The sequence below is a fragment of the Pseudomonas sp. ZL2 genome, assembly GCF_054788455.1.
Genome location: NZ_JBGOGX010000010.1, coordinates 1 through 50,936, shown reverse-complemented (window position 1 = coordinate 50,936; position 50,936 = coordinate 1). Strand labels below are relative to the sequence as shown.

Sequence of the window (50,936 nt, the reverse complement as noted above, 5' to 3'; positions counted from 1 at the left end):
CACGTTGCAGAGGTAGGTGCGGATCCGCCGGCGGGTGCGCTCCATCTCCAGGCGGATGAGGTACGGCATGTGCTTTTCCTTGTCACTCTGGTAACGGCCATCATGGTCAGGGCGATCAGGCGCGTTCACGTTCTGGAACATCTGGAAGGTGATCGTTGCGCCGGACAGCTCCAAGTCGGCTTTCAGATCGCCTTTGCTGCACACGCGCTTGTTGCGCCGGGAGTTTTCCGCGATGCCGTACTGGTCGCGCTTGTCGCGCTCACGCAGTTCTGGCATTGCGCACGTCCAGCCCAGGCGATTGAGCGTTTGCACGATGCGCTTCAGCACCTGGTTGCGATACTCGCGCTCCCAGGCCTTCTCTTGGTCCCACGGCTGGCGGCCTGGGTGCGGCTCGCGTATGACGATGTCGGCGTCACCGAAGATGATGCTGGCGCTGCGGTCGATCTGCGGCATTGGTCTTTCTCCATGCATGCGCCGCCCTCCGTGCTGGTGGCGGCATGGTGGCAATTTGTAGGTGGATGGGGTATTAACTTATTGCTCAGCCGAGCACTTCAGTTGAATGGGAGATGACGAATGGATTTCCAGCAAGACCCTGACAGTTTTGGTAGTTACCTTGGCCAGGCTGCCCGCGATAGCACTCATGCTCGAACCAACTTCCTCGATCGTTTGGATCATTGGAAGTCTCTCGCAGATCGTAAGTACGGCCAGCTAGTTACCATCGAGCATCTTCCTGAGCAGCGAGGCTTCAAAGGAACGGTAGTAGGCAAGCCTTTCTCGTTGCTTATCGGTCCACTGGTTGTGGGCGGTCGCGGTCGAGTGGAGGTCGTGGTTACCACCCCCGATCTGTCTGGAAAAGAAACTGAAATTTCTCGTTTCAATGTTGATCGTAATGGTGACCTGGCTGACAACTACGAAATTGAAGGTGGCGATTTCGACAGCCTCATGAGCGTTAAAATATTCATGGGCATCCTGAAAAAAGTGCTGGAGCAGCCTATTCCATCTGGCAACTAGGTCCGATTCGCAGCGCCTCGCGCGTCCGGAAATTCTCAAGCTTCCGCACCACAGACGGTGACACCGTGATTTCGTGGCGCGGAGGTTCAAGTAGCGGCAATGCGCCGCCCGGGCCCAGCCCATGTAGGTGATGAATCATCAGCGTCATCGCCTCGCCCTGTTCCTCGATCCCGGCCCACTCCATCAGATCCAGCAGGGCCTGTTTAGTCCCTGGTCGAACCTTCAAGCGCAGGTCTTCTTCCTGCACCTTCGCGGACTTCTCGCGCCTGCGCCGGTCGCGCTCGGCCTGGTCCATCGCCATAAGACGCCTCCTTTAATCCGCTGGGCGGCAAGTGAACATGCAGCTGCCGGCGGCGCTGCTGCGTGATCTTCTGGATGCGTCTCATGGGTGGCACACCTCGATTGGCTTCTTGTTCGTAGAGCCAGAGGGCATGACCACTAGTAGACGCTTGTTTCCCCGATACACGCCCCAGGGCTGACCAGTGGAAGTGGCCATGGCCGCGGCGTACTTCACGGCGGGGATGGGCTGGGCGATTGTGGCGATCATGGCTACGCCCCAGCCAGGTGATGCAGCGGGGCGAAGGGGATATCGTCGTCGAAGCTGTCGTAGTCCGGGCCCGGGGCGCCTTGCTGGTTCTGCTGCTGCGCCTGCGGTCGGCTCTGCTGGCGCTGCTGTTGAGGCCGGGACTGTTGCTGCTGGGGTCCCTGCTGCGCCTGTTGCGGTGGGCTGCCGGCAAACTTGATGATGATCACGCGGCCGGTGAGCTTCACGCCCTGGGAATGGTCGGCCTTTGTGTAGGTCTCTACGTGGGCGTCGTCGATGGTGAAGTGCAGTTGCTGGCCCTTGAGCAGGTAGGGCGCCATGGCTTCGGCCTGCTTGCCCCAGAGCGTGGCGTCGACCCACTGAGTAGGGCGATTGCCACCTTGGCCTTTGCGGCCATATTCGCAGGCCAGGGCCAGGTTGCAGACGGCATTCCCTTCAGGCGTGTAGCGCAGTTCAGCGTCGCGGCCCAGGCGGCCGATATCGGTAAGAGTAGGCATCGTGATTCCTTGGTTATGCGGCCAGGCCGAGCACCTTGTTCATGCGCTCGTCGAGGATTTCGTAGAAGGTCTTCACCCGTTCGGTGAGCTTGCGGATCATGGCTTCGTCGCGGTACACGCGCTTGACGAAGAGCGGCATGCCGGGCCAGTAGCTGATGAAGTCGATCCACTCGCGCTCCGACACCCATAGGCCGCCCTGGCACTGGGCTACGTGCTCTTTTGGAACATCGCCGGCCAAGATCACGCCCACCTGAAACTTGGGCAGCTTGGTCTTGATCTCGGTGAGGCCGTCGTCGCCGACCAGGGCGTCAGGCGAGTAGCCGATGCCGTGGTTCAGGATGATCCCGACTGAACGAGTCTTGATGCCTTCGCGGTCCTCGTAGAGCCCGCGTGCTACACCCTCAAGCTCATGGCCACGTATCGTTGCTTTGGTCTGGAAAGGAATCTCGGCGGCCTCTCCAGTGATGCGCTCGCCGATCAGCTGGTCCATGTAGGTGAAGGCGGCCACGCCGAAGCCTGCTTCGCCCTTACCGCTTACCAGCAGGCAATCCAGCTCCGAGCAGGTGATGATGCCCAGGCGCAGGGCCAGCCACTCCGGCGTGCCTTGCTCGATGTCAGTGACTATCCGCATTTGCAGCCTCCGAGGCCTTGATGGCCTTGTTCAACTGAGCTACCAGGCGATCATGTGCCCCCTTCGGCACAACCTCGGCCGAGCCGTATTCGCCGATGAACCAGTCGCGAGTTTTTTCCGTGCAGCGCTCCAGCAGCGCATTGATTCCTGCCGCCTGGATGGTGGTCACATTGGCCGTTGGCACGGCCGCATGGCCGTCATCGTCCTCACCGCGAGTGGTGAGGTTGAGTAGAGCGCTCATGACATAGCGTTTGCCGTAGCTGACCGACGAACCGACCGCCTGGACTGCGTTCTTGCTGCCACTGGTGTCGAGGGGTAGCAGCATGGAGGTGCTCTCGCGATGCCCGGCCCGATGCATCAGAATCCCGGTGACGCTCATGCCGCCCGGCGTGTTCTCGACTTTGAAGGTGATGGCGAAGCCGTGGGTTTGCATGATCGGCTTGATCACGTCGTTGATGTCTTCGAAGGTGGCGTAGTCGCTGCGCTTCTGCCCGTTCACAACGATGGCGCCGCGCTCCGCAATGCTGGGGATGTCGCTTTGCATTGCGGCCATGGCCGCGTTGAACTGCGTTTCGGCGTCCCGGGCCTGCATGCGTTCATGCATCACCATCAGGCGCTCAAACTTGTCCATATCGCAGGACGGGTCGGAGGCTACGCGGCTGATGACAGCCAGGATGCTGCTGTCTGCAGGTGCTGCAGCGGCAACCTGGCGGCGCTGCTCCGGCACGATGATTGGACTGGTCATAGTGGGGCCTCAGAAGTTGATGGTGATGTTCGGGACTTCGCCGCGGGCGATCTTGAGCACAATGGCCTTGGCCAGTTCCTCGGTGATGTTCATCGACATCAATGCCTCTTTCGCGGCGCCCATGACCTTGGATTTGTGGGCCTTGTCGGCTTCCCGGGCCTGCTGCTGACGGAGGATCTCGGCGGCGGCTGCATCGGCGCGGCGGCGCTCGTCCAGGCGGGCTTGCTCGGCAGCCTCTTCGGCGCGGCGGGCTGCGGCCTGGCGTTCTTGCTCGGCGCGCTGCTCAACCGCGAGCCGATCAGCTTCGGCCTGGGCCCTGGCGCGCTCGGCTTGTTCGGCCTGCAGCTTCAGCTCCAGCTCGCGGCGGTCGGCGGCGGCCTTGGCTTCAAGTTCGCGGCGCTGGGTGGCTTCGCGCTCGGCCTGGGCCTTCTGCTCGGCTTCCACCCGGGCGCGCTCGGAGGCTTCCCGGGCGATGCGCTCTTCACGCTCTTTCTGTTCGCGTGCTTCAGCCTCGGCGCGCAGGCGGGCCAGCTCGGCCTGTTCGGCCTCGTACTGCTGGCGGGCGGCCAGAGCAGTGCGCAGTACCTTCAGCGAATCGTCCTTGGCCCGGGCAGTTTCGGCTTCGAACTCTTCCCACTGTTCGCCCAGGGCGACGACCTCAACCTTGGCGATGCGATCAGCCAGGTCTTCGGCAGTGATGCCATCCAGCGCCTCAGCATTGAGCTTGATGTGGGCAATAGCGGTGTTGTGTCGATCAATCCGCGCATCCTCTGCCGCCTGCCAGTCATCCAGAGGTTTGCGCACTTCCTTCTGCCAGGCTTCAAGGATGTCCCAAACACGCTTGCGCTCAGCGTCGATGCGAGCCGGAACCTTCTTCTGCTCTGCCGAAAGTTCCTTGCCCTTGTTTTCGATTGCCGTTTTGGTGCGCGCAACCTCATAGGCCATGGAAGCGATTTCCTTGCGGCCTTTGACGGTTTTCAGGTCGGGGACCACTGCCAAGAACTCGTCGATCTTCACGCGAATCTGGTTCAGCCATGGCTCAAGGCCCTTTTCAGCGCTGTACACCGCCAATGCTGTTTCCTGAGGCGGGGCAACGATCAGTTCTTTTTCTGCGGACATACGAATCTCCCGCGCCATCCCTGCGGTGGGCGCTGATAAAAAGATTATTGGGTGAGCGGGACCGCCAGCATTACTGCTGCGCAGGCGGTCAGGACCAGAAAGGAGGATCGCCAGATGGCGAGGCGGCGGGCGTACTGCAGGCTTGTCATGCTGCGTCAGCCTTGGCCTGCTCGTACCGATCGATAGCCAGGTCAGCAGCGATCTCTTCGGCTCGGGCCCGACCATACTCATTGGCCCACGGCCGAATCAGGGCCTCGGCCACGTCATGCAGGGCAGTAGGGTGTCCCGCTTTGGATGGGCCGACCGCCTCGCAGGCAAGGTCGTGCACCTTGCGGTGGATGCCACGCCCGTCGGCGATAACCTCGCAGATCATCCGCTCGATCGGGTACTCGCGGTTGTCGGTGAGCAGCGGCGCGATGTGCTCCTGTGCGCCCAAGTGCTCCGCGAGGGCCTCGTACAGCGACTGGGGGGTTACCAGCGAGACCTCTTTGCCAAACGGGCGCGGCGCCGTGACGTTCTCGCCGCAGATCAGCTTGTTGATCGAGTCGTGCAGCCAGTTCGGGCCTTCCGGCGTTTCGAGAAAGTTGCTCATGACCTTGTCTCCGTCTCCAGCCGGCGCGCCAGTGCACAGGCCTCATTGTGATCGCGGCGGAAGCCAACAACCTTGCCGCTGGCACTGTCCACCACATGGAAGAAGTCCCGGCCCGCTGGCTTTACCTGGAGCCGGAACAGGATCACCGGCATTACCCGGCCAACCTTCTCGTAGAACTCGGCAGTGGCAATCACAGAGCGCTCCTTGAGCACGGACAGAATGTCGCGCCGGGTTTGAATGCTTGGGTGCATGGTCGCCTCCAGGTGGTGGGTTACGCAGTGGGTGGAGAAGGAAGGGGCTGCCAGTGGGTCGGTTCGAAATCATCCAGCTCGTAGCCGTCGACGAACCAGCCGACCTCATCGTGAATTGGCGGGTTCAACGCCCAGGCCCAGCCCCAATTGCCGTCGTGAATGTCTGCGCGGCAGCCAATCCCAGAAGCCTCACCCGCCCACAGAAAAACGGGCTGATCCAATTCAGGCAGCCTGTCGCTGCACTTGATCCAGCCGCTCATGCTGCCTCCGGCCAATGGCGATTGATGCTCTCTTTCGCGTAAGGGGAAAGTCGCTGGAAGCTGTTCACCGTGCCGCATCCGGGCATGGTCCCCTCCAGCTCAACGCAGGCCTTGATGTCGCAGCTCCGGGAGCAGACCCAGCCGCCGTAGTGGCAGCGGTGCACTTCGCCGTCTGGGTCAGGGTGGTAGGCCAGGCCGCCCTTCCAAGAAGGCGACCCGCGCAACTTGAGGCCGCAGCCCCGGCACACGGCCTGGGTATCGGTGCAGTCATGCATGTGCTGATCCTCTGGACCGCATTGGCCAGATGCCAGGCGCAGTGACCAAGCTGGGCGTGAAAAGCCAGCCTGGCACCTGCCAATGCGGTCGATATGAAGGGAAGGGGATGCAGGCGCCCGGCGCTGCCCGGGAAGCATCTGGTCTGGCCGGGAAGGCCCCGGATTCGCCTGCGGTGATGCGATCTGCATCGGGGTGTGAGCTGGCAGGAGCCAATCTCTGCATCGACCGGTGTTCGTTCCTCCCGATCTCGCTGGATAGAAGCTGTGCTGCTTGGCGGCAGGATTCAGATCACACTCCGATACAGCCTGCGATGGGGAGCAGGGCATCGGGCAGTTAACGTCAGGCTGACGTGGCGCTGGTTGTTTATTCTGCTTGCGAGTTAACCCACTCGAAAATCGACTCTTCGCCGATGGCATTCAGCAGATCGATAGGGTCGCAGTCGCTGCTTTTGATCCAGTCAGTTAGCTCTTCCTCGCTCAATAGGTTGAGCGTCTTGTTGATGCCCATGGCCGTGATGACTTCGTGCTCGTCCAGTCCTTTCACGCGTTCTTCGACGTCGAGATCTTCCATCAGCTTCTGCGGGTCAATATCCACGACGACTCTGACCTGCCCCTTGTCCCAGGAGTCGATCGTTAGGCTTTCAGTAAGGAAAACGATTTCCATGGTGGCTCTCCGGTTGATTTCCCGTCTGGCCCTGTCGCCAAGGCCAGCCAGTGAAATCGTATCGACACTTACTCGGCTTCCAGCTTCGCGAGCTCTTCACGGAGCTTCCTGATGCGCTCTTGCTTCGCCTCGGCCTCTCCAGAACTTTCTCGAAGGCTTGTGAGGAATCTCTTGTCCGCCAAGGTCGAAACGATCATCCGGCTCACATACTGACTAAGAGCCGACTCCAGAATTGAGCTGCCTTCAGCTCTACGAATGGCATCGCACAGCGCCGCCAGCTCCGGAGTGTCAGGTTTGATGGTGACTGTTCTCGTAACCATGGTTCTCCCCAGTGGATTCCCAAAGCGCCCGGTCGCCCAGGCGCTTCAGTGAATTGCAGGCACAAAAAAGCCCGAGTTGATCGGGCTGTGTTTTTTCTGCTGAGCTTTAACGCCTGCTGCTGGGGAGGTCCATATAACTGACGAACAGGTACTTCCCGCGACCCATTGCGAAGTAAAGCCAACCGGCTTTCAGGTCTGGATCCTCATCGGAAGCACGGGCCTCGTTCCAGCAGAATCCCGGGACAACCTCAATGCCTCGATGCTCTTCGACAATCCTCTGGATGCTCCACTGGCCAAACTCGCCCGCCTTGGCGATCAGGCGCTCCATGAATTCGCATGCTTCCACTTTGACCTCCAATTTGATTTCGATGTGAGCAGTATCGCACGCCGGATTCCCAATGCCGCCTCATAGAAGCGGCATCAGTGAATCGTTCTGTGTTTCTCCGCGCCCGCTTACCAGGTCATTCACTCAGTTCGGTCAACACCTCGTCCGCCGTCGCAGTGGTCTGCGCGTGGGCAGGCTTTCGGGCCTGTCGGATCGCCGGTCGCCGGTAGAGGCAAGTGCGGTTTTGTTCATCGGTTTACTGACCTCCCACCGATGGAGCCGGGAGTGACCTAACCGGCTGGGCCGGGTAGTCGGGCATGGCGCTGGTTGTTAAAGAGCGGCGGGCCGCTTCAGGCCCTTTGCAGGACTGGATGAGTCGCTGCGATGAACATACAATACCGGCGGTATTGTTTGGTGGTCAATACCTCCGGTCATATTTTTCTTGCGCCCACAAAATAACCCGCTCAATGGCGGGCACGCTCAATTCGGCTGAACCACCTATGTGATCGCTACTTCTACCGAGAAACAGCTACCGGAGACGGTCATGAACTGGGATGAGAGGGATAAAGCGCTTGCGGCCTGGCGTGAGCTATTCACTTCACGAGAGATTCGGATGGATGCAGCTGAGCAGTACGATGAGCTGGTGAGCCTGGCGGACAAGATCCAGCATCAAGGCCTCATCGATGCCGAGGAGAAGAATGCGCTGATCCTGTAAGCAACTGAACGTTTTGCCAGTGCAGTAGAGGGCTTGGGGCAGGGCACATAGGTTTTGCTCAGGCAAAAAAGAAGCCCGCGAAGGTTGTTTGTATAAGTTTATGTCGCTTTTTTGTAAGGGAAACTTATTCTTACAATAAGACTTCAGTATTAGTGTTTTCTATCGAGAAAACCGGATGAACGGTATGGTGTTCGAATATCTCACGTTGAGGACATTATGTAATCTCGCCGCCCTTTAGCACTGTGGGGCTCGGGGGCTTTGGGATGGAGGGAAAACATCAGAATCTGGTTATTCTTGACTGGACGGCGAAGTACCTTGGGGCGGGTTACTTGCGCGAGCCAGAATATGATCAAGCTCTAGCGGTCGCCGAGCGGCTTCAGCATTCTGGTTTGGTAAGCACAACAGAGTGGACTGCGATGGTTCGTCAGGCCAACGCAGCATTGCTTATGTTCGCCGAAGGCGAGGCGACTAAATCTAGCTCGCACAAGCGGGCAAAGAAAAGCCCGCAGGGGAGGGCGGGCTAAGTGTTCACGGATGAGAATTCACCATGCCTGCGCCGGGGTGAAAATTTCGTGAAGGCATGAAAAAGCCCGCGCTAGGCGGGCTGCTTTTCCACACGGGGCGCTGATCCGTCAGCTGATTTAAGTGTAGCCAAGCGATATCAGTTCGCTAGCTTTCTCAATCCTCTGGATCCCCAGGCTCTTCCGGTTTCCACCTGGCAATCAAGTCGACTAGCAACTCGGCAATGGCATCGCTGTTTGCTGATAGCACTTCAAGGTGCTCACTGACACGATGGTATGTCTCAGTGGAGCCTCGCTGGTCGATCCAAATCCCGATTTCTTCAATGGCTGCGCCCAAAGCATTGATGTTTTGATTCAGCCGGCTGAGCAGGGCAGGTGTCGGATCATCGGGAAGTGCGGTCATGTCGATTCCTCTAAGGCGCTGAGGAAAGCGTAGCAGGCAGTAAAAAGCCCGCCGTCGCGAGCTCTCATGACATGGAGTAGTCGGTTATGGGGTTAGCCGTCCAGGTTAAGAGAGAGCGGCAGTTGGAAGCCCAGACTGAGCCTGGCTTGTATGTAAATACGAAGGGACAGATTCAGAAACTGGCGACGATCGCTAGGGCTAATTGATCATCAGTCATATGTGGCGGACTGTAGGCTGCATGATAGTACCGAACTGCCTGCTCGAGCTGAGCACCGCGGATCTCGCCATCTGAGCCAATGAAAGCAAGTGCATCAGCTTTGGCAGGCTTGAAGTTTTTTACAGCTAGCTCGGAAAGTCCTGTGGTTCCTGAAAGGAGAGTGGTTGGAGCCAGCGTGATCATCATCATCGAGTTTTCGTACGAGCCCTTGTTCTCCGCTAAGGCTTGAGTGCTGATCGTCGCCAGTACTGCGATCGTCAGGTTCTTCCATGAATCCATGCTCACCTGTTTCCCTACAATTCAGTTGTGGTGGCGCTACGATAGCAGAATAGGGTTTTTGCCAGAAAAGAAAGCCCGGCGCTGGGCCAGGCATCTTGCTTGGCATTAAAAAGCCCGCCGAGGCGGGCATTTCGTATGCCTTGAAGTCAGCACTCCGCGAAAATGCAGGTCGATGTGAGCATTACCCCCCTTTGCGTGCAGGGAATTCGCTGCGAAGATATTGCAGCATCAGTACTGAACGGCGCCAAGTGGAATTTCCTGCGTCTCTTTCGGAAGCAGGGAGCGGAAACCGTCTAGAAACTCCTGCAGCTCAGTAGGGAAAGACCGCGCCCAGACACTGAGAAACGCCTCTCGGACACGCGCCTCCGGGATCAGCCCAAGTCGCTTACCTACTTGAGAAAAGATCGTATGCTCATCTCGATTGGTATTGGCGACGCTGCGAACGGTTGTTTCAACTTCGGATGCCTTCTCATAAGGTTTGAGAAGAGCTACTGCCAGCTCGCCGGAAATTTCGTCAAGCACTGAAAGCACTTTGTTGAATATGTACCTTTCAGGACTTTCTCCAGGAAGCTTGAAAATCAGGGATGTATGACTGGCGTCGTATTTTGAGTCACCATCCACAATGCAGATCGATTTCTGGGTGGTGGCAGGGTTGATGTTATGATCTAGATGAACTCGTTGAGCGGTTCCGTCACCTTCCATGGCATAGATGCCAACTGCGTCTAGTGCTATTCCCGGTGAACTTCGTAATATTTCTTCTACCCAAGACTTCGCAAATTTGTCCTCCACAAATATCGCCAGGCGAGAATCAACCGCTCCGCTAATTGCGCGCAATGAAGCGATATCGAGCTTTCCTTGGTAGACTTTTCCTCTAATGGCTGCCCAAATAGCTTTGTCCGGAAGTGGCTTCAAGGCATCGTTGGAGTGACTTGTAAAGATAACTTGAATTTTGCGCCTGCTGGCTAGCTCGATCAAGTATTCTACGAGCCTAATAGTCGCAAGAGGATGTAGGCCGTTTTCGATTTCTTCAATCAAAACTAGTGAGTTTTCAGCCATGGTTTCTAAGGCTACAACCATGCGGATAATGCTTGACTCGCCGGCGCCAAAGTGAAATTCAGAGTACTTATCTCCCTGCGGGGTTTGCCCCGCCAATAGAGTGATTTTCCCTTTTGTATCCACTTTCAAAAAGTTAAATTCGCTGACATCTTTATCCAATATGGTAGCCACGGCTCGCGCCGCTTCGCTAGGCATAACAGATATTGCAGAGGGCTTTACATCGAATTTTCGGGACATGCACTTGGCGAGGTCCGGTCTCTCACTGGCTGGAACTGTTCGTGAAACTCCAAAAACTCTGGTCTCCCTGTGGAGTGCCTCCCTGCTCCAGCGGAAATTGGTGAATTTAGCTGTCCGCTTTATAGTGTCTTGCTGTTTTGTTTCTCGATCTATTATTTCGTATTCTACTTTCCAGTTCTGCATGCTTTCATCAAATCTTCCACTTTTGGAGAAAAAGTGTGACGGCTTGATATCTCTGTAAGGTAGGGCTGCAGCTCCCAGTAACGTGGTTTTTCCCCCGCCATTTGGCCCGATGATGGCGGTTACAGGAAAATCGAAAGTCACTACAGCATTTTCATAGCTTCTGGCTTTGTCGATACTGATTTTATATAGGTATTTCCTATAGTTCTTCTTTTGTACCTTCTCGAAAAGCCCCATTATTTCGCTGTCGCGTATCTCGCTCTGGAACATTCCCTCTTCCTATGGCTAGTCAATTAATTAGCGCTGTCAACTAAATAAGTTCAGATAAACTGTCAAGCACGATCCTTCCTCGCCTGCATATCCAGGCCACAGTGGTCGCAGCTCGGCCGGTTATGTCGCTCATAAAAGATCATCAACGCCGAGCGTGGCGGCTATTGCGCGCCTGTCCTCTTCACGGATGGCAGAAACGTCCATGCCGGCATCCTCGGCGAGTATTAATTGGTACGCCCAAGCATCCATGCGATGCTTCCTTGCCTCTTTCTCCAAGGCTTGTACCAATCGTAGATACCGATACTGCTCCAAGCTCATCCCGCAGAGAGAATCTTCAGTCATGTCATCACATTCCCCAAGGAGCTGAGGGTTGGCCTCAAGGGTGACGGCAAGAGCGTTTTCGTGGATTTGGTCTCTGAGACTCATTTTTTACCCTGTATGTTCTGAGGCATTGGCCAGGCCTTGAAGGTCTCGGCGCAGCTCCTGGTTGGGCCTGGTTAGGGGCATGGCTAGAGATCTCCTCCTCGCCATATCACCTTGCCGATGATCCGGTGCTCGTTTGTATCGCTACGCAGGAAGGAGCGATCCGGATGGTCTTCTTTGTTTTCGTTGTCACTGCGTAAGTACCAACTGCCGAGAGGGGTCTGTACGAGGCGCTTAACGATGGTTTTCTCACCATGTGCGAGCACGAAGATTTGCCCGTCTAACGGCTCGACCTTGGATCTATCAATCAAAAGCACGTCGCGATCATTGATCGTCGGCCACATGCTTTCGCCTTCGGCGTAAATGACGATCAGGTGATCTGCTTTGGCACCCTTTACCCTCAGCCATTCGCGCTTGAACGCAAGCGTCGAGCGCATCTCGACGTGCGGGTTTTCGCTGCCCAGGCCAGCGGCCGCCTTCGCGTTGTACTGTGGAATGAACGCGTAACGGTGATCGAGGATCGCGTTGGCCTCATCGCCAGCAGGGAGTGGCGTATTTGCAGCAACCCCGTCGCCGACAAACTTGTTCCGTGCATCTTCACTCCCCGGTGAAAGCGAGGAGCTTAATTGCTCGAGCTCTGCGGCCAGGGTAGGGCTGAAATCGGAAACCGGAACTTCAAGCATTCTGGCGAAGACTGCCGCAGCCTTCAGGCTTAGAGCTGTCCTGCGATTCATGAAATGACTGACCGCGCCCTGGGTTACGCCATCCCCTAGCTCGGAAGCGATCTTTTCCTGGGTCAGCTTTAGGGGTGTGCGTTTCCGCTGAAAAATCTCTTTCAGGCGGTCGCTGTCTTCCAGTTGCCAATCGGCCAGTGGGAGTCTTCGGGAGTTTTTGGTCATTGGTGGATGGTATTACCTGCGGTATTCGCGCTTCCAATATCGCCGGTATTGACTGTAAACAATACCGGCGGTCATACTTGAGTTGAAGAACCTATGTAGAGGACGTCGCTATGCGCCGTATCCCGCTTTCCGAATTTGCAAAAGAGCACGGCCACACCAAGGCCGCTCAGATGCTTGGCTGCACGCAGGGCGCCCTTAGCAAGGCAATCCGCGTTGGCCGAGATGTGTTCGTGACCCTCGAAGAAGACGGCAGCTTGTCGGCTCAAGAGCAGCGTCCGTTCCCATCACAGAAATCCGCCGCCTAACCCCTTTCATCAGCAAGGAGCATTACCCGCATGGCATACCACGACCAAAGTCACCTGAAAGACCGGGAGATTAAGTCGCGCTACGACCAGGAAACCTATGAGGCGCTCAAGGCCGTGGCACGACTCCACAAGCTCCAACTGGCTGTCTTCGTACGCATGTGCGTTGAGGAAAAGCTGGAAAGCATCATCGAGAGCGATGTTACCGACAAAAGCCAAATGGCCTGAAGGCCGGGAGGAGGCCCTGTGCCTGAAACCACGATCTGCCACGGGATCGATGGACGCCTCTACGAAAAGCTTGAGCGATTGGCGAAGAAGGCAGGCGTTTCGCCTGCAGAGTACGCCGCGCAGCTGGGAACAGAGCGTTTGTTCGAGAAGACCAGGCCAAAAGGTGCCGGAAAAATCCGGAATCTGCCGGTACCAAAGCGAGGGCCGGACTTAATAGGCCCTGAAAAAGGAGGGGCTGATGAAGACCTCAGCTGACTCACCAAATCGCAGGCATAAAAAAACCGACGGGCAAGGTCGGCTTTTTCAACTGCAGTCGTTACAACACTGTGAGACCGATTATGCACCCACATCACCATGATGTACAGGCCCTCCTGGCCAGGGCCGCGCCACGAATTGCGAACCGCGAAAATGTGGCGCGCACTTTGTCGCTGTGCGCGATGTCCCTACAGGGCGGGACCTGACATGCAGTTCACTGTAACGATCAACCAGGCAAAGGCGCTCGAATGGGGACTCAACTCCCAGCAAGCGCTGCTGTTCGCGTTCGTCTACGGCTGCCCGAGCTGGGCGAAAGCGCTCAAGACTGATGACGGGATCTTCTTTGCACTCAGCAAGGCCAAGATCATCGAGGAACTGCCGCTTCTCACCGAAAAGCCTGACACGGCTTATCGAATGCTGAAGGCCTTGGAGGAGGTCGGCTTGATCGAGCTTTCCAGTACCTCGAACATCACTCTTTTCCGCCTTACTGAGAAGGCTGCCGAGTGGGATCCGAACCGTATGGGGCACATCAGTGCTTATCAGCCGCCAGTGCAAACACCTCGCCGCCGAACCAAGAAGAAGCCGATCCCTCCAGGTTTGCGAGCTCGAGTATTTACCCGCGATGGGCACGCTTGCCTGCGCTGTGGCTGCTCTGTGCTGCTCCGCTTGAGAGCTGATCACATCATTCCCGAGATCCAGGGTGGCAAAGCATCCATGGAAAATCTTCAAACCCTATGCATGTCCTGCAATAGCTGGAAGGGCGTCAAAACCATAGATTTTCGTGGTTTCGCCGGAGGTGCAGCATGAGCATGGGACTTATGGTCGCCGCGATGAAGCTGCGCGTCGGCAATCCACTGCGCAAGCTTGTTCTCATCAAGCTGGCAGACAATGCTAGCGATATGGGGGAATGCTGGCCGTCCTACCAACACATCGCCGACCAGTGCGAGATCAGCAAGCGGTCGGTCATGAACCACATTGCCGCATTGTGCAACTCGGGACTACTCCGCAAGGAAATTCGGAAGGGTGGGCCGAAGGGCAACTCTTCAAATGTGTACTTTTTGACTCTAGATGGTGGTGCACCTCCTGCACCAGGGGTAGTGCAGCAAATTCACCAGGGTGGTGCAGCAGGTTCACCCCCTAGTGAATCTCCTGCACTAGGGGGTAGTGCAGGAGCTGCACCCAGAACCAGTCACTCTTCTGAACCAGTCAATGAACCGGTCATTGAACCAATTGCACCCCCGGCTCTCGCCGAGGTCGTGCCGAACCAGTCCTGCGGCTTGGTGCTGGTCGTTGATCGCTCCGACGCCCCCCGGGTTGAAATCCCTGCCGACATGCCGGGCCCGAAAGACCAGACCTGCAAGACCTTCAAAGTCTGGGCGAATTACGCCATGGCTTACCGCAAGCGTTACAGCACCTGGCCTGTTTGGAACGCCAAGGTTGGTGGCCAGCTTGGACAACTGGTTGACCGCCTCGGCGCTGACGTCGCCCATCACGTCGCCGCTCATTACCTGAAAACCAGCGATGCGGCTGTTCTGCGCAAGTGCCACAGCCTCAACGAACTGCTGATGAACGCCGAGAGCTACCACACCCAATGGGTGACCGGTCAGCGCGTCAACGGGACAACTGCGCGCCAGATGGAGCGCACCGAGGCAAACCTGTCCGCAGCGGAACAGGCGGCTCAACTGGTTCTGGCCAAGCGCCAGGCAGGGGAACGCAATGAGTACCTGTGAGATGAACGATGCCCAGGTAGCAGGATTGGCCGCTGCCATTTGCGCGACGGCAGAGGCCATGGGGCAGGAAATGAACCCAGGCACTGCCGCGATGATGGCCGAGGACCTCTGCGCTTACCCAGTGGCTACCGTCCGCGGCGCCCTGAAGGCCTGCCGGCTTGAGGTGAAGGGAAAACTCGCCATGGCGGACATCCTGCAACGAGTGCAGGACGCTGACGGTCGCCCTGGCAAGGATGAGGCCTGGTCCATTGCCCTAACCGCCAGTGACGAAAGCGAGACCGTGGTGATGACTGCCGAGATTCAGCAGGCCATGGCCGCGGCGCAACCGGTGCTTGCGCTGGGCGACAAGGTCGGCGCCAGGATGGCATTCATGAGCGCCTACGAACGGTTGGTTGCCGGAGCGCGGGCTGAGGCGAAGCCAGCTGCCTGGAGTGTTTCCCTCGGTTTCGATCCGGTTCGCCGAGTGACTGCCATCGAATCGGCTGTGCGTATGCAGCTGATCACCCTGGAGTCGGGCACCAAGTACCTGGCCGATCTTCGCATCGCGCCTATCACCGAAGACGGCCAGGCCATCGCCGGACTGCTCACCGGTACCGCTGTCCAAGCATCCCCGAAGCTGCGCGAGAAGCTTGCTGAAGTCCGCTCAATCGTTGAGGCCGCTAAGGCCCGACAGGGCCGTGATAAGCGCAAGAAGGCCCAGGCCGATCGAGTCAATACGTATCTGCGCAAGCGCAAGGCCCGCGAGGCAATCGCTGCGGCGCAATCGAAGGAAAGATTCTGATGAACATCGACAAATCGAAGCTGCAGCCCCTGCTGTGGGCAGTGGTAGGCACTTGGAAGGCCGGCGACCAGGATCTGCACCTGCGCCTTGATGCTCTGGACGAATTTCTCGGCGAGCTGACTGTGGAAGAGGTGGCCCTCGGCCTGATCGAAGAGATCGGCCAGCTTACTGACAGGGTGCGCGCCGCAGAAAAACTTCACCTGGAGGTGGCCCATGGCTGACCGCATCAGCGTCAACTGCCAAGCCAAGCTCTCCGAGGCCATCACCTGCCTGACCACCATGTACCGCGACAAGAAGTTCGTGGTGGTGAGCCTGCGCCCAGGCAAAGACCGCACGCTCGATCAGAACGCTCTGTGGTTCGCGTTCTACAAGCGCATTGCCGAGATGACCCAGATCGGTGACGCATCGGAGGCTCGCAAGTACTGCAAGCTGCACCACGGCGTGCAGATCCTAATCAACGAGGATGAGGACTACCGAGCCGCCTGGCACCGAACCACGAAGCACCTCAACTACGAGGAGAAACTTTGTTTGATGGGTGACTGCAAGTTGCTGGGGCCGGACGGTTTCCCGGTTACCAGTCTCTTCAATCGCGCCCAGGGCATCGCCTATACCAACCGTATCGTTGCTGACTTCACCTCCCATGGCGTGGTCTTCGACGACCTGCTGAGCCAGGAGGCCGCATGACGATCGAAAGGAAGCTGCCTAAGCCGAAAAAATGCTGTGTCGCATCATGTGGGGCCTCATTCGTCCCTTCACGCATGGGGCAGGCTGTATGCAGTCCGGCCTGTGCGGCACTCGATGCCCCGCGTCATCGGGAAAAGGCCCGCAAGGCCATCGACCAGCGCGAGCGCCGCGAGATCAAGGTCCGCAAGGAGAAACTCAAAAGCCGCGGCGACTACATGCGCGAGGCCCAGGCCGAATTCAACACCTACATCCGCCTGCGCGACCAGCACCTGCCGTGCATCAGCTGCGACTCGCTGCCCAGTGATCACGACCTGATCACCGGCAGCCGCTGGGACGCCGGCCACTACCGATCCGTAGGCGCCTGCCCCGAGCTGCGCTTCGAGCCGCTCAACGTCCACCGCCAGTGCGTGAAGTGCAATCGCAACCTGTCCGGCAACGCGGTCGAGTACCGCATCCGGTTGGTGCAACGCATCGGCGCCGAGCGGGTGGCCTGGTTGGAGGGGCCTCATCAGGCCTGCAAGCACACCATCGAAGACCTGAAGGCCATCAAGGCCGAGTACCAGGCAAAGATCAAACAACTGAAGGAGGTTGCAGCATGACTTGGACCATCACCGATACGGCCGGCATGTTGCTGCTGGTCATGGCGATCGCCTCCACCTGGTGCGGGGTGCGCGGGCAGATGATTGCGAATCGACGGAAGAAGGAGCATGGCCTGTGAATTATCAGAACGTGGTTTCAGCAGTTGTCCGGGCTCTGGCCGCCGAGACGATCAACAGTGCTGGTGGGTGCTCAGTCGAGCCTCGCGTACAAGCCAGCAAGCTCAAGGGCGAGATATCCGGCAAGGATGCGGCTCTGCTCGCTGACTGCATCGTGCACAAGCTGCTGCACGCCCAGCTCAGCCCGCGGCACTGGAATGCCCTGGTGGCGAAGTACAGCACGCATAGCGGCAGGAAGATCGACTCTATCGGCCGACTCGTCTCGGTAGTGTCAAGCCCGGCGCCGCTGCTTTTTACCCAGCGAGCGGTGCTGGTGTGGGCGGTACCTCAGCAGGCCAAGGGCATTCAGCGAAAGGTGGTTGAAGTAAAGGCGCCCGAACCGCGTGAGAACGAAGAGGCCGGCCAGTGGGGTTGGCGGAACAAGGCCGCCGCCGCCGCAGTCGAGCGCGCCAACAAGCATGCCCGGGCCGTGGCTGAAACGAAACCTGGTGTAATCGTATTGTCAGAGTCGATCTACGACATGACGAATTGGGATTCCCAGGGGCTTACGGAGCGCACCTATCAGCGCTGGAACAAGGCGATCAAGGGTAATCTGGAGTCGATGGTGAATGAAGCTTTGGTCGAGGCACAGCACATGCTTGAGGCGGTTGGAGTGCTTTCGGGCGAGGCGGCGTGAAAGAGGGCCTCAAAAGGGCTTGCAATATCATGTCGCCATGTCGCATTATTAGCCCATCCTGTCATTCCTGCGCGTGTTGAGGAGTGAGCTGAAAAGCCTGGCTGTGATGCCAGTCCTGTTCACCTCGGTGATCAGTAGGTATCGCATGGAAATGTGGGAGCTGATAAAGCGTCTTCTTGGGGCGGCAACACCAAATCAAAGTTTCTCGCCAGGAGTTGTGGCCGAGGAGTATTTGCGCTCGCTCAGGTCGGCAGGCGAGTCAGACCTTCCAGGCTCGGACGAAATCGTTGAGATTGCAGAAGAGCTGTCTGGTGATCTTGAAGATATCGGCCTGATCATTGACGCGCCGCAGCCGAGGCCCGGCGCAGTGATGCTTAACAGAAAGACCCGAACTCTCTTCGGTGATGAGCTTTACCAGCGCCTGCAGGGCAAAAATGTGGTCGCCCTGTTTGAAAACATGCTTGTTGATTTAGACCCAGGTCAGATCAGGCAAGTGCTGCATCAGCTCGATAGCTAAATCAGAGAATTCAAGAAGAACCCGGCCTTTGAGCCGGGTTTTTGTTTTCTGTCTCCGTTGATATTCTGACTCCAGATTTCTCAGGATGAATCGAGGCAGTGATGAGTATTGATGTTGATGATTTGCTGAAGGTCATAGGCCTTGCCAAAGTTGACTGTTCGAGGCTGGGCGCTCCGCTCGACACAGAGATTATTTGCGTCCGCTACAACGAGTACCGCGAAAAGCATGGCCAGAAGTACAGCTACGATATTCGTGAAATGCAGGTCACACTGGCCGACCTCGTTCGGTCGGACGGACCAGAGAGCTCGCCGAAGCTAAACGGCAGCATTTCTTACGTCGATGGAAAAGTCCTTAAAGTCGTAATCTTCGGGCTTCAGTCATAGTGAGCTCCGTGAAATTTGAAGCCCAGTCATTGCGCCGGGCTTTTGTTGCCTGAACCAAGACCCCAAGGGAGGGGCTAGCATCTAAATTAGGGCGATACTATCAACCTCTCGCCTTGTAATTGGATCGATCATACGAGAGCGGCGAAACACGCCGCTCGCTACGATCGCGTCCACAACCGGAATAGTGGCTTGCCGAGTGTTGCGGCTGCCTGAGTGAGCGAATTCCCGCAGAATGAAATCCACACTGTGCTCTTTCACTTCGCCTTGATTCGCATTTGATTTGCCGACCACTAGCTCCCGGTTCTCGCCAAAAGCTTCAACCAGGCGGCGTAAGGGAAAACCGGCTGAAACTCTTGACTCAGGGAGGTTGATCCAGATGTCTAAAGGGTCTTGCATTTGCTCTGGACTCAGGCTCAACCTGATGTTGAGGGCCTTCAGCGCATCCTCTACTGCCTCCATTTTCGAGGTGTGCAGGAAGTCGACCAGGCGATCGCCCTGGGTCTGGGCCAGGCCCAGCAGACGGCACAGATCGGATTTGCGCATATCGCGGGCCATCATCTCGTTCCACAGCACGATCTTCGCCACAGTCACCGCTGGCAGTCGCACGACGTGCTGACCAGGTGCTGGCTCGGACGCGGCAGGAATGGCGCGACGTTGATCCACGTAGAGCGACAACGCGGTTTCAATCCCGTCCACGGCCTCCCGCAGCGCATCAGCAATATCGTCGCCGGCACTGTTGAGCTCTGGCAGGTCGTCACAAGTAACAGCGACACCTGGGTTTTCGTCTTCGTGAATAGTCACGGGGTAATCAAACATTTCTAGCCCTCCACTCGGCGGCTCTCTGTTGAATGTTTGCGGGTGATGAATGCGAGTGAGCTGGGGCTCATTCAAGCCCCAGCTGTTTGATGATTCCTTTGCGGGTTGGCTCTTTCATTTCCTTTGAGCCGTGGTCCGCAAAGACCGTTTGCTTGCCGTTTGGGGCGGTGACTTTGAAGTGGCTTCCTTTGCCTGCTTCGAAGGTCACCCCTTGGGCTTTCAACCATCGCCTGAACTCGCTGTACTTCATCACCTCGCCTCGTTGTTTGGATGAATTCAGTATACTACGAATTTGTGGTATTACAACGTTTTTGTGGTGCGTATTCCGAACCCAGTTCTTGAGCTGGGCTTTTCTTTCCAGGAGCATAACGATGAGTGACCGGTCGCGGTTTCTGACTGCAGGCAAGCTTTCGAGTACCTCCGGCCAGGTCGATATTGACCTCAAGACAGGTGCATTCACTATCAAGGGCCCGTCCGGAAACACGGTCATCGGCGACCTGGAGAGGGGCGACGTTGTTGCCCGAATCGATGCCGAGCCTACCGTCGAGCCGCTGCGCCTTGGCGGGGTCACGCTCTACGGTGAGCTGGCCCGCAAGATTCGCGAGGTACAGGAAATCGTGGAAGCCCACGGCGCTGGTGAGCTGAAGGTGGTCAAGCCCGGCGGCGAGCCCGGCAAGCCCTTCTTCATCATCGACGGCCAAATGTTCATCAACCAGGCCGAAGTCGACGCCGGCAAGCTTGCAGCCGTATACACCATCAAGACTCAAACTTTGCCCGGCGGCTACAAGGTGATGACCGGCCTTGTCGATCCCTGGAGGTTCGAGGTCACCGATCCAGCTGACGCCATCCGCCAAGTCATCCGCGAAGAGCTGCGACCAGGCGGCATGCTGAACTCCCGCTAATCCTGCTGCACCTTGCCCGCCTTGAGCGGGTCTCTTTTTCACATGGAGCACCACCTATGGCCGAGCCAACAAGCGCCGCCGCGAGCGTAGTGCTGGGCAAGTACGGGGTGGTGATGGCTGCATTCATCGGCTCGATTCTCTCGCTTGGCTTTCTGAAGGACCTGACCCGCTTCCAGGCCGCGACTGCTGTTGCGACCGGCTTCGGCTTCTCGGTCTACCTGACCCAGCCCGTCACCGCCTGGCTTGCCCCCAAGCTTGAACTTGCGGTGACCGATGACCTGCTGTGCGGTGTGGCCTTCGTGCTGGGCCTTACAGCCATGAACATCATCCCGGCAATCAAGGCTGCCATGGGGTCGTTCGTCGCGGCGCGAGGTGCCTGATATGAACAGCATCCTGGTTTCAGCGCTGACTGCCCTGGACGTGTTTCTGTGCGTTCTGGTGGTGGTTGCCGCCTGTGACTACCTGCGCAAGGTTCGCCCGGCTGACCAGCCGCTGCTGAGCATCGCCTTCTACCTGGTGGCCATCGGTGGGTTCGGTGCATTCGTCACTGCCCTGCAGGGTCACTGGGTAAACCCATTCGGCGCGATGCTCCACGCTGGGGTGGTCGCCTATGCCTGGGCCCGGCGCGGCCACGTGTTCAGCTAAGCCGCGCCACAAATTCCAAGTGCGCCGTTTCGTGGTGGATCATTCGGTCCTTAACAGGGGAAAGAGTTCATCGGGATTGCGCGACTCCAAGTTCATCTTTGCGCATGCGGCCTCTGCCAGCCCCTTTACTGGGTAGCTTAGTTTGAGCCGGACCTTCTCCTGGTTGTCGTAGATGTCGAAGCCATTTGACACGGTAGTGGCGTAGAAGCGGTTACCTGTTTGAATCGATTTGGTTTCTACAGGCACAGCTGGAACGATAACGAATCTTGGTTGCATTTTTTGTGCCTCCCCAGGCAGAGATTTAACTATTAGTCACTCATTTGGATAGCTGCCACAAACCTTAGAGGGAGGCGACGGGTGGAGTCGAACATGAGTCATCGTACAAAGGAGCTACCCATGGATAACCAGCACAAGAAAATCACCGGCTACCGCGACCTTAGCCAAAGCGAGATCGACGGCATGAATTCGATCAAGGCCCTGGAAGCGGACGCCGGCGAGCTGTTCAAGCAGATCAGCCAGATCGAGGGCGTTGACCCACGCCTGCTGGCTCTGGCCAAGACCAACCTGCAGCAGGGCTTCATGTGGTTCGTGCGCTCGATCGCTAAACCTGCTGATCCGTTCAGTTGATGAGAAGCGGAACTCGCCTTGAATGCGCGCGCCCGGTCACCGCAGACATTCACGATATCGCTGAGAGGCGTCCGCATCTGACTGTTGCGGCTGATGACGGTGTCCACGTGCTGCCTTGTGACCTGGTGCGCTCAGTGATCGCCGGCGGCAAGCCATCAGCAGTCCTGACCGAGCCAGTAGTTCGCCGGATAATTGAAGAGTGGCTTGAGGGGGTTACGGAATGACGACCATTGCTTACAAGGACGGCGTGATGGCCTACGACTCTCGCCAAACCCGGGGCGGAGCAATCGTTTCTGATGATTCCCCGAAGTGCCAGGTTGTCGGCGGTGTCAGCTTCTTCCTGTCGGGTGCTGTCAGCGATGAGAAGGCATTGATCGCCGCCTACTTCGGTACTCCATCGGCAGTTCCTGTGGAGTGCTCAGGCTATGTCGTCGATGGCGGAAAGCTCTTGCTGGTCGGTCATGACGATAAGACGGGTATCTGGAGGCAGGATCTCGACCCGGCCAACCCTGACGCGATCGGCAGCGGCTCCCCCTATGCCTTGGCTGCAATGGATATGGGCGCAAGCGCAGAAGACGCGGTGCGCGCTGCCATGAAGCGGGACATCTACACCGGCGGGAAGGTCCGGACGGTAGCTATTCGCGAAGAGGGTGTGCCGCAGGGGTAGTGCGGCACGGGTTGGTCACTTGCCCTTCAAGGCTTCCTGGATTGCGTCTGCATATCCGGAGAGTTTAGAAATTTCATCAGACAAAACTGCTTTATTGATGGGGTTTGAGACGGCGGCGGCAACAAGCTCAAGCGCAGCAATGACAGCTGCCTTTCGCTTTGAGTCGGCCCGATCCGCTGATTGGACTGCCGCAATGGAGCTGAATCTTTCGGACATTTCTACTTCCTTGCATTGATTGATCCCCACCAATACCGGCAACCGGCCACTATTTCAATGCCACATTCGTTTCCTGAGATTGCCTATGACAACCAAGCAACCCGACTGGGAGGCCATCGAACGAGCCTACCGGGCTGGTGCGCTTTCCATCAGAACCATCGCAGAGCGCCAGGGCGTGAGCGACACCGCAATCAGGAAGAAGGCCAAGGCCCTGAACTGGGCGCGGGACCTTTCCGACCAGGTGCGTAAAGAGGTTCGCAGCAAGCTGGTTCGCGGCGAGGTTCGCAACGATCAAGGCGCGAACCGCGAACTCGACACCGAAATCATCGAAGAGGCCGCAGAGGAGGGCGCGCAGGTAGTTCGCAGCCACCGCCGCGACATCCGCAAGGCCACCAACCTTGCGAACCTGCTGATGGATGATCTGCTGACCACCATTCAGCGCCGGGAGGAAATTGAGGAGGCGATCGACGAAGAGACCGCCGAGGACAGCAACGGCATGCGCCGCGCCTCGATGCTTGCCGCGGTGGCCCTCCCAAGTAACTCCAAGACCCTGTTCCAGCTGTCAGCTGCAATGAAGAACCTCCAGGTGCTCGAGCGCCAGGCATTCGGCCTGGACGAGAAGGAGAAGACGGACGAAGCGGACGAACTGTCCAAGCTGATGGATGAACTATCGAAGGAAGCCTGACCCATGAAGCCCGAGCACCTGAAATTGCTCCGGGACCGGTTCTGGCGGCTGAACAACCTGTACTTCATCACCGACAAGCAGGGGAAGAAGGTCCGCTTCCGCATGACGCAGGAGCAGGTCGATTACTTCCAGGGGATGCACACCCGCAACATCATCCTGAAGGCGCGGCAGCTGGGGTTCACCACCCTGGTGTGCATCGTCCAACTGGATGCAGCGCTGTTCGAGGCGGCAAAGTGCGCTCTGATCGCCCACACCTTGAACGACGCCAAGCGCCTGTTCAGGGAGAAGGTGAAGTACGCCTATGACAACCTGCCCAAGGAGATCAAGGCGGCCAACCCGGCGCGCAATGACGCCGCGGGCGAGCTGGTGTTCAGCAAGGGCGGATCGCTCTACGTCTCCACCTCGTTCCGGGGCGGCACGCTGCGTTACCTGCACGTTTCTGAGTTCGGGAAGATCTGCGCCAAGTTCCCGCACAAGGCACGGGAGATCGTCACCGGTGCGTTTGAGGCTGTGGCCGCTGAGTGCTTCGTCACCATTGAGTCGACTGCCGAGGGCCGCGCCGGGTACTTCTTCGATTACAGCCAGTCAGCCGAAAAGCAGCAGCTCGCCGGCGTGCCCCTGGGCCTGTTGGACTGGAAGTTTTTCTTCTTCAGCTGGTGGCGGAACCCGCTGTACTGGCTTGATCCGACTGATGTCACCATCCCAGACCGCCTGACAAAGTATTTCGACGACCTGACCGCAAAGCACGGCATCGTTACCAACCCAGGCCAGCGAGCCTGGTACACCGCCAAGGAAAAGACCCTCGGCGACGACATGAAGCGGGAGTACCCGTCGATCCCTGCCGAAGCGTTCCAGCAGACGATCGAGGGCGCCTACTACGCCAAGCAGTTCACCAAGCTCTACGCCGCCCAGCGCATCGGCAAGCTGCCAGACAACAGCCACCTGCCAGTGCACACCTTCTGGGACATCGGCGTGGGCGACTCCACGGCCATCTGGTTCGTCCGGATCGTCGGCGAGGAATACCACGTTGTCGACTTCTACCAGAACAGTGGTGAAGGCCTGCGGCACTACATGAAGGTGCTGAAGGATCGCGGCTACACCTACGGTGAGCATTGGGGCCCGCACGACATCGACAACCGTGAGTTCGGCAGCGACGGCAAGACACGCCGAGAGCTGGCCCGCGAGGGCTATGAGATCGATGGCGAGAAGTACCGGATGACATTCCTGGTCGTGCCCAAGCTCGGCATCGATGAAGGCATCGAGCAGGCCCGGGAGGTGTTGCCGAACTGCGCCTTCGACGAAGCCAAATGCGGCGAGGGCATTACCGCCCTTGAGAGCTACCGCAAAGAGTGGGACGACAAGCGTGGGTGCTGGAAGGATAAGCCGCTTCATGACTGGTCATCCCACCCGGCCGACGGTTTCCGCTATTTCGCCGTTGCCATGGCGCGACGTAAACGCACAGGCGGTGTCCGCCGCATCGGAGGTTTGGCGTAATGCCTGTTCAATCAACCAACCCAGACTACGACGCTCACATTGCTGAGTGGCGGATGATGGACGACGCCCTTGAGGGCGAGGGCGCTATCAAGCGCAGCCCGCGCAATCTGCCGAAGCCGAGCGGCATGGTCGAGGCCGAGAAGCTGGACGGCGCGGGTAACGCATACCTCTACCGTAACTACACCGACCGCGCCCAGTATGAGCATTGGGTGCGTGACTCGCTGCGCTCGATGATGGGTTTGGTCTCGCGACTGATCCCTGAGGTGAAACTGCCTGCCGGCCTGAAGGACCTCGAAGAGAATGCCACCGCCGACGGGTTTGGCTTGATTCAGTTGTTCCTGCGTATCGTGCGCCAGGCCATCTCGCATGGCCGGGTACCGCTGGTAGTCAACGTGGACGACGCGGGGCAGCCGTATTTCTCCACCTACGCAGTGCGCAACGCCATCAACTGGGACACGGCCGATCAGGGTGGTCGCCAGGACCTGGTCCTGTCTGTGTTCCGTGAGTTCCGGAAGAAGGATACCGAGGACCGCTACAGCCATGAGTGCGTGATGGTTTTCCGAGAGTTCTACATGGAAGGCGAAGTTTGCTACACCGCCGTGCGCAACGAGGCCGGCGAGTTGGTCGAGAACGCGCGCCCTCTGGGTACTGTCGGTACCGACAACCAGCTGGTGCGCGGCCTGGAGTACATCCCGGTTATCTATTGCGGATCGACCGACAACTCACCGGACGTAGACGAGATCCCGCTGCTGACCATGGCGCGGGCCGCGCTGAAGTCCTACCAGCTCAGCGCCGACTATTTCACCGCACTGCACCAGACCAGCCACCCGCAGCCGTGGGTGGCCGGCTTGGAGGATAGCGTCGAGCTCAGCGTCACCGGTCCGTCTGCTGCGTGGGACCTCGGCCCTAGAGGATCATGTGGTTATCTCGAGTTTCAGGGCGCCGGCATCCAGGCCGTCCGCACGGCAATGGAAGACCAGAAGAACGCGGCCCTTGAAGCTGGCGCCAAGGTCATGGACGTATCCGGCACCGAATCGGGCGAGGCCCGCAAGACCCGCCAGAACGACCAGCACGCCACGCTGCACAGTATCGTCATTACCGCTGCTGCCGGTATCGAGCAGGCGCTGCGCTATGCCGCAGAGTGGACTGGCTACAATCCGGATGAGGTCGTCTTCACGGTCAAGCCTGAGTTCGTGATCCCAGAGGTCAACGCCCAGGTCCTGGCCGAGCTGCAGAAGAGTGTTATGGCCGGCACCATCAGCGCCGAGACTTACTGGCAGTACCTCACCACCGGGAAGCTTCCCGAGCACCCCTACGACGAAGAGGCCGAATTGATCGGCGACGACCACGGCGCGGGCGGCGTCAACCTGGACAAAGAAGATGGCGACGAAACCGGAGCAGACGGCGGACGAGAAGCTGCTGGAGCAGGTAAGCCGCCACTCGGTACTGCTTGAGCGACTCAAGGCTGGCGAGGTCAAGAAGTTCGAGACCTACCTGCGCAGGGCTGATACCCACGTCCGCGACCAGCTCACCCGCAAGGAGCTGACGACTTACAGCCGCAGCAGGCTCGAGGAGTTTCTGGGGCGGGTGGGCGGCAAGCTGCTGGAGATCTACAAGGCATTCGGCGACCGCATGCAGTCCGACCTGGTGGACATCGCGCTGTATGAGGCGGCCTTCGAAGGCCGGAGCCTGGCCAAAGCGCTGCTGATCGACGCGATCATGCCGACCGATGCCCTGATCCGAACGGCGATCAACACGCAGCCGCTGCAGGTGTCGGGGATTGACGGCGGCACGCTGCTGAAATCCTTCCTCAACGGCTGGACACGCACGGAGTCGACCAGGGTAACCAACGCCATCCGGCTCGGCGTCGTGCAGGGGCAGACCAACGCCGAGATCACCCAGGCCATTCGCGGTACCGCGGCACAGAACTTCACCGACGGCGTCCTGGCCGTCAGCAACCGCAACGCCCGTTCAATCGTTCATACCGCAGTTCAGCATGTGGCCACCACGGCGCGCATGGAGACGCTCAAGGCGAACTCCGATGTCATCCCAGGCTATCGCTGGGTTTCGACGCTCGACCGCAAGACCAGCGCCCTGTGCAAGAGCCTGGACGGTCGAGTGTTCGAGGTGGGGAAGGGACCGTTGCCGCCGGCGCACGTCAATTGCCGCTCGACAACGGTGCCGGTAACCAGGCTGTCGGCGTTGTTTGGCGAAGGCGCAACGCGGGCATCCGTGGGGGCTGGCGGCGGCGCGCAGGTATCGGCGGGCCTAAGCTATTACCAATGGTTGAAAACGCAACCAGCGGCCTTCCAAGACGCTGCGCTGGGTCTAGTCCGCGCAAAGCTGTTTCGCGATGGTGGTCTGACAGCTGACCGATTCGCCGCACTGCAGTTGGACAAAAGCTTCAAACCGTTAACTTTGGAGCAACTGAAAGTAATGGAGCCCATAGCATTCGAGCGGGCAGGGATTACCTGACCGCTCGCTTGTGCAACTTACAGGTGCTGCACTGCACTACTTTTCATGTTTCTCCATGAACTTGATTGCTTCTTTCCAGTTTACTTCGATAGCGTTAACCGGCCGGTAGAAGTACTCGTAGCTTTGCTTGATACGGGTAAATACCCCTGTCTCTACCAAGGCATCCACCACATCAGTAGTAGCCTGCATGGTGTTCTTGTACGGTGAGTTCTGAGGCAAGAAAAAACTACGGATCACCGGGTCGAGAGTGCCGCTTTGGTTTGCAGGGAATTTGTCCAGGGTCTGAGCGCGCTGATTAATTGCCATGTTGACGATGGAGCGTTTTTCAAGCCATTTCACAAAGGCCAGAACGTCGAGTTTTGCGCCTGGGCCGCCGTGTGGCAAGCGGATGTAACGGCCATCCGGGCTCAACAAGGATGGAGACAATGGCGCTTCAGCACCGGTCCTTTGGTTTTCGACCAGGCGCGTGTATTCTGCGTAAGGCAGCACCGCAAAAATTGGTGCTTCGTTCTGATCAAGGATGAATTGAACAGTTGCTTTCATGTTGGATATCTCTGTTTCATTTGTTTGTACAAGATAAATGAAATTATTGAAAATCGCAAGACGCCCTGGGTGATTTTGCGAAGATTTTTAATTGGACCGCCTTCAGGCGGTTTTTTTGTGCCTGCTGAAAACCCACACCCCGCTTAGACGGGGCTTTTTTCTGCCCGCCAGGCGGGTCCGCCAATCCCCAAGGGAAAGCATCATGCCTTTCGATTTCGACCCGGCCGCCCACGGCCTCACTCTCGATGAAACCCAAGCCGAAGCGCTCAAGGCAGCACTCGGTGGCGAGGTACAGAAATACCTGGACGGCGAGGTCTCGGGCCTCAAGTCCAAGAACCAGGAGCTGATCGGCTCCAACAAGACCATCAAGACCGAGCTGGACAAACTGAAGGGCCAGTTCGACGGTCTGGATATCGAAGCGGTCAAGGGCCTGCTGGCCAAAGTCGGCCAGGACGAAGAGACCAAGCTGATCGCCGAGGGCAAGCTGGACGAGGTTATTAACCGTCGTACCGAGCGCCTACGCGGTGACTTGGAAAAGCAGGTTAAGGCCGCCAACGAGCGCGCCGACAAGGCCGAAGCCTTCGCTGCCAAGTACAGCGACAAGGTGTTGGCCGACTCCATCCGCGCTGCCGCCATCAAGGCCGGAGCGCTGCCCGAGGCTGCCGAGGACATCATTCTTCGCGCCCGTGGCACCTTCAAGCTGAGCGAAGACGGCGAACCTGTCGCCACTGATCGTGCCGGCGAAGTCGTGTACGGGAAGGACGGCAAGACCCCGCTGTCTCCCCTCGAATGGGCGGAATCGCTGCGCGAGACCGCTACCCACCTGTGGCCAAGGGCTCAGGGTGCCGGGCCGACCGGCGACAACGGTGGCAAGGCCACGAAGAAATGGGGCGAGTACACCGAGACCGAGCGCGCTGCGATGGCTCGCGACAACCCCGACGCTTTCAAAAAACTCCAAGCCACCCGAGGAACTTAAACCATGGCATCTACCCAACTGTCGGATATCTTCGTTTCCGACTACTACGGCACCCTGGAGCCGGTGAACTCCCCCGAGAAGACTGCCGTCTTCGAGTCGGGCATCGTGACCCGCTCGGCGACTCTCGACGACATCGCCAAGAACGGTCAGGGCACTTCCGAAATCAGCTATTGGCAGGACCTGGACGCCGACGAGGCGCCAAACATTTCCAACGACAACTCCGACGACCTGGGCGAGGTTGGCAAGGCGAAACAGGGCAGCATGCGGGCTCGGACCTTGTACCTCAACAAAGGGTACGGCGTTTCCGATCTCACCGCTGAGCTTGCCAACTCCGAGCCGCAGCAACACATCCGCAACCGCTTTGGTACTTACTGGACCCGCCAGTGGCAGCGTTACCTGCTGGGCTCAGCGCGTGGCGTGATCGCCTCCAACATCGCCAACAACGGCGGTGACATGGTCAAGGACTCCGGCGCATCGATCAGCGCTAATGCCTTCCAGGACGCCGCCTTTACCGCCGGCGACGCCGCCGATATGTTCGCTGCAATCGGCGTGCACTCGGTGGTGATGAACCAGATGGTCAAGCAGGACATGATCGAGTACCTGCGCGACTCCCAGGGCAAGATCATCCTGGCCACCTATCTGGGCAAACCAGTGTTCATGGATGACAGCCTGACCTACGCGCCAGGCCAGTTCCTGTCCGTCTTCTTCGGCCAGGGTGCATTCGGCTACGGCGAGGGCTCGCCAACCGTACCGGTCGAGCTGGAGCGCAAGCCCGGCGGCGGTAACGGTGGTGGTGCCGAGGTCCTGTGGGAGCGCAAGACTTTCATCCTGCAGCCAGCCGGATTCAGCTGGAAGGGCAGCGAGAACTTAAACCTCAGTCCCTCTGCTGTCCAATACGCCAGTGCCGCCAACTGGCAGCGCGTGTTCGACCGCAAGCAGGTCCCGTTCGCCGCGGTAATCAGCGGCACTGCCACCCCTTGACCCCATGATGCGGGGCGCCGACCTGGTGCCCTGCGCAGGAGCTCACCATGAAAGTCATCTACACCAACTCCCCGGGCAGCGAGCGCGGCACCTGCTATCGCCGCCTGGATCAGTTCTTTGGCGTCATCGACGGCGCCACCTCGGTTTCTGTGCAGGGCAATGCCCCCCATATCGGCGAGGCGTACCAGCGACAGGGCATCAGCGTCAGCGAGATCGAGGAAGGCCTGCGCCTGGATGGCCCGACCATCGCCCAGTGGGTAGCGGAGGGCTACAAGGTTTCTGCTTACCCGCCGGCTGGCTATGCCTCTGTGAGCAGCCAGGCCGAGATCGACAAAGCGATTGAGGCAGAGGGCGGCGACGACGAGACCGACCCGCACAAAATGAAGGTCCCGCAGCTAAAGGAGTGGCTGACGGCCCAGGGCATCACCTTCGACGCCGCCCTCAACAAGCCCGACCTGCAGGCCCTGATCCCGAAGGAATAAGCCATGACCGACTTCATCACCGTCGCTGACGTCGACCAGAAGCTTGGGCCGGGTTGGGCGGGCTCCGGTGATGCTGTTCTTGCCGTAGCCATGGCCAATGCCTGGCTCACAGCCAAGATCAGGCGGACGGTGCCAGACCCGATGCCGGACGCGATCGTGTCCGCCGGTGCACAGGTGGCCAAGCTGGCTACCGAGAACAAGCTCTACAAGGACACTGGCAAAGAGGTGCTCAGCAAGACCGTGTCAGCTCAGGCTGGCACCTCGACTAGCAAGACTTACGCCGAGGGGTCAGTCGAGCTGTCCGCGGCTGAGAATTTCGCATTGGACCTGATTGCGCCCTGGGTGCGTCGCTCCGGGACCGTCATGCTCAAGAGGATTTGACCATGGGCATGCGCGAAGAGATTCAGGCTGAGCTGGCCGAGGCTTTCGATGATCCCGATGGTCTGGCTGACGCCGTGAGGCCGGTGGCCGGCAGTCGCACCACCAAAGGCGGATACGACCCCGCGATTGGTGGAACGGTACCAGCCACGACGATCCACTATTCGGGGCGTGGGGTGTTCGGCAGCTACCTGGCCAAGGAGATTGATGGGGCTCGCATCCAGACTGAGGACGTGAAGCTGCTGGTGCTGCAGAACGAGCTGTTCGAAGAGGAAAGCGGTGCGGTCACCGAAACGCCGGCCGCCCCCAAGGTCGGCGATCAGGTCAGTGGCTACCGGGCGCTCAACGTTTCGGAGGACCCGGCCAAGGCCACCTGGACAATACAGCTGAGGAAATGACCATGCCACGCGGTTCACACATGACTCAGCGATACGGCGGGCTGCAGGGCGGATTCGCTGACAGCATTCGGGCTTTTGCAGAGCAGGCTGAGCAGGCGCTTGATGCCACGTTTCGCGAGATTGTGATCGAGATTGGCAGCAGCGTTATCCGCATGTCGCCAGTAGGCGATCCCGAGATCTGGAAAGCCAACGTAGCTCACCGGGCGGCCAACACTCGGGCCGCTGACAACTACGATTTCAAGGTCGCCGTACGCAACACCCTGATCAACCTCAACCAAGACAACTTCACGAAGGCCGGGAAGCTGCGAAGGGGCGTGAAGTACACCAAGCCGCTGACGAAGGCCGAGCGCGAGCAGAACTTCGCTGTGAACGGTCTTGTGGCGGGCCAGGGCTATGTTGGTGGACGCTTCCGTGGCAATTGGCAATTCTCGATTGATGCGCCGGCGACTGGTGAGCTGGAACGTATCGACCGATCGGGTAATGAGACCATTGCCGAGCTGGAGGCGCAGGTCGCGGCGCTTACGATCGGCCAGACCGCCTACATCGTGAACAATCTGCCGTACGCGATCCCTCTCGAGTACGGCCATTCGACACAGGCGCCGCACGGAATGGTTCGCGTGACGCTGGCGCGCTTCAAGGCCATCGTCGATGAAGCCATCAGGAACAACCAGGTATGAGCCACGCGCGCGCCCGACAGGCAATTGAGATCAAGCTGGCCGCCTGGGCGGCTGCGCGCCCGATCCGGGTCGCGCACATGGAGGAGGACTTCGAGGCCGCTCCGGGCGAAACCTACCTCCGGGCCTTCCTACTGCCGGCCAGCACCACCACCCGCTACTTGGCTGCTGAGGCCTTGGAGTACCGGGGTATCTATCAGATCAGCATCGTCTGCCCGGCGGGCCAGGCCCTCGCTACTGCCGACGCCCTGGTCGACGAACTGAGCGATCTGTTCCGCGTCGACACCGAACTCAGCCGCAACGGCTTCGAAGGCCTGATCGTCGAGCCGCTGGAGCAGGGGCCCACCATCACCGAGCCGGCGACCTACACGGTCCCGACCAGCTTCACCTACCAGGGTGTCGCAGACCAACCGCCCGCTGGGGCATAGCCGGAGGTGCCATGGACACTCGCGAACTGCCAGGCCGAAAGAGAGAGCTTGAAGAGGAGCTAAACAAGGTAATCCAGTCAGCCGTGGACCGCTTCCGCAAAGAGGCAGGTGTGGATGTCGTAGCGATTGATGTGAATGTTTTCCGTGTTTACTCCCTTGCCGAAGAGCCGCCTCCTCGATCGATCGGTAGCGTGATGGTAACCCTCGACCTCTGAACCATAACCCTCAACTCCAGCCCGCCGCGTGCGGGCTTTTTCGTTTCTACAAAGAGGAAATACACCATGGCCGCACGCATTCCGCTGCCCAACGGATCCGTTGTCGAGATCGCTTCGGTTCTCGGCACTGCAGTCCCTTTCACCGCCCTGACCAACGCTAAGCCGCCGGTGGCCGCCTCGGTCGGGCATGGCATCGACGCTGGCGATATCCTGCTGATCAACTCAGGTTGGGCACTGATCAACGACCGCGCCGTCAAGGCATCCGGTGTTACCACCGACGCTTTCTCGCTGGCCGGTCTCGATACCACCAACGAGGAGCGCTTCACCGCAGGTGCTGGCGCCGGTTCTGTTGTAGCGGTTTCGGGCTGGACTCAGATCTCCAAGGTCACTGCCTTCACTGTATCCGGCGGTGAGCAGCAGTTCCTCACCGTTGGTTACCTGGAGAATGACGACGACCTCCAGTTCCCCACCAACCGCAACCCGATCAGCGTTTCGATCGCTGTCGAAGATCAGCCTGAGGCCGGGTATGTCGGCGTGGTTGAGGGCTATGACGACTCCAAGGAGCTTGCTGTGGTTCGCCTGAAACTTCCGGGCAATCGCCAGATCCTGATGCCCGGCTACGTGAGCATCACCAGCACGCCGACCATGGACCGCAACCAGTTGATGACTCGTACCATCAGCATCGGCCTGTCCGGTCGCCCAACCCGCTACAACGCCTAAGGGGGACTCATGGCGAAGATTAAGATCGCGCAGAACCCAACGTTCGGCGCCGCGGTACAGCTTCCACGAGTCGGCTCGGCCCCGGTTGAGGTTGGTTTCGAGTTTCGTTACTTGGACCGTATCGCGCTGTCCGAGATGTTCGACCGGTGGAACAAGGCGCGCGATGCCTGGGAGGAGAAGGCGAAGAAAAAGGGTGTCAGCTGGAAGGACGCCACTGCCGCCGAGATCGAGCTTCAGGCTGATCAGCTGAAGGATATCGTGGTCGGCTGGGATCTCGACGACGAGTTCAGCGACGACGCCATTCTCGACCTAGTGCGAACCTGCACTGGCGCGCCGAAAGCTGTCATCGACGCGTTCCAGAGCGCCTACAGCCCGGCCCGCCTGGGAAACTGAAGCGCGCGGCCAGGGCTGCCTACGAGCAGGGGGCCTCCGAAGGGCAACTGGCGATGCTCGGCCTGAGCCGCGCCGACCTTCCCGAGGAAGAGGTAGAGGTCTGGCCGGACGCCTGGCCAGCCTTCCGCCTGTTCGAGGCAATGTCCACCCAGTGGCGGACAGGCGCGGGCGGCGCCTCGGGGCTGGACTACTCGATCATCCCGGCCACCGCCGCGATGCTCGGCATCAAACGCCGCGACCTTCCCGAAATTTTTCCTGACCTCCGTGTAATGGAGGCCGAGGCTCTGGCCGTCCTGGCTGAATCAACGGAGTAGAGCATGACCACCATTGCCGAACTGGGCATCCGGGTTGATTCCGGCGATGCCGCGCACGCCGCGACGGACCTGGACAAACTGGTTGAGGCTGGTGGTCGCGCCGAGAAGGCTGCTGCCGGTGTCGAGCAGAGTGCGAAGAAGGCTGGCCAGGCCCTTCGAGGGCAGGCTGATGACCTTGGCCAACTACTCGGCGAGATCGACCCGACAGTTAAAGCGCTGGGTCGCTTGGACGAGCTGGAAAGTCGCCTTGCCAAGCAGAAGAAGTTCCTCGACCCCGAGATCTTCAGCGAATACCAGGGCAAGATTCATCAGTCCCGAGAGGCGCTGACCCGCTTCGATGACTCGCTGACTCGAACGGGAAACACCGCCAAGCAGAACGCCGCAGCGCTCCGTGGGGTGCCAGCGCAGTTCACTGACATCTTCGTTTCTCTGCAGGGCGGCCAGGCACCGCTGACTGTGCTGCTGCAGCAGGGCGGCCAGCTCAAGGATATGTTCGGCGGTATCGCGCCGGCGGCGAAGGCCCTGGGCGGCTATGTGCTTGGCCTGGTCAACCCGTTCACCGTGGCTGCAGCTGCAGCCGGTGCGCTGGCCTTGGCCTACTACAAGGGCAGCCAGGAGGCCGACGAGTACAACAAGGCGATCATCTTCACCGGAAACGCTGCGGGCACCAGCGCCGGGCAGTTGGCAGCTATGGCTCAGCAGGTTAGTGCCACCGTCGGCACAACTGGTGCAGCAGCTGAAGTGCTGGCCAAGCTCGCCGGTAACGGCAAGATCGCCAGTGGCAGCTTCGAAACGATCTCTGAAGCCGCATTGAACATGGAAAAGGCCGCAGACCGTTCCATTGATGCGACTGTTGCCGAGTTCGCCAAGATCGCCAAAGACCCGGTCGCTGCCGCCAAGGAGCTGAACGACCAGTACAACTTCCTGACGGCATCGGTCTATTCGCAGATCGTGGCCCTGAAGGAGCAGGGCGACACCATCGGCGCGGCTAAGCTGCTGACCGATACCTACGCCGACACCATCAGAACCAGGACTGGCGAGGTCACGGAAAACCTCGGCTTGATCGAAAGTGCCTGGAAAGGGATCAAGAGTGCAGCCGCTGAGGCGCTCGACGCCACGCTGAGTGTCGGTCGGGCTCAGACCTTGGAGCAGCAGGCGGAGGTGATTCGCCAGCGGCTGCAGACTAACCAGGGGCGTGGCGGGCGCGCCGCTGCCATGGGTATCGAGACCAGGGACACCGAGAATGACCAGAAGCAGCTTGCTTTCCTCGAGATGCAGATCGAGGCCGAGCGGTATCGGACCAAGTTCGTTGCAGATCGGGTGCGGGTAGAGCGCGATGGGATCGATGCGGCTGCACGCCTCAAACAAATCAGCGATACGAATCTCACCAATGAAGAGAAACGCAACAAGCTGATCAAAGAGTACCGGCGGGATGTCGAGGCGCTGAGGAAGGCCAACCCGAACGACCCGTTGGTGCAGGCTGATGTGGTGGCCAAGACCATCCAGAACATCAAGGACAAGAACAAGGACCCGGCGGGCCGCATCACAGCGGTAAACCTTGCGGGTTTCAATGACTCCAAGAACTCGCTCGCGGCGATTCTCGCTGACTACAAAAATGCCGAGAAGGAGCTGGATGCAGCCCAGAAGGCCGGCATCATCTCCCAGGAGTCCTACGCGGCCCAGCGCGCAGCCATCATCGAGCAGCAGAAGGACGAGGTGACCAACGCCTACCAGGCGGAGATCGCGGCGCTCGAAGCTGCCAAGGGCAAGGCCGACACCTCCGCCGCCCAGCGGGTCCAGTTGGACCAGAAGATCGCCGATGCCCGGGCCAACATGGTCAAGGCGCAGAAGGACGCTGATTCGGAGCTGGCCGTGCTGGCAACGAACGAGGAGGGGCGGCTGCGCAAGCAGGCCCAGGCGGTGCAGACATACAGCAGCGCACTGGAGCAGCAGGTGAAGGCGCTGCGCTTGCAGGGGCAGCGATCTGCCGAAGGTCTCGGCCTGGGTGACCGGCAGCGTGGACTGCAGGACCAGCAAAACGGCATCACCGACCGGATCAACCAGCAGAAGCTGGACCTGGCCAACCAGTATGGCGACGGCTCCCGCGGCATGAGCCTCGACGAGTACAACCAGAAGCTGGCCGCGCTCGACAGAACCCAGCGCGACCTGCAGGAAACTGCGATCGCCAACTACAACGACATGACCGCTGCCCAGGGCAGCTGGAGCGCCGGCGCTTCGTCGGCCTTCCAGAACTACCTTGAGTCGGCCCGAGATGTCGCTGGCCAGACCAAGAGCCTGTTCACCAACACCTTCAGCTCGATGGAAGACGCAGTCGCGAACTTCGCCATATCCGGCAAGTTCTCGTTCGCCGACTTCACCAAATCGATCCTGGCGGACATGGCGCGGATTGCCACCCGGCAGGCTGCCTCAGGGTTGCTGTCGAGCATCGCCGGCAGCGCGTTGGGCGCCTGGTTCAGTGGCGGCAGCGCACCGACCTCGGCGGGCTCCACTCAGGCCGGCTATAGCCCGGAGATCATGGACAACTTCGTCTCTGGTCAACGTGCCGCCGGCGGACCGGTAGCGGCGAACTCGCTCTACCAAGTCAACGAACTGGGCCCGGAGCTACTGAACCAGGGAGGGAAGACCTACCTGATGATGGGATCCGAGGGCGGCACGATCACGCCGCTGGGGGCCGGGCCGGTATCCGCTGCGGCAGCTGGAGCGGGCGGCGGTACGGTGATCCATGTGTCGGTGAGCATTGATGGTGAGGGAAATGCCGCCTCGTCGACCGACACCGCTGGATACGAGCAGTTCGGCAGCGAGCTCGCGACGTTTGTTGAGCAGAAGTACAACCAGATGATGGCCAAGGATCTCAGGCAGGGCGGCCGTATCAACACGGCATTGAAGGGGCGCTGATGGCTATCGAGACATTCACCTGGCGGCTGCAGTCTGGCGAGCAGGGCGAGTTCACCTTTGCGGTTCGAACCAAGCGCTTTGCGGATGGATACGAACAGTCAGTAGGCGAAAGCCTGAACAACCGTTCGCAGTCCTGGCCCATCACGTACATCGGTACCAAGGAGCTGGTGAAGGCCGTAAAGGCCTTCCTTGATCGGCACCAGGGCGCGAAGGCCTTTCTGTGGACGCCTCCGCTTGGAGAACTCGGCCTGTACAAATGCGCTGGCTACCAGCTCAGCAACCGCGGCGGGCTGATCTACGCCCTGGCCGCAACATTCACGCAGACATTCCATCCTTAAGGTCAATCCATGCCCCTGATCAGAGATATCCAGAAGCTGGAGCCTGGCAACGAGGTCATCCTCTTCGAGATCGACGGCTCCGAATACGGCGCCGATGTGCTTCGATTCCACGGTCACGCCATTCCACACTCGCCGGAAGAACTGGCTGCAGCTGGGCCTGATGCCGATCAGCTACCTGCCAAGTCGATCTTCTGGCAGGGCAACGAGTATGCGGCCTGGCCAGTGCAGATCGACGGCATTGGGGCGGACAGCAATGGCTCGGTAGCGCGGCCAACGCTGTCAGCCGGCAACGTCAATGGCCGCATCACAGCCTTGTGCCTGGCGTTCGACGACCTGCTGAAGTTTCAACTGACCGTGCGCGAGACCCTGGCCCAGTACCTGGATGCCGAGAACTTCCCAGACGGTAACCCTGGAGCGGACCCGACCCAGGAGGCACTCGAGATCTGGTACATCGACCAGAAGACCGGCGAAGACGGTGAGATGGTCGTATGGGAGCTTTCTTCCCCGGGCGAGATCGACGGCTTCGGTCTGCCGGGCCGGCAGATGACCACTTTCTGTCACTGGGCCATGACCAACGGTTATCGGGGCCCTGACTGCAACTACACCGGCGCCGCGATGTTCGACGACGAGGACATTCCCACGGACGACCCATCGAAGGATCAGTGCAAGGGCTGCCTCAGCTCCTGCAAGTTGCGCTTCGGCGAAACCAACGAGCTTTCCTTCGGCGGCTTCCCGGCCGTATCCCTAATCGCACGGAGCTGACCATGCGCAAACACATCCTGGCCGCCGTGCGAGCGCACGCCGCGGCGGAATATCCGAGCGAGTGTTGCGGGCTGATCCTGGCCATCGGCCGCAAGCAGATCTACGTGCCATGCACAAACACCGCGAGCGACCCGGGCGAAGAGTTCCGGATCGCGCCCGAGGAATACGCTGCAGTGGAAGACCAGGGCGAGGTGATCGGAATCGTGCACTCGCACCCTGACGCTACCAGCAGGCCGTCACCGCGCGACCTGGCCATGTGCGAGGCCATGGCGTTGCCCTGGCACATTCTGTCCTGGCCTGAAGGGGACCTGCGCACCATCACCCCAAGCGGAAGCACGCCGCTGCTGGGCCGGCCATTCGTGCACGGCGCCTGGGACTGTTGGCAGGCCTGCGCGGACTGGTATCAACGGGAGTGGGGGCTGGAGTTCCCAGCCTACGCCCGAGAGGACGGTTGGTGGGAACAGGCCGCCGGGCCCAGCCTGTACGAGCAGGCCTATGAGGCGGCAGGCTTCTACCAGGTCGACCGGCCGCAGCGTGGCGACATGATCGTCATGGAGGTGGGGCGCACGGCGCACCCGAACCATGCCGGCATCTACCTGGGCGCAGATCCGCAGCTGCCCGACGAGCAGGTCCAGGTGTTCGGCCAAGGGCCATTCCTGCTGCACCACCTGTACGGCAGGCCATCAGAAATCATCGTGTTCGGCGGGCCTTGGCTTGCCCGGACACGCTTTGTGTTGCGTCATCGGGACGCGAAGTGAAGCGGCTAGGCCGCAGGAGAAACATGAAACAGAATTACATTCTAACCATCCGTGATCTGTTTACCATGAACAACGGCGTTCTGGCCGGCGCGGAGGCAGAGATTTCGATCATGGATGGTGAAACCGAAGTTGACCGCCTGAGGTTTTCAGGAAAGTGCCAGAGCCCTCAAGGCTACCGCAAGAGCTACTCAGGGAAGCTTGGCCTCACGGCCAAGCTGGTCTCGGGGGTTGGCCAAGTTACTTTTGAGCCGGATTGGAGTGGTACGTCGTCTCTCCGCTAATAAAGTCGTCGGAGCCTAGGCGATGGGACCCGTATCTTGTGGCATACGACTCGCCCAGAAGATCCACTTCTGCCTGGGCTACCGATTTGTTGGAGTAAACACCTACGAAGTGCCAAGGAGCACTCCGAACGACTCCCCAGCCGAGAACCCAGCCCTTATTATCGGGATCCTCAGGCAGATCCTTTTCAACCTTTACGACATTGTTACTTGTCATTTTCGCTCCTTCGAGTAACGGTTTGATGAGGCTAAACGCTACTACGGTAATGTTTCGCTCAGCCACTGGCTTTCCATCCATGCTGGATGGGTGGCCAGGCAGGGCCAACCCGCCAGCTTGATGCCCTGGAATCGCTCGTGGTAGCGTCATCTCTTTGCTTAGAGGAAGTGGGCAAGATGTCGAAGAAGCCGCAAACCACCGCAGAACTGGAAGCCTGGGATCGGTACTATGTTGCAGCGCTCAATGCTGTGGCGTCCCCTGGCTCTCTGGGAAACGCCATACCGCAGATGCTGACGTCGGCTCTTAACGAAGCAGCAGAGGTAGCCGACAAGATGTTGGAACACCGTAGGTCGCGAGATCCGAAAAAGTAATTCAAAGAGCCCAGCCCCGCGCTGGGCTTTTTGCATTTGGCTGCCCGGCCAGGTCCGCGCTACAGTCACCCATTTCGAGGGAGGGATCACATGCGACTTTTGATAGGAGTGTTGGGCGCGCTAGTTTTGACCGGGTGCTCGACGATGGATGAAAAGCGTGCAGAAGGGCCTGCACGTAGCTTCACAAGCCAAAAGGACGCAACCACGGTTGCTGAATGTACGCTGTTTGCTTGGCAGGGTCAGAAGTGGGGCGGGGCGATTCATGAGGTCTCCCTTCAGCCGCGTCAGGGTGGCGGCAAAACTGTGGTGAGTTCTGGCCAACCTGAGTTTGCTGATTTCATTCCTACTGCCACTGGTTCTGAGATCAAGGTTTACTTCATGTCTAATATCTTCGAGTCGCGGCGCGACCGGAGAGCTGAAGCAATACGAGGGTGCCTCTGAGTGCGCGTATGGGTGCATAGCGCAGAGCTCTCACTTGGTGTTTAACGAGGCCCAGCCCCGAGCTGGGCTTTTTGCATTTGGCGCCGGCCGTAACCTTGCTGTGGTAGATTGCTGGTTCGATACCGCCAACAGAAAAGGACGCCCTGTGAAAGTAAAAGACCTCATCGAAAAGCTCCATAAGCTTGACCAAGACCTGACGGTTTACGTTACCTGCGAAGATCCCGATGTGGTTGTGCCAGGCTACGTGGTTCGGCCTTTTGTCATTGATGATGTCTCGGTAGTGGAGGTCGAGTTGACCCGGGATAAGAGCAATCGGCCCGAGATTGCTGCAACAGCAGCCGGCGAAGGGCGTAAATGCGCGACCCTGGAAATCACTGCTGATTTCTGACGCCAGAGCGACAATCCAATCCTGAAGCCCAGCCCAGCGCTGGGCTTTTTGCATTTGGCTGCCCGGCCGGGTCCGCGCTAAAGTCATCCATTTCAAGGGAGGGATCACATGCGAATTCTGATTGGGGCGGTGGCGGTGGCGCTGCTGGCGGGGTGTTCAACTTCTCCAGTGTCGCCGGAGCAAGCCACGCCAGTTCCTGCTGATCGGCTTGTTTCCTTCACCACCAAGCCGAAAGAGGCTTATGGCACAGTGATTGTGACCAGGGATACAGGGTGGATGGGCGGCGGCTGCTTTGTAGCCGTGCACATCGATGGAAAGGTTGCAGCGCGTATAGACACTGGTGAGGTGGCTCGATTCTATCTGCCAGCTGGTGACCACCTGGTTGGTCTGGGTATCGATAAGCAGGGTGGCGGAATGTGCAGCTGGACGGACATGCTGAAGGAGCAGTCGGCCAGTTTGAAAGAAGGACAAGTAAAACGCTTCCGCATTGGGGGCGATTCGCAGGGCGGCCTGGACATCCGGCCAAGCTCTCTCTGATTTGAATTGACATCGCAGCCGCCTCCGGGCGGCTTTTTATTGCCTGGAGATTCGTATGGCAGCACTCGCAATTGAATACCAGCCCCTCACCACGATCCGCTTGTACGGAATCCTTAAGCAGTTTGGGAAAACTTATAGGCTGGCCGTGCACACCCCAGCAGAGGCTATCAAAGCGCTCTGCGTGCAAATTCCGGGCTTTGAGCGTTTCCTTTCGAATGCGAAGTCACGTGGGCTTGAGTTCGCTGTATTCAGGGGGAAGATGGCCATTGGTGAAAGCGAACTCGGGTATGCCGGCACGGGTGAAATCCGTATTGCCCCGATTGTTGTCGGTAGCAAGCGTGGCGGTGCTATGCAGACCATTATTGGGGCAGTCCTTGTAGTTGCTGGTGCAGCAATCAACTTTTTCTCGGGCGGCGCGCTTGCTTGGGTTGGCACACCAATGATGCAAGTAGGTGTTGCGTTGGCCATTGGCGGTGTTGTGCAGCTGCTCAGCCCGCAAGCCAAAGGCCTGAAGACCAGCGCTGCCCCTGAGAACACCCCGGGCTATGCCTTCGGCAGCGCCAAGAACACCACGGCCAGCGGCAACCCCGTACCGCTCTGCCTTGGGCGCCGGCGGTGGGGCGGCGCGATCATCAGCGCCGCGATCTATGCCGAAGACCAGATGTAACCCGCACACAGAACACCGACCGCCGCCTGGCGGTTTTTTTACGCCTGGAGGAAAGCATGGGCGCAGCACAGAAACTGGATATCGTCGGCGCCAAGGGCGGATCGGATAAGCCGAAGCAGCCTACAGAGGCGCCGGACAGCCTGCGCTCGGTCGCCGTGGCAAAAATGCTGATCGCCGTGGGCGAGGGTGAGTTCGAGGGCACGCCAACCGCCCGCGACATCTACCTGGACAGCACGCCGCTGGCCGATCCGACCGGCAACCTGAACTTCCCGAACGTGAAGTGGGAATGGCGCACCGGCTCGGTGGAGCAGGGCCATATTCCAGGCATCCCGTCCATCGAGAACGAGATCAGCGAAAGCGTCGAGTTGCGCAGCGACAACGCCTACATCCGCGCTATCGACAGATTGGACCTGTCTGCGATCCGCCTGCGCTTTGCTTGGCCAATGCTCCAGTCGATTGACGAAGGCGGCAACGTCAACGGCTACCGGATCGAGTATGCCGTGGACCTGGCCACCGACGGCGGCGCCTATCAGCAGGTGCTGCTGGAGGCTGTCGACGGCAAGACCACCAGCACCTACGAGCGCACCCGTCGCATCGACCTGCCAAAGGCCACCAGTGGCTGGCTGCTGCGCGTCCGCCGCCTGACGCCCAACCAGAACAACAACAAGATCGCCGACACGATGCAGATCGTCGGGCGCACTGAGGTGATCGACGCCAAGGTCCGCTACCCGAACACCGCGCTGCTGTACATCGAGTTCTCGGCCGAGCAGTTCCGCAACATTCCGGCGGTCACCGTGGACTGTGACGCCCGCAAATTTCAGGTACCCAGCAACTACGACCCGCGCACCAGGGCTTACACCGGGGTCTGGGACGGCACCTTCAAAGAGGCCTGGACCGACAACCCGGCCTGGCACACCTACGGCATCACAGTGAACGACCGCTTTGGCCTGGGTCGTCGCATCAAGCCCTGGCAGGTCGACAAGTGGGAGCTCTACCGGATCGCCCAGTACTGCGACCAGATGGTGCCGAACGGGAAGGGCGGCCAGGAGCCCCGCTTCATCTGCAACCTGAACCTGCAGAGCAAAGCCGACGCCTGGAGCCTTCTGCGCGACATTTCGGCGATCTACCGCGGTATGACCTACTGGGCGCAGGGGCAGGTATACAGCCTGGCCGACATGCCGCGCGACACCGACTTCGACTTCGCCTACACCCGGGCGAACGTTATCGACGGCAAGTTCACCTACTCGAGCGCCTCGGAGCGCACACGCTACAGCCGCGCCCTGATCAGCTACGACAACCCGGCGAACAGCTACGACACCGATGTCACCTCGGTGACCGACCAGAAGCTGCAGCGCCGCTACGGCGACAATGTGCTGGAGATCAGCGCGATCGGCTGCACTCGCGAATCGGAGGCCCAGCGCCGCGGTAAGTGGGCGCTGCTGACGAACTCGCGGGATCGTGGCATCACCTTCAAGGTCGGGCTCGATGGGCGCATCCCTCTGCCGGGCTATGTGATCCCGGTCGCGGACGAGCTGCTGGCGGGCCGGCCAATTGGTGGGCGTATCGCTGCTGTGTCCGGCCGCACCATCGGCTTGGACCGTGACACCCAGGCCAAGGCCGGTGACCGCTTGATCCTCAACCTGCCGGATGGCACCTGCCAGGCGCGCACCGTTCAATCGGTGAGCGGCCGGGCCGTAACCGTCACCACCGCCTACTCGGTGGCGCCCGAGCCCGAATTGGTATGGGCGCTCGACGCTGACGACCTGGCCGTGCCGCTGTACCGCGTGACCAGCGTGACCCGCCCAGAGCCTGGCGTTTTCGAGATCAGCGCGGTGCAGTACGACCCAAGTAAATTCGCACACATCGACACCGGCGCCCGCCTGGAAGAGCGGCCGATCAGCGTGATCCCGATCACCGTCGTTCCGCCACCGGCAAGCGTAACCCTGACCTCGAGCTATGCCGTGGAGCAAGGCCTCGCAGTCAGCACCATGACCATCGCCTGGCCGTCCGTTAACGGTGCCGTGGCCTATGACGTGGAGTGGCGCAAGGACAACGGCAACTGGATCAAGCTGCAGCGCACAGGCGGGACCTCGGTCGACGTGACTGGCATCTACGCCGGCGCTTACCTGGCCCGGGTGCGCGCGGTGAGTGCATTCGATATCTCGTCGACCTGGAAGAGCTCGAGCCTCACGCAACTGTCCGGTAAGGCCGGCCTGCCGCCGGCGGTGTCGTTCCTGAACACCACGCCACTGGTCTACGGCATCAAGCTGGCCTGGGGCTTCCCTGCTGGCGCCGAGGACACCCAGCGGACGGAGATCTGGTACAGCGCCACTACCTCGCGGGACGATGCGACCAAGCTGGGCGACTTCGCCTATCCGCAGGCTGAGCACGAGATGCACGGCTTGGCCGCCGGCGTGTCGTTCTTCTTCTGGGCGCGGCTGATCGATCGTACCGGCAACATCGGCCCGTGGTATCCGGAAGGCGTTGGCGTCAACGGCCAATCCAGCACCGACCAGAGTGCGTATGAGGAGTACTTCAAGGACAAGATCGGCAATGGCGCGCTGTATCCGGAGCTGCGTGAGGAGATCGAGAAGATCTCGGGCGATGGTCCGGGGTCGATCAACGAGCGCTTTGATCAGCTGCGGGAAGAGATCGACAGCATCGTCGACGCGCTCGAGTACAACCCTGAAGACGCCTACCTGGCCGGCGATAGCGTCAGGCAGGGGCAGCGCCTGTATCAGGCCAAGGTTGATGTGCCGGCTGCGCCTGGTGGGGAGAATGCCCCACCGAATGCGGCCTACTGGATTGATGTCGGCCAGGTGGTACAGGAAGCCGGAGTCACCGCAGCGCAGGTTGAGCGCAACAGAGCGAAAATCGCCATCCATGACGATGAGATCACTGCTGTGGCGGAGCGGGTGGCCGCAGTCAAAACCGCGATTGAGGACCCTGAGTCGGGGTTAGCTGCGTCGGCTTCAGGCCTGAATTCTCTGACCAGCACGGTGCAGACGATCGACGAGCGGGTGACCGCCAACACCGAGAGCTTGACTGCGGTTGTTACAGAGGTTGCAGACCCTGCAACTGGGTTGACGGCAACTGCATCGGGCCTCAGTTCACTCAAGAGCACGGTCGAGACCATCGACGACAAGGTCAATGTGGCCGCCGAGAAAGTGGACGGTGTCTATGCCCAGGTCAACCCTGACCTGGCCGGTACCGAAGAAGGCTTTGCCGGGTCACAGCAGGCCTTTGTTGGTGTCTGGTCGGAGCAATCCGCCCGGATCGAGGATGGCGTGGCCACCGGCCGGCGTATAGATGCAGTCCAGGTGCAGCAGGGTGAAACCAGTGCACTGGTCCAGCAGGTGAGCGAGGCAGTGGTTGATATCGACGGCCGCGTGTCGGCGCAAACCACAATCAAGGCGCAGACCACGCTGAACGGAAAGACCGTGATGGCCGGGCTTGCCCTGGGCAGTGACGGCGAAACCTCCGAGATCCTGGCGTTTGCTCAGCGCTTCGCCATCGTCGACGAGGCGAGCGGTCAGATGATGCTGCCCTTCGTTGTACAGAACGGCCAGGTGTTCATCAACCAGGCGATCATCAACACGGCGTTCATCAAGGAGATCGTCGCCGGCATGAGCATCCGTTCGGCTGCAGTGAACTCGCAGGGGCTGCCGCTATTGGAGATCAACTTCGCTGCCGGCACTTTCGTGCTGCGCGGTCAGGACGCCAACGGCTCGACATTGCTGAACAACGGCGGCCTGTATGTCTACGACGTAAACAACGTCGAGCGCGTAGCTGTGGGGAGGCTGGCCTGATGGATTTCTACGGCTTGAGGACCAAGGATGCAGCCGCCGTCGTTACGCTCGACACATCGATCACGCCGATTCGGTCGCTGAAGATGATGACGGTAACCGGCGACGGCAGCTTCGATCAGTACATATCGATTCCGGAGATTCAAGCGCAGTCGTTTGTCGTCGTGGACACTCTCGCGGATCAGGGGGAGTTCACCTATTCCCCTGCCGCCTGGTATTCGACGGGCACCTTGCAGCTGAGGCAGCCGCTCACCAATACCTGGCAGGTGATGATTCTTTCCCAGGGGGGCGAGCCTTTCGCCGCTCCCGGGTCATATGGCATCCGGACGACAAACAACGCCATCCGAACGCAGATCGACGCTGTGAACCGGGCATTGACCGTTCGCTTCAGCGGTAGCTTCCAGTTCGGCCAGCAGTGGTCGCCGGGCCAGCAGGCGCAGGTGATTCAGTGGGCGGACATCAACTTCCCTGCTGCTTTTACCACCTACGAAAGGCCGCTGATCTTCTTGAATGCTGTCGACTACATGATGGTCGGCAACTTCTCGGTCAAAGGCAGCCCGGGCAACTGGACCGGCTTCAGGTTGAAGGCCTGGATGAACCCGATTCACGGAGACGCCTGGCTCCAGTTCATGACGATCAAGTGGTTCTGCTCGAGCTACATGGTCGACAGCTCGCCTGCTGGGGATTACGGCATCTCCGTGAGGGACGCGAACGGTATTCGGCTCTTCGTGACCTCAGCAAACCTCACCTCCCTGAACAGTCAACCTGCAACCAGCTCGTTCGTGCAGGCCGGCCCGCCGATCTCCGGTTCTGGCAGCTACTCGCCAAGCCAGCAGATGCCCTGGACGGGGAGCTACGACGACTATGTCTTGGCGAATGCGTTGTTCTCCTGCACGAACATCGCCCAAACCGCGCAACCGATAAGGGCGAACTTCGGCGGCTTCTGGCCTGGTAACCGCGGGATGCTGCAGATGTACGCGAGCAACGGCTCGGGAATCAACCCGCTCACCGCTAACGGCCGCACCTTGTTTGCCGCGCGCCCTATGCGCCCAATTTAAAGAGACAGTAATGGCAAAACAAACAATCAATCTGGGCACGCCCCCGACGGGCGTGGGCGGTGATACGCCGCGAAGTGCATTCGGCAAGGCCCAGGCTAACTTCGACGAACTGTATGGCGTGACGGGCAACCTGAAGTCCGCAGCATTTGCAGCCATCGTCGGCACCGTTTCGCAGGCCGGCGGCGTGCCGTCTGGCGCATTGATGGAAGTCGGCAGCAATGCCAATGGCGAGTACTTCAAGTACGCCTGCGGCATGCAGATCTGCATCAAGCGGAACTTCAACATCCCCGGTTTCGTCATTGCTCCAGGTGCGATGGGGGGCTCGTCCCTCTATCCATTCCCCGCGCCATTCGTTGATGTTCCCGCGAAGTCATTCAGCGGTTACGTGTCGGATGGCGGCGGCGCGCGAACGGGGATTTCGCTCATTGATGACTCGCCCATGAATGGCGGGTCGATTGACGGCTGGCGCTTCTACATCAAGAACACCACGGCGACGAACACCCAGATCATCTACGCGTGCCACTTGATTGCCATCGGGAGGTGGTTCAATGCTAATTAAGCTTTCACCGGTTCGGGCTGATGCCGAGCTGTTCGTCTCGAAGCAAGACGAAGCCCTGACCCTCAACGGTATCGTGCTGGATTTCTCGCGGCTCGCCGACGGTGCCTCACTGCCAGCTGCAGCGATCAGCAGTGAGTGGATCATCGGTGACGTCGAGCGCGTCAACGGTAGCGTGGTAGTGATGCTTCGAATGCCGCACGGCCCAGATGCCAGCGAAGCGGCGAGATTCCCTGCGGATATCGTCAATCCACAAGACGGTGTAGTGCGCCTGCCCACTGGAATGGCCAGCGCGCCAGCCAGCACAACGCCCGGCGTGATCGACTGGAGTCAGATGGTCACCGCCGAGATGAAGGCACAGACGGCCGCCGAGCAGCACCTGGCTACCGTGGTCGCTGAGACCGCTGCCCGGCGCGCCACTGCCGACGCCGCCATTGATCCACTGCAGGACGCCGTCGACATCGAAGACGCCACCGAGGCAGAGGTGGCCGCGCTCAAGGCCTGGAAGAAATACCGCGTTGCGCTGATCCGCCTGCCGGACCAGGCCGGCTACCCGGCGACCATTGATTGGCCGGTGACACCAGCCTGACTGCCGCCACTGCACACCGACACCCGCCAGCGAGCGGGTTTATTTTTGCCTGGAGAAGCCCATGCCCCCTTTGACCGAGCAGCAGTTGCTGCAGATCCTCCCGAGCGCCCGCCCAGTCGCGGGCATTTTTTTGCCTGCACTGAACCGGGCCATGGCCCGCTACAAGATCGACAGCCCGGTGCGCGTGGCCGCGTTCCTGGCCCAGGTCGGGCATGAGTCGGGCCAACTGCGCAACCTGGTGGAGAATTTGAACTACGGCGCCGAGGCGCTGGTGCGTACCTGGCCCAGCCGGTTCACCGCAGTGACGGCAGCCGCCTGCGCGCGGCAGCCGGAGAAGATCGCCAACCTCGTGTACAGCGGGCGCATGGGCAACACTCGCCCGGGTGACGGCTGGCGGTACCGTGGGCGAGGTCTGATCCAGCTCACTGGCCGAGCGAACTATGCCGCCGCCGGTGCCGGCCTGGTCCTGCCGCTAGAAGAGAAGCCCGAGCTGCTCGAGCAGCCCGAGCACGCCGCCATGTCCGCCGCCTGGTGGTGGTCGACCCACGGCCTGAACGAACTGGCCGACGCTGGGCGCTTTCAGGATATCGGCAGCGTGATTAACACCGGCAAGCCCGGCCGGGTGCCGCACGGCGCCGCTGAGCGAAAGGCATTGTATGACCGCGCGCTGAAGGTGCTGGCGTGATCAGCGCGCGCACGATCGGCGCGGCCGTGTCGCTTGCCCTGGTGCTCGCAGCGTTCTGGGGCACCTACCAACATGGCCGCTCGACCATGGATGCAGAGTGGCAGGCGCGCTGGTCTGATCGTGACGCCGGTGATCAGCAGGCCTGGGCCTTGGCCGAAGTGGCCGCACGCGAAATGGAGCAAGCTCGGCAGCAATCGATCAACAAGGCGATTCAGGATGGACAGAAAATCATTGACCGGGCGGTGGCTGATGCTGCCGATGCTCGCGCTGATCTCAGCCTGCGGGACGAAGCAGATCGAACCGCCAGCCGCGCCGCAAGTTCGGCCGGCAGCCATTCCTGCACTGCCGCCGCAAGCGCAGCAGCTTCCCGTGTCGCCCTGGTGCTTGCCGACGTGCTCAAGCGCGCTGATGAAAGAGCGGGAGACTTGGCGGCAGATGCTGATCAAAGCCGAGGTAGAGGACTGACCTGTGAGCAGGCCTATACTGCCCTGATCAAATAGCAGGGAGCAGGGCATGAAGGACTTGGAAGAGAAGATCGCCGCTGGTGAGCCGCTGATGCAACAGGCGATGGATGCGCTTCGCCGTTACCACGAGGCTCGGGATTTCCTTGCGTCATCGGAGGAAGTGGAGCGCTTGCGGTTAGAGGCAGAGTCCCTGTTCGAGGCGGTTCATGAGTATCAACGCCGCGCTCTCGGCAGGCCTGCGCACCCTCTCCACTGACATCCTCACCATAGTTCAGTCGCCAGAGCGCTATCAGAGACCCGGGAAATGAACGATACAACCAGCGAGATCGCAATGGCGGAGCTGTTGATGGATCAAGCACTGGATGCGCTTCGCCGATATAACGAGGCCAAAGGCCACGCTTCACCTGAGGAAGTGGAGCGCCTTGGGCCTTGGGCGGTTTCGCTCATCGCGGAGGCTCAGGAGTATCAGCTACGAATGTTTGGCGGGCCGATACATCCTCTTGTTTGAGCTCGCCATGGTTAGCTGTGATGCGGCTCCGGAAGGAACGGATTGTCCCCACATACAGCATTCGAATGTTATAGGTAGCTCATGACGAATGTCACTTCAGTGTTGGCTGCCCCAGGCGTCACCCCTGGATCATCCTTGCCGCCATTGCTTGTTGGAGCAGTTCGATAGTACCTTGCGCTCAGCGGAATAGAAAAGTTACCCCCGGTAGATGAGTAGTCGTTGAACACATGGTTCTTATTCAGAGCCAAGGGTGCTTGGTTGCTATCCAATATTTGCAATGCAATGCCTTTCGCTGTCGAGCTCTGATTCAGTTCAACGATCCCTAGGCTGGCATTCCAGGCCGGCGTGGTTGGATTTGGCGCCAAGCTGTACATGACTTTATTTATTCCGCTTGGGCAGTTATTAAGTCGAATGCTGAAGGCGGTTGGCTTTGAGGAAGAGCCGCTTTCGGAAAAATCCCCAAGATCACGCTCCCCCATATCTACTTTGATGTCTGGGGTTTCGCATGATTGAGATACTAATTTGACCTCGCTTGAAATATTCATCGACATGACAGTGAGGTTGTCAATTTTCATATTTCCTATTATTCCTGCTGGGACTTTTGCGTTGCTTTTTATTTCTCCTATCTTTACAAGTCTAAATGAATTTGCGGCGTTTTTGAATTCATAGTAAGTGCCGGGTTTGATGGCGCCGGCTTCCCCTGGTCTGCTTATTCCATCAAGTATCCACTCCCAGCCAAGACCAGTATCACCTATCGGAAATGTTTTGGTTGTTGTAGGGTATGATCCCGTACTTGCTTTTACTCCCCAGCTTGTTTGAGTTGTGCACACGTATGTGTCAGTTTTAGCAATTGTTTGAGCTGGTGACTCGTAAAGCGTTGCGCCATTTGGGGTGTCCCTTGGGAATGATAGCGTGGGGCTGATTTTTATTATCACGGTTTCGGGCTTACCTGTTGCTGACACGAATTTGCAAGATGCAGTTGCGTTCGCAGTAACTCCGAGTAATATTATAAGGGTTGTAATATTTACATGTTTCATGGCGAGCTGGCTCTTAAAAAGGTTCAGGTTAATGTGATGTGACGTAATTTGATATCAGACGATTCTTAGTCGTGCTGCCAGGCCATTAGGCGCTGTCTTCGTGGCGGCAAGCGGCGATTTAAGTGTGAGATCTTATGAGAGGAGTTCTCAGCTCCACATCAGCCGTTCGATCTCGTCATTCAGCTGAGTGATCTGCTCGGCCTGGCCCTGGTTGATCACCACCAGTTTCTCAATGTTCTTTCGCGCCAGGGAAAGATCGTGCTGCAACTGCTCGTTTTCTCCCTGGAGCAGGAGAGCGCGTTGCTCGAGCATCTCCATGGGTGTGGGCATGCCCAGCGCGAAGCTGTCGTCTTCGACGATCACAGTGCGGCCTATCAGCACTGTTTGGATATACAGTTGGCGAGGTTAGCCGATTCTGACCATCACGGGGCGACGAGCAGTGGCGTTTGGTAGTCAAAGAGAGGGATTCGGTCTCTCGGTGCCTGTAGGTTGTCTATAATTTTTAGGATTCACACCGCTTCGGCATCGACTATACGACCGGGAAAGAAAGAGCATGTCCTCGGAGAATGAGTCACCACTGGGACCCGACACCCTATTTGACGACGCCGATTGCGGCCTGTTACTAGCAGCAGCAAGCGGGAGAATCGAAAGGGTCAATCTAACTTTCTGTCGCTGGGTCGGTTTCAGTCGTGAGGAGCTGCTGGGGAGGACAATTCAGAGTTTGATGACCCTAGAGTCCAAGACCTTTCACCAAGCCTACTGGGGGCCTCTCTGAACTGGCCTAATGATTTTGGACACCTTCGTCGGGCGCTATTATGGCGCCCA

General features: G+C 59.3%; 78 protein-coding genes and 1 pseudogene (1 of these 79 running past the window's edge). 54 read left to right on the top strand and 25 right to left on the bottom strand.

The genetic code is table 11. The annotated features are described in order from the left end of the window. A protein-coding gene (locus tag ABM562_RS10705; protein WP_460421928.1) for a hypothetical protein crosses the window boundary here: on the bottom strand, nt 1–453 show its 5' end (the start). Its footprint begins 657 nt before the window's first position; 453 of the gene's 1,110 nt are visible here — the first part of the coding sequence; its start codon is at nt 451–453; its stop codon lies beyond the left edge, outside the window. Nucleotides 454–573: 120 nt separating this feature from the next. Here ABM562_RS10705 and ABM562_RS10700 point away from each other — a divergent pair, with 120 nt between their 5' ends. Next, a complete protein-coding gene (locus tag ABM562_RS10700) occupies nt 574–1,011 on the top strand; it encodes a hypothetical protein (protein ID WP_460421926.1) in 438 nt (145 codons plus the stop codon). Here ABM562_RS10700 and ABM562_RS10695 read toward each other — a convergent pair. The 12 genes from ABM562_RS10695 to ABM562_RS10640 form a co-directional block, all read right to left on the bottom strand. Continuing rightward, nucleotides 992–1,312: a hypothetical protein gene (locus ABM562_RS10695; protein ID WP_460421924.1), complete on the bottom strand. Its 321-nt coding sequence runs from the start codon at nt 1,310–1,312 to the stop codon at nt 992–994. The genes ABM562_RS10700 and ABM562_RS10695 overlap by 20 nt on opposite strands. A gap of 248 nt (nt 1,313–1,560) precedes the next feature. Next, on the bottom strand, nt 1,561–2,052 hold the full coding sequence (ssb, locus tag ABM562_RS10690) for a single-stranded DNA-binding protein (RefSeq protein WP_460421922.1): 492 nt from the start codon (nt 2,050–2,052) through the stop codon (nt 1,561–1,563). Between the two features lie 13 nt (nt 2,053–2,065). Beyond that, a complete protein-coding gene (locus tag ABM562_RS10685; RefSeq protein ID WP_460421920.1) occupies nt 2,066–2,683 on the bottom strand; it encodes a lambda exonuclease family protein in 618 nt (205 codons plus the stop codon). After that, nucleotides 2,667–3,428, bottom strand: a complete 762-nt coding sequence (locus ABM562_RS10680) for an ERF family protein (protein ID WP_254284342.1) — start codon at nt 3,426–3,428, stop codon at nt 2,667–2,669. Before ABM562_RS10680 ends, ABM562_RS10685 begins: the two co-directional genes overlap by 17 nt. A 9-nt stretch (nt 3,429–3,437) precedes the next feature. Next, complete coding sequence (locus tag ABM562_RS10675; RefSeq protein ID WP_460421918.1) at nt 3,438–4,547, bottom strand: hypothetical protein; 1,110 nt, start codon at nt 4,545–4,547, stop codon at nt 3,438–3,440. A gap of 145 nt (nt 4,548–4,692) precedes the next feature. After that, on the bottom strand, nt 4,693–5,139 hold the full coding sequence (locus ABM562_RS10670; RefSeq protein WP_460421916.1) for a hypothetical protein: 447 nt from the start codon (nt 5,137–5,139) through the stop codon (nt 4,693–4,695). Beyond that, entirely contained in the window at nt 5,136–5,390 is a 255-nt protein-coding gene (locus ABM562_RS10665; protein ID WP_338794041.1) for a hypothetical protein, read from the bottom strand. The genes ABM562_RS10670 and ABM562_RS10665 overlap by 4 nt, the downstream gene beginning before the upstream one ends. Nucleotides 5,391–5,410: 20 nt before the next feature. Beyond that, nucleotides 5,411–5,650 carry a DUF551 domain-containing protein gene (locus tag ABM562_RS10660; protein ID WP_460421914.1) on the bottom strand — a complete coding sequence of 80 codons (240 nt, stop codon included), beginning with the start codon at nt 5,648–5,650 and terminating at the stop codon, nt 5,411–5,413. Then, entirely contained in the window at nt 5,647–5,925 is a 279-nt protein-coding gene (locus ABM562_RS10655; protein ID WP_460421912.1) for a hypothetical protein, read from the bottom strand. Before ABM562_RS10655 ends, ABM562_RS10660 begins: the two co-directional genes overlap by 4 nt. Before the next feature lie 364 nt (nt 5,926–6,289). Beyond that, nucleotides 6,290–6,589, bottom strand: a complete 300-nt coding sequence (locus ABM562_RS10650; protein WP_460421910.1) for a hypothetical protein — start codon at nt 6,587–6,589, stop codon at nt 6,290–6,292. 68 nt (nt 6,590–6,657) lie between these two features. Next, nucleotides 6,658–6,909, bottom strand: coding sequence for a hypothetical protein (locus ABM562_RS10645; RefSeq protein WP_460421908.1), 252 nt, complete (start codon nt 6,907–6,909; stop codon nt 6,658–6,660). Nucleotides 6,910–7,015: 106 nt separating this feature from the next. Next, on the bottom strand, nt 7,016–7,237 hold the full coding sequence (locus ABM562_RS10640; protein WP_460421906.1) for a hypothetical protein: 222 nt from the start codon (nt 7,235–7,237) through the stop codon (nt 7,016–7,018). 541 nt (nt 7,238–7,778) lie between these two features. On the opposite strand from ABM562_RS10640, the gene ABM562_RS10635 reads away from it, so the two are divergent. Then, nucleotides 7,779–7,949 carry a hypothetical protein gene (locus tag ABM562_RS10635; RefSeq protein ID WP_460421904.1) on the top strand — a complete coding sequence of 57 codons (171 nt, stop codon included), beginning with the start codon at nt 7,779–7,781 and terminating at the stop codon, nt 7,947–7,949. 678 nt (nt 7,950–8,627) lie between these two features. Here the strand turns inward: ABM562_RS10635 and ABM562_RS10630 are convergent. From ABM562_RS10630 to ABM562_RS10610, 5 genes are all read right to left on the bottom strand, one after another. Continuing rightward, complete coding sequence (locus ABM562_RS10630; RefSeq protein ID WP_460421902.1) at nt 8,628–8,873, bottom strand: hypothetical protein; 246 nt, start codon at nt 8,871–8,873, stop codon at nt 8,628–8,630. A gap of 172 nt (nt 8,874–9,045) precedes the next feature. After that, a complete protein-coding gene (locus tag ABM562_RS10625) occupies nt 9,046–9,369 on the bottom strand; it encodes a DUF2388 domain-containing protein (RefSeq protein ID WP_460421900.1) in 324 nt (107 codons plus the stop codon). Between the two features lie 228 nt (nt 9,370–9,597). Next, nucleotides 9,598–11,112 carry an ATP-dependent nuclease gene (locus ABM562_RS10620; protein ID WP_460421898.1) on the bottom strand — a complete coding sequence of 505 codons (1,515 nt, stop codon included), beginning with the start codon at nt 11,110–11,112 and terminating at the stop codon, nt 9,598–9,600. 129 nt (nt 11,113–11,241) lie between these two features. After that, nucleotides 11,242–11,538, bottom strand: a complete 297-nt coding sequence (locus ABM562_RS10615; protein ID WP_460421896.1) for a DUF6388 family protein — start codon at nt 11,536–11,538, stop codon at nt 11,242–11,244. 83 nt (nt 11,539–11,621) lie between these two features. Continuing rightward, the gene (locus ABM562_RS10610; RefSeq protein WP_460421894.1) at nt 11,622–12,434 is read right to left on the bottom strand and encodes a LexA family transcriptional regulator; all 813 of its coding nucleotides are present in this window, start codon (nt 12,432–12,434) and stop codon (nt 11,622–11,624) included. A gap of 110 nt (nt 12,435–12,544) precedes the next feature. Between ABM562_RS10610 and ABM562_RS10605 the strand changes: the two genes are divergently transcribed. The 14 genes and pseudogenes from ABM562_RS10605 to ABM562_RS10540 all read left to right on the top strand — a co-directional run bounded on the left by ABM562_RS10605 (nt 12,545) and on the right by ABM562_RS10540 (nt 18,706). Further along, entirely contained in the window at nt 12,545–12,739 is a 195-nt protein-coding gene (locus ABM562_RS10605) for a Cro/CI family transcriptional regulator (protein ID WP_254468186.1), read from the top strand. Between the two features lie 30 nt (nt 12,740–12,769). Beyond that, on the top strand, nt 12,770–12,964 hold the full coding sequence (locus ABM562_RS10600; RefSeq protein WP_460421892.1) for a hypothetical protein: 195 nt from the start codon (nt 12,770–12,772) through the stop codon (nt 12,962–12,964). Nucleotides 12,965–12,982: 18 nt separating this feature from the next. Beyond that, on the top strand, nt 12,983–13,219 hold the full coding sequence (locus ABM562_RS10595) for a hypothetical protein (protein ID WP_460421891.1): 237 nt from the start codon (nt 12,983–12,985) through the stop codon (nt 13,217–13,219). Nucleotides 13,220–13,426: 207 nt separating this feature from the next. Continuing rightward, a pseudogene (locus tag ABM562_RS10590) lies at nt 13,427–13,727 on the top strand (phage replication protein); the annotation flags it as partial. Nucleotides 13,728–13,738: 11 nt separating this feature from the next. Beyond that, nucleotides 13,739–14,026, top strand: a complete 288-nt coding sequence (locus ABM562_RS10585; RefSeq protein ID WP_460421956.1) for an HNH endonuclease — start codon at nt 13,739–13,741, stop codon at nt 14,024–14,026. After that, the gene (locus ABM562_RS10580; RefSeq protein WP_460421890.1) at nt 14,023–14,949 is read left to right on the top strand and encodes a helix-turn-helix domain-containing protein; all 927 of its coding nucleotides are present in this window, start codon (nt 14,023–14,025) and stop codon (nt 14,947–14,949) included. The genes ABM562_RS10585 and ABM562_RS10580 overlap by 4 nt, the downstream gene beginning before the upstream one ends. Next, nucleotides 14,936–15,730 carry a hypothetical protein gene (locus ABM562_RS10575; protein WP_460421888.1) on the top strand — a complete coding sequence of 265 codons (795 nt, stop codon included), beginning with the start codon at nt 14,936–14,938 and terminating at the stop codon, nt 15,728–15,730. Before ABM562_RS10580 ends, ABM562_RS10575 begins: the two co-directional genes overlap by 14 nt. Then, on the top strand, nt 15,730–15,951 hold the full coding sequence (locus ABM562_RS10570) for a hypothetical protein (protein ID WP_460421886.1): 222 nt from the start codon (nt 15,730–15,732) through the stop codon (nt 15,949–15,951). Before ABM562_RS10575 ends, ABM562_RS10570 begins: the two co-directional genes overlap by 1 nt. Beyond that, nucleotides 15,944–16,414, top strand: coding sequence for a hypothetical protein (locus ABM562_RS10565; RefSeq protein ID WP_460421884.1), 471 nt, complete (start codon nt 15,944–15,946; stop codon nt 16,412–16,414). Before ABM562_RS10570 ends, ABM562_RS10565 begins: the two co-directional genes overlap by 8 nt. Beyond that, nucleotides 16,411–17,013 carry a recombination protein NinG gene (locus tag ABM562_RS10560; RefSeq protein ID WP_460421882.1) on the top strand — a complete coding sequence of 201 codons (603 nt, stop codon included), beginning with the start codon at nt 16,411–16,413 and terminating at the stop codon, nt 17,011–17,013. The genes ABM562_RS10565 and ABM562_RS10560 overlap by 4 nt, the downstream gene beginning before the upstream one ends. Beyond that, nucleotides 17,010–17,132: a hypothetical protein gene (locus tag ABM562_RS10555; RefSeq protein ID WP_460421880.1), complete on the top strand. Its 123-nt coding sequence runs from the start codon at nt 17,010–17,012 to the stop codon at nt 17,130–17,132. Before ABM562_RS10560 ends, ABM562_RS10555 begins: the two co-directional genes overlap by 4 nt. Continuing rightward, nucleotides 17,129–17,806 carry a hypothetical protein gene (locus ABM562_RS10550; RefSeq protein ID WP_460421878.1) on the top strand — a complete coding sequence of 226 codons (678 nt, stop codon included), beginning with the start codon at nt 17,129–17,131 and terminating at the stop codon, nt 17,804–17,806. The genes ABM562_RS10555 and ABM562_RS10550 overlap by 4 nt, the downstream gene beginning before the upstream one ends. Before the next feature lie 145 nt (nt 17,807–17,951). Beyond that, on the top strand, nt 17,952–18,323 hold the full coding sequence (locus tag ABM562_RS10545; RefSeq protein WP_460421877.1) for a hypothetical protein: 372 nt from the start codon (nt 17,952–17,954) through the stop codon (nt 18,321–18,323). A 101-nt stretch (nt 18,324–18,424) separates the two neighbouring features. After that, on the top strand, nt 18,425–18,706 hold the full coding sequence (locus tag ABM562_RS10540) for a hypothetical protein (protein WP_460421875.1): 282 nt from the start codon (nt 18,425–18,427) through the stop codon (nt 18,704–18,706). Between the two features lie 81 nt (nt 18,707–18,787). On the opposite strand, the gene ABM562_RS10535 is transcribed toward ABM562_RS10540, so the two are convergent. Beyond that, nucleotides 18,788–19,522: a type II toxin-antitoxin system HicB family antitoxin gene (locus ABM562_RS10535; RefSeq protein ID WP_460421873.1), complete on the bottom strand. Its 735-nt coding sequence runs from the start codon at nt 19,520–19,522 to the stop codon at nt 18,788–18,790. 67 nt (nt 19,523–19,589) lie between these two features. Further along, nucleotides 19,590–19,772, bottom strand: a complete 183-nt coding sequence (locus ABM562_RS10530) for a type II toxin-antitoxin system HicA family toxin (protein WP_045201677.1) — start codon at nt 19,770–19,772, stop codon at nt 19,590–19,592. A 121-nt stretch (nt 19,773–19,893) separates the two neighbouring features. Here ABM562_RS10530 and ABM562_RS10525 point away from each other — a divergent pair, with 121 nt between their 5' ends. The 3 genes from ABM562_RS10525 to ABM562_RS10515 are packed head-to-tail and all read left to right on the top strand — an operon-like array spanning nt 19,894 to nt 21,069. Next, on the top strand, nt 19,894–20,424 hold the full coding sequence (locus ABM562_RS10525) for a hypothetical protein (protein ID WP_460421870.1): 531 nt from the start codon (nt 19,894–19,896) through the stop codon (nt 20,422–20,424). Between the two features lie 56 nt (nt 20,425–20,480). Next, entirely contained in the window at nt 20,481–20,804 is a 324-nt protein-coding gene (locus ABM562_RS10520) for a peptidase M48, Ste24p (RefSeq protein WP_258593563.1), read from the top strand. A gap of 1 nt (nt 20,805) precedes the next feature. Continuing rightward, complete coding sequence (locus ABM562_RS10515; protein ID WP_460421869.1) at nt 20,806–21,069, top strand: hypothetical protein; 264 nt, start codon at nt 20,806–20,808, stop codon at nt 21,067–21,069. 39 nt (nt 21,070–21,108) lie between these two features. Here the strand turns inward: ABM562_RS10515 and ABM562_RS10510 are convergent, their stop codons facing one another. Then, a complete protein-coding gene (locus ABM562_RS10510; protein ID WP_460421867.1) occupies nt 21,109–21,345 on the bottom strand; it encodes a hypothetical protein in 237 nt (78 codons plus the stop codon). A 120-nt stretch (nt 21,346–21,465) separates the two neighbouring features. Between ABM562_RS10510 and ABM562_RS10505 the strand changes: the two genes are divergently transcribed. Both ABM562_RS10505 and ABM562_RS10500 read left to right on the top strand, forming a co-directional pair. Beyond that, nucleotides 21,466–21,696, top strand: coding sequence for an Acb2/Tad1 domain-containing protein (locus tag ABM562_RS10505; protein ID WP_007941832.1), 231 nt, complete (start codon nt 21,466–21,468; stop codon nt 21,694–21,696). A 220-nt stretch (nt 21,697–21,916) separates the two neighbouring features. Then, complete coding sequence (locus tag ABM562_RS10500; RefSeq protein ID WP_460421866.1) at nt 21,917–22,363, top strand: Ntn hydrolase family protein; 447 nt, start codon at nt 21,917–21,919, stop codon at nt 22,361–22,363. Nucleotides 22,364–22,378: 15 nt separating this feature from the next. Here the strand turns inward: ABM562_RS10500 and ABM562_RS10495 are convergent, their stop codons facing one another. After that, entirely contained in the window at nt 22,379–22,579 is a 201-nt protein-coding gene (locus tag ABM562_RS10495; RefSeq protein ID WP_460421864.1) for a hypothetical protein, read from the bottom strand. An 85-nt stretch (nt 22,580–22,664) separates the two neighbouring features. On the opposite strand from ABM562_RS10495, the gene ABM562_RS10490 reads away from it, so the two are divergent. The 4 genes from ABM562_RS10490 to ABM562_RS10475 are packed head-to-tail and all read left to right on the top strand — an operon-like array spanning nt 22,665 to nt 27,233. Next, complete coding sequence (locus ABM562_RS10490; protein ID WP_045194460.1) at nt 22,665–23,264, top strand: hypothetical protein; 600 nt, start codon at nt 22,665–22,667, stop codon at nt 23,262–23,264. A gap of 3 nt (nt 23,265–23,267) precedes the next feature. Further along, nucleotides 23,268–24,758 (top strand): terminase, encoded by a 1,491-nt coding sequence (locus ABM562_RS10485; protein ID WP_460421862.1) that lies wholly within the window; start codon nt 23,268–23,270, stop codon nt 24,756–24,758. A gap of 53 nt (nt 24,759–24,811) precedes the next feature. Then, nucleotides 24,812–26,212, top strand: coding sequence for a DUF4055 domain-containing protein (locus tag ABM562_RS10480; protein ID WP_460421860.1), 1,401 nt, complete (start codon nt 24,812–24,814; stop codon nt 26,210–26,212). Next, a complete protein-coding gene (locus tag ABM562_RS10475; RefSeq protein ID WP_460421858.1) occupies nt 26,139–27,233 on the top strand; it encodes a minor capsid protein in 1,095 nt (364 codons plus the stop codon). The genes ABM562_RS10480 and ABM562_RS10475 overlap by 74 nt, the downstream gene beginning before the upstream one ends. Nucleotides 27,234–27,269: 36 nt before the next feature. On the opposite strand, the gene ABM562_RS10470 is transcribed toward ABM562_RS10475, so the two are convergent. Then, nucleotides 27,270–27,776 carry a hypothetical protein gene (locus tag ABM562_RS10470; RefSeq protein ID WP_460421856.1) on the bottom strand — a complete coding sequence of 169 codons (507 nt, stop codon included), beginning with the start codon at nt 27,774–27,776 and terminating at the stop codon, nt 27,270–27,272. 202 nt (nt 27,777–27,978) lie between these two features. Between ABM562_RS10470 and ABM562_RS10465 the strand changes: the two genes are divergently transcribed. The 28 genes from ABM562_RS10465 to ABM562_RS10330 all read left to right on the top strand — a co-directional run bounded on the left by ABM562_RS10465 (nt 27,979) and on the right by ABM562_RS10330 (nt 49,074). Next, nucleotides 27,979–28,752: a hypothetical protein gene (locus ABM562_RS10465; protein ID WP_460421854.1), complete on the top strand. Its 774-nt coding sequence runs from the start codon at nt 27,979–27,981 to the stop codon at nt 28,750–28,752. 3 nt (nt 28,753–28,755) lie between these two features. Then, nucleotides 28,756–29,733 (top strand): phage coat protein, encoded by a 978-nt coding sequence (locus tag ABM562_RS10460; RefSeq protein ID WP_460421852.1) that lies wholly within the window; start codon nt 28,756–28,758, stop codon nt 29,731–29,733. A gap of 47 nt (nt 29,734–29,780) precedes the next feature. Next, the gene (locus tag ABM562_RS10455; protein WP_460421850.1) at nt 29,781–30,215 is read left to right on the top strand and encodes a HeH/LEM domain-containing protein; all 435 of its coding nucleotides are present in this window, start codon (nt 29,781–29,783) and stop codon (nt 30,213–30,215) included. Between the two features lie 3 nt (nt 30,216–30,218). Continuing rightward, the gene (locus ABM562_RS10450) at nt 30,219–30,596 is read left to right on the top strand and encodes a hypothetical protein (protein ID WP_460421848.1); all 378 of its coding nucleotides are present in this window, start codon (nt 30,219–30,221) and stop codon (nt 30,594–30,596) included. 2 nt (nt 30,597–30,598) lie between these two features. Beyond that, nucleotides 30,599–30,991 carry a hypothetical protein gene (locus tag ABM562_RS10445; RefSeq protein WP_460421846.1) on the top strand — a complete coding sequence of 131 codons (393 nt, stop codon included), beginning with the start codon at nt 30,599–30,601 and terminating at the stop codon, nt 30,989–30,991. 2 nt (nt 30,992–30,993) lie between these two features. Continuing rightward, on the top strand, nt 30,994–31,668 hold the full coding sequence (locus ABM562_RS10440) for a hypothetical protein (RefSeq protein WP_460421844.1): 675 nt from the start codon (nt 30,994–30,996) through the stop codon (nt 31,666–31,668). Then, the gene (locus tag ABM562_RS10435) at nt 31,665–32,093 is read left to right on the top strand and encodes a phage tail terminator-like protein (RefSeq protein ID WP_460421842.1); all 429 of its coding nucleotides are present in this window, start codon (nt 31,665–31,667) and stop codon (nt 32,091–32,093) included. The genes ABM562_RS10440 and ABM562_RS10435 overlap by 4 nt, the downstream gene beginning before the upstream one ends. Nucleotides 32,094–32,104: 11 nt before the next feature. Continuing rightward, a complete protein-coding gene (locus tag ABM562_RS10430; RefSeq protein WP_460421840.1) occupies nt 32,105–32,308 on the top strand; it encodes a hypothetical protein in 204 nt (67 codons plus the stop codon). Nucleotides 32,309–32,374: 66 nt separating this feature from the next. Further along, nucleotides 32,375–33,028, top strand: a complete 654-nt coding sequence (locus ABM562_RS10425; protein ID WP_460421839.1) for a phage tail protein — start codon at nt 32,375–32,377, stop codon at nt 33,026–33,028. Between the two features lie 9 nt (nt 33,029–33,037). Next, on the top strand, nt 33,038–33,421 hold the full coding sequence (locus ABM562_RS10420) for a phage tail assembly chaperone (RefSeq protein WP_460421837.1): 384 nt from the start codon (nt 33,038–33,040) through the stop codon (nt 33,419–33,421). A 53-nt stretch (nt 33,422–33,474) separates the two neighbouring features. Next, complete coding sequence (locus tag ABM562_RS10415; protein ID WP_460421835.1) at nt 33,475–33,735, top strand: DUF1799 domain-containing protein; 261 nt, start codon at nt 33,475–33,477, stop codon at nt 33,733–33,735. Nucleotides 33,736–33,738: 3 nt separating this feature from the next. Further along, entirely contained in the window at nt 33,739–36,651 is a 2,913-nt protein-coding gene (locus ABM562_RS10410) for a phage tail tape measure protein (RefSeq protein WP_460421833.1), read from the top strand. Then, nucleotides 36,651–36,989, top strand: coding sequence for a phage tail protein (locus ABM562_RS10405; RefSeq protein ID WP_460421831.1), 339 nt, complete (start codon nt 36,651–36,653; stop codon nt 36,987–36,989). Before ABM562_RS10410 ends, ABM562_RS10405 begins: the two co-directional genes overlap by 1 nt. Nucleotides 36,990–36,998: 9 nt before the next feature. After that, complete coding sequence (locus ABM562_RS10400; RefSeq protein WP_460421830.1) at nt 36,999–37,751, top strand: phage minor tail protein L; 753 nt, start codon at nt 36,999–37,001, stop codon at nt 37,749–37,751. Between the two features lie 2 nt (nt 37,752–37,753). After that, nucleotides 37,754–38,509, top strand: coding sequence for a C40 family peptidase (locus ABM562_RS10395; RefSeq protein ID WP_460421828.1), 756 nt, complete (start codon nt 37,754–37,756; stop codon nt 38,507–38,509). A 23-nt stretch (nt 38,510–38,532) separates the two neighbouring features. After that, nucleotides 38,533–38,790: a hypothetical protein gene (locus tag ABM562_RS10390; RefSeq protein ID WP_460421826.1), complete on the top strand. Its 258-nt coding sequence runs from the start codon at nt 38,533–38,535 to the stop codon at nt 38,788–38,790. A gap of 729 nt (nt 38,791–39,519) precedes the next feature. Then, nucleotides 39,520–39,816 (top strand): hypothetical protein, encoded by a 297-nt coding sequence (locus ABM562_RS10385; protein WP_460421824.1) that lies wholly within the window; start codon nt 39,520–39,522, stop codon nt 39,814–39,816. A gap of 145 nt (nt 39,817–39,961) precedes the next feature. Continuing rightward, nucleotides 39,962–40,204 (top strand): hypothetical protein, encoded by a 243-nt coding sequence (locus ABM562_RS10380; RefSeq protein ID WP_460421822.1) that lies wholly within the window; start codon nt 39,962–39,964, stop codon nt 40,202–40,204. A 108-nt stretch (nt 40,205–40,312) separates the two neighbouring features. Next, nucleotides 40,313–40,741, top strand: a complete 429-nt coding sequence (locus ABM562_RS10375; protein ID WP_460421820.1) for a hypothetical protein — start codon at nt 40,313–40,315, stop codon at nt 40,739–40,741. Nucleotides 40,742–40,796: 55 nt separating this feature from the next. After that, entirely contained in the window at nt 40,797–41,408 is a 612-nt protein-coding gene (locus tag ABM562_RS10370; protein WP_460421818.1) for a tail assembly protein, read from the top strand. Between the two features lie 56 nt (nt 41,409–41,464). After that, complete coding sequence (locus ABM562_RS10365) at nt 41,465–45,217, top strand: TipJ family phage tail tip protein (RefSeq protein WP_460421816.1); 3,753 nt, start codon at nt 41,465–41,467, stop codon at nt 45,215–45,217. Further along, on the top strand, nt 45,217–46,272 hold the full coding sequence (locus ABM562_RS10360; RefSeq protein ID WP_460421814.1) for a hypothetical protein: 1,056 nt from the start codon (nt 45,217–45,219) through the stop codon (nt 46,270–46,272). The genes ABM562_RS10365 and ABM562_RS10360 overlap by 1 nt, the downstream gene beginning before the upstream one ends. A 10-nt stretch (nt 46,273–46,282) precedes the next feature. Next, nucleotides 46,283–46,831, top strand: a complete 549-nt coding sequence (locus tag ABM562_RS10355; protein ID WP_460421812.1) for a hypothetical protein — start codon at nt 46,283–46,285, stop codon at nt 46,829–46,831. Continuing rightward, nucleotides 46,821–47,417 carry a tail fiber assembly protein gene (locus ABM562_RS10350; protein ID WP_460421810.1) on the top strand — a complete coding sequence of 199 codons (597 nt, stop codon included), beginning with the start codon at nt 46,821–46,823 and terminating at the stop codon, nt 47,415–47,417. The genes ABM562_RS10355 and ABM562_RS10350 overlap by 11 nt, the downstream gene beginning before the upstream one ends. A gap of 61 nt (nt 47,418–47,478) precedes the next feature. Continuing rightward, nucleotides 47,479–48,102 (top strand): glycoside hydrolase family 19 protein, encoded by a 624-nt coding sequence (locus ABM562_RS10345; RefSeq protein WP_460421808.1) that lies wholly within the window; start codon nt 47,479–47,481, stop codon nt 48,100–48,102. Next, nucleotides 48,099–48,602, top strand: coding sequence for a DUF2514 family protein (locus ABM562_RS10340; protein ID WP_460421806.1), 504 nt, complete (start codon nt 48,099–48,101; stop codon nt 48,600–48,602). Before ABM562_RS10345 ends, ABM562_RS10340 begins: the two co-directional genes overlap by 4 nt. 13 nt (nt 48,603–48,615) lie before the next feature. After that, on the top strand, nt 48,616–48,822 hold the full coding sequence (locus tag ABM562_RS10335) for a hypothetical protein (RefSeq protein ID WP_460421804.1): 207 nt from the start codon (nt 48,616–48,618) through the stop codon (nt 48,820–48,822). A 48-nt stretch (nt 48,823–48,870) separates the two neighbouring features. Further along, nucleotides 48,871–49,074 (top strand): hypothetical protein, encoded by a 204-nt coding sequence (locus ABM562_RS10330; RefSeq protein WP_460421802.1) that lies wholly within the window; start codon nt 48,871–48,873, stop codon nt 49,072–49,074. A 68-nt stretch (nt 49,075–49,142) separates the two neighbouring features. On the opposite strand, the gene ABM562_RS10325 is transcribed toward ABM562_RS10330, so the two are convergent. Together ABM562_RS10325 and ABM562_RS10320 are read right to left on the bottom strand one after the other, a co-directional pair. Then, nucleotides 49,143–50,111 (bottom strand): fimbrial protein, encoded by a 969-nt coding sequence (locus ABM562_RS10325; protein ID WP_460421800.1) that lies wholly within the window; start codon nt 50,109–50,111, stop codon nt 49,143–49,145. A gap of 147 nt (nt 50,112–50,258) precedes the next feature. Next, nucleotides 50,259–50,474 carry a hypothetical protein gene (locus ABM562_RS10320; protein ID WP_460421798.1) on the bottom strand — a complete coding sequence of 72 codons (216 nt, stop codon included), beginning with the start codon at nt 50,472–50,474 and terminating at the stop codon, nt 50,259–50,261. A 190-nt stretch (nt 50,475–50,664) separates the two neighbouring features. Between ABM562_RS10320 and ABM562_RS10315 the strand changes: the two genes are divergently transcribed. After that, nucleotides 50,665–50,886, top strand: a complete 222-nt coding sequence (locus tag ABM562_RS10315; RefSeq protein WP_460421796.1) for a PAS domain S-box protein — start codon at nt 50,665–50,667, stop codon at nt 50,884–50,886. Nucleotides 50,887–50,936: the final 50 nt, after the last annotated feature.

Coding starts and splice junctions, on each gene's coding strand:
- ABM562_RS10315 (WP_460421796.1), top strand. CDS start 50,665: ATGTCCTCGGAGAATGAGTCACCACTGGGACCCGACACCCTATTTGAC.
- ABM562_RS10675 (WP_460421918.1), bottom strand. CDS start 4,547: ATGTCCGCAGAAAAAGAACTGATCGTTGCCCCGCCTCAGGAAACAGCA.
- ABM562_RS10685 (WP_460421920.1), bottom strand. CDS start 2,683: ATGCGGATAGTCACTGACATCGAGCAAGGCACGCCGGAGTGGCTGGCC.
- ABM562_RS10400 (WP_460421830.1), top strand. CDS start 36,999: ATGCCCCTGATCAGAGATATCCAGAAGCTGGAGCCTGGCAACGAGGTC.
- ABM562_RS10670 (WP_460421916.1), bottom strand. CDS start 5,139: ATGAGCAACTTTCTCGAAACGCCGGAAGGCCCGAACTGGCTGCACGAC.
- ABM562_RS10440 (WP_460421844.1), top strand. CDS start 30,994: ATGCCACGCGGTTCACACATGACTCAGCGATACGGCGGGCTGCAGGGC.
- ABM562_RS10515 (WP_460421869.1), top strand. CDS start 20,806: ATGAACAGCATCCTGGTTTCAGCGCTGACTGCCCTGGACGTGTTTCTG.
- ABM562_RS10570 (WP_460421886.1), top strand. CDS start 15,730: ATGAACATCGACAAATCGAAGCTGCAGCCCCTGCTGTGGGCAGTGGTA.
- ABM562_RS10655 (WP_460421912.1), bottom strand. CDS start 5,925: ATGCATGACTGCACCGATACCCAGGCCGTGTGCCGGGGCTGCGGCCTC.
- ABM562_RS10555 (WP_460421880.1), top strand. CDS start 17,010: ATGACTTGGACCATCACCGATACGGCCGGCATGTTGCTGCTGGTCATG.
- ABM562_RS10490 (WP_045194460.1), top strand. CDS start 22,665: ATGACAACCAAGCAACCCGACTGGGAGGCCATCGAACGAGCCTACCGG.
- ABM562_RS10430 (WP_460421840.1), top strand. CDS start 32,105: ATGGACACTCGCGAACTGCCAGGCCGAAAGAGAGAGCTTGAAGAGGAG.
- ABM562_RS10495 (WP_460421864.1), bottom strand. CDS start 22,579: ATGTCCGAAAGATTCAGCTCCATTGCGGCAGTCCAATCAGCGGATCGG.
- ABM562_RS10535 (WP_460421873.1), bottom strand. CDS start 19,522: ATGTTTGATTACCCCGTGACTATTCACGAAGACGAAAACCCAGGTGTC.
- ABM562_RS10390 (WP_460421826.1), top strand. CDS start 38,533: ATGAAACAGAATTACATTCTAACCATCCGTGATCTGTTTACCATGAAC.
- ABM562_RS10545 (WP_460421877.1), top strand. CDS start 17,952: ATGGAAATGTGGGAGCTGATAAAGCGTCTTCTTGGGGCGGCAACACCA.
- ABM562_RS10385 (WP_460421824.1), top strand. CDS start 39,520: ATGGATGAAAAGCGTGCAGAAGGGCCTGCACGTAGCTTCACAAGCCAA.
- ABM562_RS10680 (WP_254284342.1), bottom strand. CDS start 3,428: ATGACCAGTCCAATCATCGTGCCGGAGCAGCGCCGCCAGGTTGCCGCT.
- ABM562_RS10575 (WP_460421888.1), top strand. CDS start 14,936: ATGAGTACCTGTGAGATGAACGATGCCCAGGTAGCAGGATTGGCCGCT.
- ABM562_RS10585 (WP_460421956.1), top strand. CDS start 13,739: ATGGGGCACATCAGTGCTTATCAGCCGCCAGTGCAAACACCTCGCCGC.
- ABM562_RS10345 (WP_460421808.1), top strand. CDS start 47,479: ATGCCCCCTTTGACCGAGCAGCAGTTGCTGCAGATCCTCCCGAGCGCC.
- ABM562_RS10330 (WP_460421802.1), top strand. CDS start 48,871: ATGAACGATACAACCAGCGAGATCGCAATGGCGGAGCTGTTGATGGAT.
- ABM562_RS10460 (WP_460421852.1), top strand. CDS start 28,756: ATGGCATCTACCCAACTGTCGGATATCTTCGTTTCCGACTACTACGGC.
- ABM562_RS10510 (WP_460421867.1), bottom strand. CDS start 21,345: ATGCAACCAAGATTCGTTATCGTTCCAGCTGTGCCTGTAGAAACCAAA.
- ABM562_RS10615 (WP_460421896.1), bottom strand. CDS start 11,538: ATGAGTCTCAGAGACCAAATCCACGAAAACGCTCTTGCCGTCACCCTT.
- ABM562_RS10455 (WP_460421850.1), top strand. CDS start 29,781: ATGAAAGTCATCTACACCAACTCCCCGGGCAGCGAGCGCGGCACCTGC.
- ABM562_RS10395 (WP_460421828.1), top strand. CDS start 37,754: ATGCGCAAACACATCCTGGCCGCCGTGCGAGCGCACGCCGCGGCGGAA.
- ABM562_RS10445 (WP_460421846.1), top strand. CDS start 30,599: ATGGGCATGCGCGAAGAGATTCAGGCTGAGCTGGCCGAGGCTTTCGAT.
- ABM562_RS10365 (WP_460421816.1), top strand. CDS start 41,465: ATGGGCGCAGCACAGAAACTGGATATCGTCGGCGCCAAGGGCGGATCG.
- ABM562_RS10520 (WP_258593563.1), top strand. CDS start 20,481: ATGGCCGAGCCAACAAGCGCCGCCGCGAGCGTAGTGCTGGGCAAGTAC.
- ABM562_RS10580 (WP_460421890.1), top strand. CDS start 14,023: ATGAGCATGGGACTTATGGTCGCCGCGATGAAGCTGCGCGTCGGCAAT.
- ABM562_RS10600 (WP_460421892.1), top strand. CDS start 12,770: ATGGCATACCACGACCAAAGTCACCTGAAAGACCGGGAGATTAAGTCG.
- ABM562_RS10695 (WP_460421924.1), bottom strand. CDS start 1,312: ATGGCGATGGACCAGGCCGAGCGCGACCGGCGCAGGCGCGAGAAGTCC.
- ABM562_RS10565 (WP_460421884.1), top strand. CDS start 15,944: ATGGCTGACCGCATCAGCGTCAACTGCCAAGCCAAGCTCTCCGAGGCC.
- ABM562_RS10620 (WP_460421898.1), bottom strand. CDS start 11,112: ATGTTCCAGAGCGAGATACGCGACAGCGAAATAATGGGGCTTTTCGAG.
- ABM562_RS10465 (WP_460421854.1), top strand. CDS start 27,979: ATGCCTTTCGATTTCGACCCGGCCGCCCACGGCCTCACTCTCGATGAA.
- ABM562_RS10505 (WP_007941832.1), top strand. CDS start 21,466: ATGGATAACCAGCACAAGAAAATCACCGGCTACCGCGACCTTAGCCAA.
- ABM562_RS10405 (WP_460421831.1), top strand. CDS start 36,651: ATGGCTATCGAGACATTCACCTGGCGGCTGCAGTCTGGCGAGCAGGGC.
- ABM562_RS10470 (WP_460421856.1), bottom strand. CDS start 27,776: ATGAAAGCAACTGTTCAATTCATCCTTGATCAGAACGAAGCACCAATT.
- ssb (WP_460421922.1), bottom strand. CDS start 2,052: ATGCCTACTCTTACCGATATCGGCCGCCTGGGCCGCGACGCTGAACTG.
- ABM562_RS10370 (WP_460421818.1), top strand. CDS start 40,797: ATGGCAGCACTCGCAATTGAATACCAGCCCCTCACCACGATCCGCTTG.
- ABM562_RS10650 (WP_460421910.1), bottom strand. CDS start 6,589: ATGGAAATCGTTTTCCTTACTGAAAGCCTAACGATCGACTCCTGGGAC.
- ABM562_RS10645 (WP_460421908.1), bottom strand. CDS start 6,909: ATGGTTACGAGAACAGTCACCATCAAACCTGACACTCCGGAGCTGGCG.
- ABM562_RS10420 (WP_460421837.1), top strand. CDS start 33,038: ATGGCGAAGATTAAGATCGCGCAGAACCCAACGTTCGGCGCCGCGGTA.
- ABM562_RS10375 (WP_460421820.1), top strand. CDS start 40,313: ATGCGAATTCTGATTGGGGCGGTGGCGGTGGCGCTGCTGGCGGGGTGT.
- ABM562_RS10625 (WP_460421900.1), bottom strand. CDS start 9,369: ATGGATTCATGGAAGAACCTGACGATCGCAGTACTGGCGACGATCAGC.
- ABM562_RS10350 (WP_460421810.1), top strand. CDS start 46,821: ATGCTAATTAAGCTTTCACCGGTTCGGGCTGATGCCGAGCTGTTCGTC.
- ABM562_RS10605 (WP_254468186.1), top strand. CDS start 12,545: ATGCGCCGTATCCCGCTTTCCGAATTTGCAAAAGAGCACGGCCACACC.
- ABM562_RS10435 (WP_460421842.1), top strand. CDS start 31,665: ATGAGCCACGCGCGCGCCCGACAGGCAATTGAGATCAAGCTGGCCGCC.
- ABM562_RS10485 (WP_460421862.1), top strand. CDS start 23,268: ATGAAGCCCGAGCACCTGAAATTGCTCCGGGACCGGTTCTGGCGGCTG.
- ABM562_RS10500 (WP_460421866.1), top strand. CDS start 21,917: ATGACGACCATTGCTTACAAGGACGGCGTGATGGCCTACGACTCTCGC.
- ABM562_RS10410 (WP_460421833.1), top strand. CDS start 33,739: ATGACCACCATTGCCGAACTGGGCATCCGGGTTGATTCCGGCGATGCC.
- ABM562_RS10540 (WP_460421875.1), top strand. CDS start 18,425: ATGAGTATTGATGTTGATGATTTGCTGAAGGTCATAGGCCTTGCCAAA.
- ABM562_RS10665 (WP_338794041.1), bottom strand. CDS start 5,390: ATGCACCCAAGCATTCAAACCCGGCGCGACATTCTGTCCGTGCTCAAG.
- ABM562_RS10450 (WP_460421848.1), top strand. CDS start 30,219: ATGACCGACTTCATCACCGTCGCTGACGTCGACCAGAAGCTTGGGCCG.
- ABM562_RS10360 (WP_460421814.1), top strand. CDS start 45,217: ATGGATTTCTACGGCTTGAGGACCAAGGATGCAGCCGCCGTCGTTACG.
- ABM562_RS10325 (WP_460421800.1), bottom strand. CDS start 50,111: ATGAAACATGTAAATATTACAACCCTTATAATATTACTCGGAGTTACT.
- ABM562_RS10635 (WP_460421904.1), top strand. CDS start 7,779: ATGAACTGGGATGAGAGGGATAAAGCGCTTGCGGCCTGGCGTGAGCTA.
- ABM562_RS10640 (WP_460421906.1), bottom strand. CDS start 7,237: ATGGAGCGCCTGATCGCCAAGGCGGGCGAGTTTGGCCAGTGGAGCATC.
- ABM562_RS10610 (WP_460421894.1), bottom strand. CDS start 12,434: ATGACCAAAAACTCCCGAAGACTCCCACTGGCCGATTGGCAACTGGAA.
- ABM562_RS10530 (WP_045201677.1), bottom strand. CDS start 19,772: ATGAAGTACAGCGAGTTCAGGCGATGGTTGAAAGCCCAAGGGGTGACC.
- ABM562_RS10660 (WP_460421914.1), bottom strand. CDS start 5,650: ATGAGCGGCTGGATCAAGTGCAGCGACAGGCTGCCTGAATTGGATCAG.
- ABM562_RS10415 (WP_460421835.1), top strand. CDS start 33,475: ATGCTCGGCCTGAGCCGCGCCGACCTTCCCGAGGAAGAGGTAGAGGTC.
- ABM562_RS10525 (WP_460421870.1), top strand. CDS start 19,894: ATGAGTGACCGGTCGCGGTTTCTGACTGCAGGCAAGCTTTCGAGTACC.
- ABM562_RS10630 (WP_460421902.1), bottom strand. CDS start 8,873: ATGACCGCACTTCCCGATGATCCGACACCTGCCCTGCTCAGCCGGCTG.
- ABM562_RS10700 (WP_460421926.1), top strand. CDS start 574: ATGGATTTCCAGCAAGACCCTGACAGTTTTGGTAGTTACCTTGGCCAG.
- ABM562_RS10560 (WP_460421882.1), top strand. CDS start 16,411: ATGACGATCGAAAGGAAGCTGCCTAAGCCGAAAAAATGCTGTGTCGCA.
- ABM562_RS10425 (WP_460421839.1), top strand. CDS start 32,375: ATGGCCGCACGCATTCCGCTGCCCAACGGATCCGTTGTCGAGATCGCT.
- ABM562_RS10480 (WP_460421860.1), top strand. CDS start 24,812: ATGATGGACGACGCCCTTGAGGGCGAGGGCGCTATCAAGCGCAGCCCG.
- ABM562_RS10335 (WP_460421804.1), top strand. CDS start 48,616: ATGAAGGACTTGGAAGAGAAGATCGCCGCTGGTGAGCCGCTGATGCAA.
- ABM562_RS10355 (WP_460421812.1), top strand. CDS start 46,283: ATGGCAAAACAAACAATCAATCTGGGCACGCCCCCGACGGGCGTGGGC.
- ABM562_RS10475 (WP_460421858.1), top strand. CDS start 26,139: ATGGCGACGAAACCGGAGCAGACGGCGGACGAGAAGCTGCTGGAGCAG.